The 56564-nt window shown below is 67.7% G+C and carries 53 protein-coding genes (2 of these 53 only partly in view); 29 read left to right on the top strand and 24 right to left on the bottom strand.

Going from position 1 to position 56564, the window contains the following annotated elements:
- Positions 1 to 1298: the 5' portion of a PhoX family phosphatase gene (locus T8K17_RS24475; protein WP_322332337.1), read on the bottom strand. It extends 613 nt beyond the left edge of the window; 1298 of the gene's 1911 nt are visible here — the first part of the coding sequence; the start codon lies at positions 1296 to 1298; its stop codon lies beyond the left edge, outside the window.
- 199 nt (positions 1299 to 1497) lie between these two features.
- Between T8K17_RS24475 and T8K17_RS24470 the strand changes: the two genes are divergently transcribed.
- The 4 genes from T8K17_RS24470 (at position 1498) to T8K17_RS24455 (ending at position 4740) form a co-directional block, all read left to right on the top strand.
- Positions 1498 to 2565, top strand: coding sequence for an isocitrate/isopropylmalate dehydrogenase family protein (locus T8K17_RS24470; RefSeq protein ID WP_322332336.1), 1068 nt, complete (start codon positions 1498 to 1500; stop codon positions 2563 to 2565).
- Positions 2562 to 3311: an enoyl-CoA hydratase/isomerase family protein gene (locus T8K17_RS24465; RefSeq protein ID WP_322332335.1), complete on the top strand. Its 750-nt coding sequence runs from the start codon at positions 2562 to 2564 to the stop codon at positions 3309 to 3311. Before T8K17_RS24470 ends, T8K17_RS24465 begins: the two co-directional genes overlap by 4 nt.
- Before the next feature lie 2 nt (positions 3312 to 3313).
- Positions 3314 to 4144 carry an aldo/keto reductase gene (locus T8K17_RS24460; RefSeq protein WP_322332334.1) on the top strand — a complete coding sequence of 277 codons (831 nt, stop codon included), beginning with the start codon at positions 3314 to 3316 and terminating at the stop codon, positions 4142 to 4144.
- A gap of 107 nt (positions 4145 to 4251) precedes the next feature.
- Positions 4252 to 4740 carry a thermonuclease family protein gene (locus T8K17_RS24455; protein WP_322332333.1) on the top strand — a complete coding sequence of 163 codons (489 nt, stop codon included), beginning with the start codon at positions 4252 to 4254 and terminating at the stop codon, positions 4738 to 4740.
- Between the two features lie 81 nt (positions 4741 to 4821).
- On the opposite strand, the gene T8K17_RS24450 is transcribed toward T8K17_RS24455, so the two are convergent.
- Positions 4822 to 5247, bottom strand: coding sequence for a hypothetical protein (locus T8K17_RS24450; RefSeq protein WP_322332332.1), 426 nt, complete (start codon positions 5245 to 5247; stop codon positions 4822 to 4824).
- Positions 5248 to 5540: 293 nt separating this feature from the next.
- Here T8K17_RS24450 and T8K17_RS24445 point away from each other — a divergent pair, with 293 nt between their 5' ends.
- Both T8K17_RS24445 and T8K17_RS24440 read left to right on the top strand, forming a co-directional pair.
- Positions 5541 to 5816: a hypothetical protein gene (locus tag T8K17_RS24445; RefSeq protein WP_322332331.1), complete on the top strand. Its 276-nt coding sequence runs from the start codon at positions 5541 to 5543 to the stop codon at positions 5814 to 5816.
- An 81-nt stretch (positions 5817 to 5897) separates the two neighbouring features.
- Positions 5898 to 6860: a DUF3179 domain-containing protein gene (locus T8K17_RS24440; RefSeq protein WP_322332330.1), complete on the top strand. Its 963-nt coding sequence runs from the start codon at positions 5898 to 5900 to the stop codon at positions 6858 to 6860.
- Here T8K17_RS24440 and T8K17_RS24435 read toward each other — a convergent pair.
- Entirely contained in the window at positions 6854 to 8092 is a 1239-nt protein-coding gene (locus T8K17_RS24435; RefSeq protein ID WP_322332329.1) for an MFS transporter, read from the bottom strand. The two genes, T8K17_RS24440 and T8K17_RS24435, sit on opposite strands and share 7 nt — an antisense overlap.
- A gap of 150 nt (positions 8093 to 8242) precedes the next feature.
- Between T8K17_RS24435 and T8K17_RS24430 the strand changes: the two genes are divergently transcribed.
- Positions 8243 to 9619 carry an FAD-binding oxidoreductase gene (locus tag T8K17_RS24430; RefSeq protein WP_322332328.1) on the top strand — a complete coding sequence of 459 codons (1377 nt, stop codon included), beginning with the start codon at positions 8243 to 8245 and terminating at the stop codon, positions 9617 to 9619.
- 17 nt (positions 9620 to 9636) lie between these two features.
- Here T8K17_RS24430 and T8K17_RS24425 read toward each other — a convergent pair whose 3' ends face one another.
- Both T8K17_RS24425 and T8K17_RS24420 read right to left on the bottom strand, forming a co-directional pair.
- On the bottom strand, positions 9637 to 10848 hold the full coding sequence (locus T8K17_RS24425) for an MFS transporter (protein ID WP_322332327.1): 1212 nt from the start codon (positions 10846 to 10848) through the stop codon (positions 9637 to 9639).
- A gap of 153 nt (positions 10849 to 11001) precedes the next feature.
- Positions 11002 to 11151, bottom strand: a complete 150-nt coding sequence (locus tag T8K17_RS24420) for a hypothetical protein (RefSeq protein ID WP_322332326.1) — start codon at positions 11149 to 11151, stop codon at positions 11002 to 11004.
- A gap of 117 nt (positions 11152 to 11268) precedes the next feature.
- Here T8K17_RS24420 and T8K17_RS24415 point away from each other — a divergent pair, with 117 nt between their 5' ends.
- Entirely contained in the window at positions 11269 to 12207 is a 939-nt protein-coding gene (locus T8K17_RS24415) for a VOC family protein (RefSeq protein WP_322332325.1), read from the top strand.
- A 178-nt stretch (positions 12208 to 12385) separates the two neighbouring features.
- On the opposite strand, the gene T8K17_RS24410 is transcribed toward T8K17_RS24415, so the two are convergent.
- From T8K17_RS24410 to T8K17_RS24395, 4 genes are all read right to left on the bottom strand, one after another.
- Positions 12386 to 12847 (bottom strand): YybH family protein, encoded by a 462-nt coding sequence (locus T8K17_RS24410; protein ID WP_322332324.1) that lies wholly within the window; start codon positions 12845 to 12847, stop codon positions 12386 to 12388.
- A gap of 79 nt (positions 12848 to 12926) precedes the next feature.
- Complete coding sequence (locus T8K17_RS24405) at positions 12927 to 13523, bottom strand: protoglobin domain-containing protein (protein ID WP_322332323.1); 597 nt, start codon at positions 13521 to 13523, stop codon at positions 12927 to 12929.
- 400 nt (positions 13524 to 13923) lie between these two features.
- Complete coding sequence (locus T8K17_RS24400; protein ID WP_322332322.1) at positions 13924 to 14520, bottom strand: thiamine pyrophosphate-dependent enzyme; 597 nt, start codon at positions 14518 to 14520, stop codon at positions 13924 to 13926.
- Entirely contained in the window at positions 14517 to 15053 is a 537-nt protein-coding gene (locus tag T8K17_RS24395; protein WP_322332321.1) for a thiamine pyrophosphate-binding protein, read from the bottom strand. Before T8K17_RS24395 ends, T8K17_RS24400 begins: the two co-directional genes overlap by 4 nt.
- 126 nt (positions 15054 to 15179) lie before the next feature.
- On the opposite strand from T8K17_RS24395, the gene T8K17_RS24390 reads away from it, so the two are divergent.
- The 6 genes from T8K17_RS24390 (at position 15180) to T8K17_RS24365 (ending at position 23764) form a co-directional block, all read left to right on the top strand.
- Positions 15180 to 17888 carry a 2-oxoglutarate dehydrogenase E1 component gene (locus T8K17_RS24390; RefSeq protein WP_322332320.1) on the top strand — a complete coding sequence of 903 codons (2709 nt, stop codon included), beginning with the start codon at positions 15180 to 15182 and terminating at the stop codon, positions 17886 to 17888.
- Positions 17889 to 17913: 25 nt separating this feature from the next.
- Complete coding sequence (locus T8K17_RS24385; RefSeq protein ID WP_322332319.1) at positions 17914 to 20226, top strand: molybdopterin guanine dinucleotide-containing S/N-oxide reductase; 2313 nt, start codon at positions 17914 to 17916, stop codon at positions 20224 to 20226.
- Between the two features lie 222 nt (positions 20227 to 20448).
- On the top strand, positions 20449 to 20760 hold the full coding sequence (locus T8K17_RS24380; protein WP_322332318.1) for a GIY-YIG nuclease family protein: 312 nt from the start codon (positions 20449 to 20451) through the stop codon (positions 20758 to 20760).
- A gap of 227 nt (positions 20761 to 20987) precedes the next feature.
- Positions 20988 to 21932 (top strand): IS110 family transposase, encoded by a 945-nt coding sequence (locus T8K17_RS24375; protein WP_322330493.1) that lies wholly within the window; start codon positions 20988 to 20990, stop codon positions 21930 to 21932.
- 150 nt (positions 21933 to 22082) lie between these two features.
- Positions 22083 to 22823 carry an SDR family oxidoreductase gene (locus T8K17_RS24370; protein WP_322332317.1) on the top strand — a complete coding sequence of 247 codons (741 nt, stop codon included), beginning with the start codon at positions 22083 to 22085 and terminating at the stop codon, positions 22821 to 22823.
- Positions 22823 to 23764 (top strand): threonine/serine dehydratase, encoded by a 942-nt coding sequence (locus T8K17_RS24365; RefSeq protein ID WP_322332316.1) that lies wholly within the window; start codon positions 22823 to 22825, stop codon positions 23762 to 23764. Before T8K17_RS24370 ends, T8K17_RS24365 begins: the two co-directional genes overlap by 1 nt.
- A gap of 159 nt (positions 23765 to 23923) precedes the next feature.
- Here T8K17_RS24365 and T8K17_RS24360 read toward each other — a convergent pair whose 3' ends face one another.
- The 6 genes from T8K17_RS24360 to T8K17_RS24335 all read right to left on the bottom strand — a co-directional run bounded on the left by T8K17_RS24360 (position 23924) and on the right by T8K17_RS24335 (position 29826).
- Positions 23924 to 24268: a hypothetical protein gene (locus T8K17_RS24360; protein WP_322332315.1), complete on the bottom strand. Its 345-nt coding sequence runs from the start codon at positions 24266 to 24268 to the stop codon at positions 23924 to 23926.
- A 3-nt stretch (positions 24269 to 24271) separates the two neighbouring features.
- Positions 24272 to 25288 carry an N-acetyltransferase DgcN gene (dgcN, locus tag T8K17_RS24355; RefSeq protein ID WP_322332314.1) on the bottom strand — a complete coding sequence of 339 codons (1017 nt, stop codon included), beginning with the start codon at positions 25286 to 25288 and terminating at the stop codon, positions 24272 to 24274.
- 67 nt (positions 25289 to 25355) lie between these two features.
- Positions 25356 to 27035 (bottom strand): tripartite tricarboxylate transporter permease, encoded by a 1680-nt coding sequence (locus T8K17_RS24350; protein WP_322332313.1) that lies wholly within the window; start codon positions 27033 to 27035, stop codon positions 25356 to 25358.
- Positions 27036 to 27053: 18 nt separating this feature from the next.
- Positions 27054 to 27539 carry a tripartite tricarboxylate transporter TctB family protein gene (locus tag T8K17_RS24345; RefSeq protein ID WP_322332312.1) on the bottom strand — a complete coding sequence of 162 codons (486 nt, stop codon included), beginning with the start codon at positions 27537 to 27539 and terminating at the stop codon, positions 27054 to 27056.
- A gap of 101 nt (positions 27540 to 27640) precedes the next feature.
- Positions 27641 to 28621: a tripartite tricarboxylate transporter substrate binding protein gene (locus tag T8K17_RS24340; RefSeq protein WP_322332311.1), complete on the bottom strand. Its 981-nt coding sequence runs from the start codon at positions 28619 to 28621 to the stop codon at positions 27641 to 27643.
- A gap of 194 nt (positions 28622 to 28815) precedes the next feature.
- Positions 28816 to 29826, bottom strand: coding sequence for a tripartite tricarboxylate transporter substrate-binding protein (locus T8K17_RS24335; protein WP_322332310.1), 1011 nt, complete (start codon positions 29824 to 29826; stop codon positions 28816 to 28818).
- Between the two features lie 52 nt (positions 29827 to 29878).
- Between T8K17_RS24335 and T8K17_RS24330 the strand changes: the two genes are divergently transcribed.
- Entirely contained in the window at positions 29879 to 30709 is an 831-nt protein-coding gene (locus tag T8K17_RS24330) for an aspartate dehydrogenase (RefSeq protein ID WP_322332309.1), read from the top strand.
- Positions 30710 to 30793: 84 nt separating this feature from the next.
- Here the strand turns inward: T8K17_RS24330 and T8K17_RS24325 are convergent, their stop codons facing one another.
- A complete protein-coding gene (locus T8K17_RS24325; protein WP_322332308.1) occupies positions 30794 to 34432 on the bottom strand; it encodes an AsmA family protein in 3639 nt (1212 codons plus the stop codon).
- A 116-nt stretch (positions 34433 to 34548) separates the two neighbouring features.
- Positions 34549 to 35193, bottom strand: coding sequence for a malonic semialdehyde reductase (locus T8K17_RS24320; RefSeq protein ID WP_322332307.1), 645 nt, complete (start codon positions 35191 to 35193; stop codon positions 34549 to 34551).
- 96 nt (positions 35194 to 35289) lie between these two features.
- Between T8K17_RS24320 and T8K17_RS24315 the strand changes: the two genes are divergently transcribed.
- From T8K17_RS24315 to pncA, 12 genes are all read left to right on the top strand, one after another.
- Entirely contained in the window at positions 35290 to 35724 is a 435-nt protein-coding gene (locus tag T8K17_RS24315) for a hypothetical protein (protein WP_322332306.1), read from the top strand.
- Between the two features lie 16 nt (positions 35725 to 35740).
- On the top strand, positions 35741 to 36505 hold the full coding sequence (locus T8K17_RS24310) for a sulfite exporter TauE/SafE family protein (RefSeq protein WP_322332305.1): 765 nt from the start codon (positions 35741 to 35743) through the stop codon (positions 36503 to 36505).
- A gap of 85 nt (positions 36506 to 36590) precedes the next feature.
- Positions 36591 to 37724 (top strand): isocitrate/isopropylmalate dehydrogenase family protein, encoded by a 1134-nt coding sequence (locus tag T8K17_RS24305; RefSeq protein WP_322332304.1) that lies wholly within the window; start codon positions 36591 to 36593, stop codon positions 37722 to 37724.
- A gap of 77 nt (positions 37725 to 37801) precedes the next feature.
- Positions 37802 to 38305: a PilZ domain-containing protein gene (locus T8K17_RS24300; protein ID WP_322332303.1), complete on the top strand. Its 504-nt coding sequence runs from the start codon at positions 37802 to 37804 to the stop codon at positions 38303 to 38305.
- 34 nt (positions 38306 to 38339) lie between these two features.
- Complete coding sequence (locus T8K17_RS24295; RefSeq protein ID WP_322332302.1) at positions 38340 to 38753, top strand: DUF350 domain-containing protein; 414 nt, start codon at positions 38340 to 38342, stop codon at positions 38751 to 38753.
- Between the two features lie 3 nt (positions 38754 to 38756).
- Positions 38757 to 39587 (top strand): serine protease, encoded by an 831-nt coding sequence (locus tag T8K17_RS24290; protein ID WP_322332301.1) that lies wholly within the window; start codon positions 38757 to 38759, stop codon positions 39585 to 39587.
- Positions 39588 to 39650: 63 nt separating this feature from the next.
- Positions 39651 to 42431: a hybrid sensor histidine kinase/response regulator gene (locus T8K17_RS24285; RefSeq protein WP_322332300.1), complete on the top strand. Its 2781-nt coding sequence runs from the start codon at positions 39651 to 39653 to the stop codon at positions 42429 to 42431.
- Positions 42432 to 42502: 71 nt separating this feature from the next.
- Complete coding sequence (locus tag T8K17_RS24280) at positions 42503 to 42847, top strand: hypothetical protein (RefSeq protein ID WP_322332299.1); 345 nt, start codon at positions 42503 to 42505, stop codon at positions 42845 to 42847.
- 85 nt (positions 42848 to 42932) lie between these two features.
- On the top strand, positions 42933 to 43319 hold the full coding sequence (locus tag T8K17_RS24275; protein WP_322332298.1) for a metalloregulator ArsR/SmtB family transcription factor: 387 nt from the start codon (positions 42933 to 42935) through the stop codon (positions 43317 to 43319).
- Between the two features lie 26 nt (positions 43320 to 43345).
- On the top strand, positions 43346 to 43858 hold the full coding sequence (locus T8K17_RS24270; RefSeq protein WP_322332297.1) for an arsenate reductase ArsC: 513 nt from the start codon (positions 43346 to 43348) through the stop codon (positions 43856 to 43858).
- Positions 43859 to 43880: 22 nt separating this feature from the next.
- Positions 43881 to 44945, top strand: a complete 1065-nt coding sequence (gene arsB / locus T8K17_RS24265) for an ACR3 family arsenite efflux transporter (protein WP_322332296.1) — start codon at positions 43881 to 43883, stop codon at positions 44943 to 44945.
- A gap of 69 nt (positions 44946 to 45014) precedes the next feature.
- Positions 45015 to 45653 (top strand): bifunctional nicotinamidase/pyrazinamidase, encoded by a 639-nt coding sequence (gene pncA, locus T8K17_RS24260; RefSeq protein ID WP_322332295.1) that lies wholly within the window; start codon positions 45015 to 45017, stop codon positions 45651 to 45653.
- Here pncA and T8K17_RS24255 read toward each other — a convergent pair.
- From T8K17_RS24255 to rpsD, 5 genes are all read right to left on the bottom strand, one after another.
- On the bottom strand, positions 45650 to 46897 hold the full coding sequence (locus T8K17_RS24255; RefSeq protein ID WP_322332294.1) for a sodium:proton antiporter: 1248 nt from the start codon (positions 46895 to 46897) through the stop codon (positions 45650 to 45652). The two genes, pncA and T8K17_RS24255, sit on opposite strands and share 4 nt — an antisense overlap.
- Positions 46898 to 46973: 76 nt before the next feature.
- Positions 46974 to 50144, bottom strand: a complete 3171-nt coding sequence (locus tag T8K17_RS24250; protein WP_322332293.1) for an efflux RND transporter permease subunit — start codon at positions 50142 to 50144, stop codon at positions 46974 to 46976.
- On the bottom strand, positions 50141 to 51253 hold the full coding sequence (locus tag T8K17_RS24245; RefSeq protein ID WP_322332292.1) for an efflux RND transporter periplasmic adaptor subunit: 1113 nt from the start codon (positions 51251 to 51253) through the stop codon (positions 50141 to 50143). The genes T8K17_RS24250 and T8K17_RS24245 overlap by 4 nt, the downstream gene beginning before the upstream one ends.
- Before the next feature lie 139 nt (positions 51254 to 51392).
- Complete coding sequence (locus tag T8K17_RS24240) at positions 51393 to 52706, bottom strand: tetratricopeptide repeat protein (RefSeq protein WP_322332291.1); 1314 nt, start codon at positions 52704 to 52706, stop codon at positions 51393 to 51395.
- Positions 52707 to 52881: 175 nt separating this feature from the next.
- On the bottom strand, positions 52882 to 53496 hold the full coding sequence (gene rpsD / locus T8K17_RS24235; protein ID WP_322332290.1) for a 30S ribosomal protein S4: 615 nt from the start codon (positions 53494 to 53496) through the stop codon (positions 52882 to 52884).
- Positions 53497 to 53801: 305 nt separating this feature from the next.
- On the opposite strand from rpsD, the gene T8K17_RS24230 reads away from it, so the two are divergent.
- Positions 53802 to 54767 carry a UDP-glucuronic acid decarboxylase family protein gene (locus T8K17_RS24230; protein ID WP_322332289.1) on the top strand — a complete coding sequence of 322 codons (966 nt, stop codon included), beginning with the start codon at positions 53802 to 53804 and terminating at the stop codon, positions 54765 to 54767.
- A gap of 71 nt (positions 54768 to 54838) precedes the next feature.
- A complete protein-coding gene (locus tag T8K17_RS24225) occupies positions 54839 to 55717 on the top strand; it encodes a hypothetical protein (RefSeq protein WP_322332288.1) in 879 nt (292 codons plus the stop codon).
- Positions 55718 to 55748: 31 nt separating this feature from the next.
- Here T8K17_RS24225 and T8K17_RS24220 read toward each other — a convergent pair whose 3' ends face one another.
- Together T8K17_RS24220 and cimA are read right to left on the bottom strand one after the other, a co-directional pair.
- Positions 55749 to 56513, bottom strand: a complete 765-nt coding sequence (locus tag T8K17_RS24220; protein WP_322332287.1) for an RNA methyltransferase — start codon at positions 56511 to 56513, stop codon at positions 55749 to 55751.
- A 4-nt stretch (positions 56514 to 56517) separates the two neighbouring features.
- A protein-coding gene (gene cimA / locus T8K17_RS24215) for a citramalate synthase (protein ID WP_322332286.1) crosses the window boundary here: on the bottom strand, positions 56518 to 56564 show its final stretch. 1597 nt of this gene lie beyond the right edge of the window; the window shows 47 of its 1644 coding nt (coding positions 1598–1644); its start codon lies off the right edge, out of view — the gene reads right to left on this strand; the stop codon is at positions 56518 to 56520.

The raw sequence follows: 56564 nt of genomic DNA, 5'->3' as shown, positions 1-56564 counted from the left end.
GGCCGGTCCATCGTGGTCGCACCCACCGCCGAGGCGGCCTGGCGGGTGTGGATGGAGATCTCCGCCTGCGACGCCATGCCGGTGGTCTGCGGCGTCAGGGCCAGCCACTCGCCGGTGCCGTCGTCGTTGAATTTCGCGACGAACAGGGAGCCGGACTCCAGCAGACCGGAATTGTCGCCGCCCAGCGTGTAGGTGCCGTCGGAGACGAACTTGTAAAGGAACTCGCCGCGCTCATCGTCGCCCATATAGACGACCGCGTGGCCGGAACGGTCGATCACCAGCTCGGCGTTCTCATGCTTGAAGCGGCCGAGGGCGGTGCGCTTCTTCGGAGTGGCGGTCGGGTCGAACGGGTCGATCTCGACGATGTAGCCGTTGCGGTTCGGCTCGTTCGGGTTCTTGGAGATGTCGAACCGCGCGTCGGCCATGGCCCAGGCATAGCCCCAGTCCTCGGTCTTCACGCCGTAGCGGGCGAGCTCCTTGCTCGGCTTGTACTCGGGATCGGAGGAGGAGAAGTAGCCGTTGAAGTTCTCCTCGCAGGTCAGATAGGTGCCCCAGGGCGTGCGGCCGTTGCCGCAGTTGTTCCAGGTGCCGAGCGCGGTGGTGCCTTCGGGATCGGCGGCGGTCTTCAGCAGGTCGTGACCGCGGGCCGGGCCGGTGATCTCCATCGGCGTGTCGGCGGTGATGCGGCGGTTGAACGGGCTGTCCTTGACGACGCTCCATCCACCATCGGCCTCTTTCACCTCGAAGATCGAGACGCCATGGGCCGCCTTGCCCTTGCGCACGTCGTCGGCATCGACCGGCTTGCCGTCGGGACGGTTGCCGTAGGTGTGCTCCAGGTTGGTGTATTCGTTGTTCACCGCGAGGATGCTGCGTGCGCCGTCGGTGAACAGCGCCATGCCGTCATTGTTGTCGCCGAAGGCCCGCTCCTGGCTGGCGCCGGTGCCGCGGGTCTGCGGATCGAAGGCGGCGGCGTCGGACCACAGCGGATCGCCCCAGGCGGTCAGGACCTGCCAGCGGTAGCCCTTCGGCACGGTGACGGTGTCGAGGGTATTCGCGGCCACCGGCTCGAAGCCGAGACGCGAGGCGGCGCGGGCCGGGGTGAGGGCCGACGTGCCCATCAGGAAGGCCGCACCGCCCATCAGGGCGAGGCCGCCCAGGAAGCCGCGGCGCGACATGGCGCGCTCGACCACGGCGTCGAAATCGGTGGTGGCCGGCGGCGGCGACTGCAGCTCGTCCCAGTCGTCGAAGCTGAGGCGATCGGCGGCGGCGGAGCGATCGGTATCTTGCGTGTGATCCATGGGTATGTCTCCCTAAGGCCGGTAACGGCGGCCTGCCTGCAGGACCGGGATGGTCCGGGCCGGTGTCGAAGCGAGACGCGTCTGGTCGCGCGTCTTTGTCGCCGCACTGGATACCGGCGGTCCGTGACGGTTTCGTTGCGCCGGCCTTACAGGATTACGAATTCGGCCGCCGCGCGCCGCGGCGCCTTGGGGAGACACGATGAAGCTGCTGATGTTGCCCGGCGACGGGATCGGTCCCGAGATCTCGGACGTTGTCGCGAGCGTGCTGGACCGGCTGGAAACGGTCTTCCGTCTGGGGCTCGAGATCGAGATGGGCCGGGTCGGGCAGGAAGGCCTCAAGCAGGACGGCATTACCGTCAGCGACGAGACCTTCGCCCGGTCCACCGCGGTGGACGGCGTGATCCTCGGGCCAGTGGACACGGCCGCCTATCCGCCGCCGGCCGAAGGCGGGCTGAACCCTTCGGCCGAGTTCCGCAAGCGGCTCGACCTCTACGCCAATATCCGTCCCTCGCGCACCCGCGCCGGCGTGCCGTCCCTGGCGAAGTCCATGGATCTGGTGATCACGCGGGAGAACACGGAAGGCTTCTATGCCGACCGCACCATGCATATCGGCTCCGGCGAGTTCATGCCGACCCCAGATCTGGCGCTGGCCGTGCGCAAGATCACCCGCCAGGGCTCCGAGCGGATCGGCCGGACCGCGGCGGCGCTGGCGGCGGGGCGACGCAAGAAGCTGACCATCGTCACCAAGTCCAACGTGCTGAAGCTGTCCGACGGCCTGTTCCGAAACGCGGTGAAGGCGGCGGCCCTGGATGAGGGCGGGCTGGAGGTGGAAGAGGTGCTGGTCGACGCCATGGCCTCGCTGCTGGTGCGCGAGCCGGAGCGGTTCGACGTGATCTGCACCACCAACATGTTCGGCGACATCCTGTCGAACCAGGCGTCGGAACTGGCGGGCGGGCTCGGCGTCGCCGGCTCGCTGAACGCCGGCGACAAATACGCCATCGCCCAGGCGGCCCACGGCACCGCGCCCGACATCGCCGGCAAAGGCATTGCCAACCCGACCTCCCTGGTGCTGTCGACCGCCATGCTGATCGGCTGGATCGCCCGCAACACCGGCGACGACACGGCCCTGCGCGCGGCCATGGCGCTGGAAGAGGCGGTGGATACCGCGGTCGCCAAGCCGGCCGGCCGGACCGTCGATCTCGGCGGTACCGCCTCGACCAAGGAGGCCGGCAAGGCGATCGCCGACGCGCTCGGAGCAGTAGGGTGAGCGATCCGGTTCTGTCGACCAGGGACGGCGCCGTCCTGCGGCTGTCCCTGAACCGGGCGGAGCGCAGCAACGCGCTGGGCCCGGATATCGTCGAGGCGCTGCTGACGGCGGTAGAGGCCGCACCCGCTGACGGCGTGCGCCTGATCGTCCTGGCGGGCGAGGGCAAGCATTTCTGCGCCGGTTTCGATCTCAGCGACCTGGACGCGCTGAGCGACGGCGACCTGCTGCTGCGGCTGGTGCGGATCGAGACGCTGCTGCAGGCGGTGTATCACGCGCCGGTGCCGACCCTGGCGGTGGTGCGCGGGGCGGCGATGGGTGCCGGCGCCGATCTGGTCGCCGCCTGCCGGCGCCGGATCGTCGTGGGCAGCGGACGCTTCGCCTTTCCGGGCGCCGGCTTCGGCATCGCGCTCGGCACCCGGCGGCTGGCCGGACGGGTCGGCTCGGACAAGGCGCTGGAGATCGTCGCCGGCGGCCGCCGTCTCGATCAGGACGAGGCGCTGGCGCTCGGCCTGATCGATGCGGTGATCGACGAGGATGCGGTTGCCGGCGAGATCGAGGCCTATGGAGCCATGGCGACGCGCCTGGAAAGCGGCATCCTGGCACGGGTGGCGGACCTCACCCTGGAAGACGGACGGGCGCGGGACATGGCGGCGCTCGTCGCCTCCGCCGCGCGGCCGGGCCTCAAGGATCGGGTCCGGCAGTACCAGGAGGAGGTCAAGCGCGCCCGCGACGCACGAGGGAGGTAATGATGAAGATGGTGACATTGCCGGGCGGCGAGAGCGTCCCGGCCCTGGGGCTCGGCACCTGGCATATGGGCGAGCGCGGCTCCGACAGGAAAGCGGAGGCCGATGCGCTCCGCCTCGGCATCGATCTCGGCATGACCCTGATCGACACCGCCGAGATGTATGCCTCGGGCGGCTCGGAGGAGGTGGTGGGCGACGCCATCGCCGGCCGGCGCGACGGGCTGTTCATCGTCTCCAAGGTCCTGCCCTACAACGCCGACCATACCGGGACGGTCGAGGCCTGCGAGACCAGCCTGCGGCGCATGGGGATCGAGACCATCGACCTCTACCTGCTGCACTGGCCCGGCTCCTCGCCGCTGGAGGAGACGTTCGGCGCCTTCGAACAGCTCCAGCGCGAGGGCAAGATCCGCCATTGGGGCGTCAGCAATTTCGACACCGGCGAGATGGAGGACGTGCATGACGCCGGGAACGGGGCCTGTGCCACCAACCAGATCCTCTACAACCTCACCCGCCGCGGCCCGGAATTCGACCTGCTGCCCTGGTGCGACCGCAAGGGCATGCCGGTCATGGCCTACTCGCCGCTGGAGCAGGGTCGGCTCGGCGGTCACAAGGCGCTGCAGCCGGTCGCCCAGAAGCACGGCGTGTCCGACCTGACCATTGCTCTTGCCTGGGTGCTGCGGCGCGACGGCGTGATCGCCATTCCCAAGGCGGCGCGGCCGGAGCATGTGCGCGCCAACGCGGCCGCGTTGGATGTCGCGCTCGACGCGGACGACCTGGCGGCCCTCGATGCGGCTTTTCCGCCGCCGAAGGCGAAGAAGCACCTGGAGATCCTCTGACCCTGCCCGGTTAACCGGACGATCAATCCGGGTATCGGACAGACGCCGGATCTCATGTAGACTGCGCGCAGTTTTACGACCCTTCGAAGAAATCGAGAGTTGGACATATGCGCAGACGCCTGATGACGACCGCCGCCGTACTGGCCATCGGACTGGTTGCAACGCCCTTCGCCGTTCAGGCGCAGCAGATCAAGGGGCGGCCAAGCGTGACGTCGGGCGATACCCTGTCGATCGGGCGCGACACCGTCCGCCTGTCGGGGATCGATGCGCCGGAAGTGGATCAATACTGCGAGAACGAGTTCGGCCGGCCCTATCAGTGCGGCATTCAGGCGATGGACGCGCTGCGCGAGTTGGTCGGCCGCAACGACGTGGTCTGCGTCAAGGAAGGTGCTGACGAGGACGGCCGGATGGTCGGCACCTGCTATTCCGGCGATATGAACCTGAACACCCGCATGGTGCGCACCGGGTGGGCGGTCGCTCTTCCGGAGGAGCGCCCGGACTACGCTCCGCTCGAGAAGATGGCGAAGAGCGAGAAGGTCGGGATCTGGGGTCTCAAATTCGAGCACCCGGCCGAGTGGCGCAAGCAGAACCAATAGCCGTCGGGCGCCGCCGCTCCAACCTATTCAAGAGAGAGCATATTCACGCGATCAGATGTGTCCATCTGATCGTGATGTGCTCTAGGAGCATTTGAACGGGAACCAGGCATAGGTGAAAGCGCTGGCGTCGCGCGGCGACTGGAACCAGAAGATCGGCGCCGACCCGCGCACCACCTCGACCCGCCACGGCTCCTCGCAATGGTCGGCACACCAGTCGCGGCGCAGGATCATGTTCTGGTCCGCGTAGGCCTTCTCTTCGGGAAAGCCGCCGGACCGGGAATCCCGCCCGGAGGGAAAGCGCACCGGATGCCAGGTCCGGCGCATTTCCTCCAACCCGTCGGTGATCTGGTGGAATTTGCCGTTCTGGTCGGCTGCGGCGACGATCCCCGTCGCTGCCGGCGAGCCGTCCGCCGCGGCAAACGGGTCGAGGCGGACCTGCCGCAGCGTCATGCGGACGGCAAGCGCGATCAGCCCGGCGAAGACAACGAGCGGGATCAGGAATTTCATCGCCGCACTCCCTGGCTGGGCCGCCCCTCGACCGGGACCGCGCATCACGCTAGCGGAGCCCGCGCGCCCCGGCAATCGCGGCGACCCTGGGCGCCCGATCGATGGGCGCTTTCGGTTCACAAATAGACGCGGCCGGTTAACGATAAATAGGGAATCATTAAAATCAAATTCACTTGCGCGACTCGGTCGAATCATTAACTCTGATTTACGGTTGGTGATGATGAGCGTCTTTAATGGACGCCTCTGGGTGGCGCATGGCGAAGCCAGATTCGGATCGCAAAGCTTTGGAGATATTGGCCGACGCAGTCGATCGCACCGTCGGTACCGGGTTCGTGCATGCAGCGGTCGTCAAAGCCGCCAACACGCTGGCCGACATCGACCGCCGGCATGCGGGCAAGGCGTTCGGTATGCTGAACCCGCGCGAGACCCGCAAGGTGCACTCCACCGCCATCGAATCGGCCGAACTCTTCCGCCAGTTCGGGGATATTGACGATCCGGTCACCGACCTGCCGCCCGATCCCCGCCTGTCCAACATCCGCTCCCGGTCGTCCAAGCTCGGCACCGGCTGATCCGGGGCCACCATGGCCGCACACGCGATTTCCCCGGTTCGTGATTTCCGTTGAAGGCATCGGGTGACGCATTGTTCGGCCATGTCTGACCCGCGCATCTTACTGTCGCTGCTTGCCGCCCTGTTGATGTTCTCGACAGCCGCCCTGGCCGGAAACGCCTGGGAGAAGGCGTGGCCGAGGACCGACTTCTCACAGCATTCGGTGCCGCTGAACGAGATCGCGTCCGGTGGACCGGGCCGGGACGACATCCCCCCGATCGACCGGCCGGTCTTCGCCGACGTCACCACCGGGTTCGCCGGGGTGGCGCCGACCGAGCCCGTCGTCTCCGTCGCCATCGCCGGCGACGCCCGCGCGTATCCGCTGCGCATCCTGATCTGGCACGAGATCGTCAACGACACGGTCGGCGGCGTTCCGGTGGCGGTCACCTACTGCCCGCTGTGCAATACCGCCATCGTGTTCGACCGGCGGGTGGAGGGGCGACCGCTCGATTTCGGCACCACCGGCAACATCCGCAATTCCGGGCTGATCATGTACGACCGGCAGACCGAAAGCTGGTGGCAGCAGTATACCGGCGAGGGGATCGTCGGCGCGATGACCGGTGAACAGCTCCGCTCGGTCCCGGCGCGCCTGGAGAGTGCGGAGCGCTTCGCCGAACGCCATGCCGGCGGCAAGGTGCTGATCCCCAACGACCCCGAGGCCCGGCCCTACGGCATCAACCCCTACAAGGGCTACGACACCATGCCGGTGCCGTTCCTCTATGACGGCGACATGCCGAAGGGGCTGGACCCGATGGCGCGGGTCGTAGTGATCGGCGACATGGCCTGGAGCCTCGCCATGCTACGCGAGAAGGGCTGGTGGAGCGACGGCGATCTGATGATCACGTGGGAGCCCGGTCAGAACTCGGCACTGGACACCCGAAAGATCGCCGAGGGACGCGATATCGGCAATGTGGTCGTCACCCGCGACGGCACCGACGTGACCCACGAGATCACCTTCGCCTTCGTGTTCCACGCCTTCCGGCCGGACGGCAAGATCGTCTACTGAGCGGCGTCGCTGCGCGCGGCCCGGCGGGAGACGCCGAGGAACGCCACGCCGAGGGCGGCCAACGCCGCCGAGGCGAGGAAGGTCGCCGAATAGCTGCCGGTGACCTGGAACAGCATCGAGAACACCACCGGCCCGAACAGGACGCCGGAGAAGGTGATGAACAGCACTCCGCCGGTCGCGTGGCCGATGGATCCCGGCGGGCTCAGCCGGGCGGCCTCGCTGGCGAAGACGCCGTTCCAGCCGACGGCGACCAGACCGAAGACGAAGAAGAACGCGAAGACGGCGATCTGCGGCCAGGCGGCCTCGATCTGCGAGGCGGTGAGGCTGGCCACGGCCATGGCGCTGCCGATGATGATCAGGACCGCGGTGCTGGAACGCAGCCGGTCGGCGATCACGCCCCAACTCACGCGGCCGATCACGCCGGCGACCTGGACGCAGGACAGGGCCACGCCGGCACTCACCAGGGTCCACCCCACCTCGTCCACCAGCAACGTGACGGCGAAGGACATGAGCGAGAGCTGGACGGCGGCGAAGCACAGGCCGGTGAAGGCGAAGAACCGCAGCGCGCGGGACCGCAGGATGAGCTTCAGCCCGGAGAACGGATCGCGGATCACCGAGGCTTCGCGCTGCCGGTTGGCGTCGAACCGGGCGCGCAGCGGCTGCATGGCGGCGAACAGCACCAGACCCAAGGCGCCCACGACCATCATGGTCGGCTGCCAGCCGACCGCCAGGGTGAGGGACGGCGCCACCAGGCTGGCCAGGACCCCGCCCAGGGGCACGCCGGTGAAGCGGACAGAGAAGACCAGGTTGCGGTTGGACGGCGTGACCACCCGGTTCAGCAGGTCCATGGCCGGCGGGTTCATCATGCCGTAGCCGAAACCGGTGGCGATCGAGCCGACCACCATCAGCTCCAGATGCCCGCTCATCAGGATAAGGTGTCCGATCGCCAGCATGCCGAGGCTGCATTGACTGGTCCGCCAGGCGCCGAAGCGCTGGACGAAGCCGCCGACCAGCAGGCTCGATGTCATCGCGCCGATATAAGCCAGGGTGAACTGGTAGCCGACCAGGGAGGGGGAGATGCCGAGATCGGCGGCCACCGCCGGGGCGATCGCGGGGATCCAGAGCACCGACATGCTGGCGAGGGTCATCACCATCGTGGTGAAGAACACCACGACCAGAAGATCGCGCAGTTTCGGCTTGTTCTCGGATGGGGTCGCGGTGGTCTGGGCCATGAAGGGCACTAAACAGCGGCAATCACCGCTCGGGTAGTGCAATTCACGCAAAAGCGAAAATGCCGAATGCTTCGGTCGTCTCACGCAGGAGGGCCAGATCGCGCCGATAGGCCATTCCGCGCCGGCCCGTCCCGATCTAGCATCGAGGCCATGACGAAGATCGCGCATGAGGGCTATCGCCCCACCCTGTTCGAGCGGCTTGCCGCGGCCCCGCATCCGTCGGTGTCGTTCCAGTCGTCGTTCTGGCACGCCACCGCACCCGCCGCTCCGCAAAGTGGTCCGCTGGACGGGGAGGTGGAGACCGATGTCGCGGTCGTCGGCGGCGGCTATCTGGGCTTCTCCACGGCGCTGCATCTGGCGGAGGCCGGGGTCGAGGTGGCCGTGCTGGAAGCGGACGAACCCGGCTTTGGGGCGTCGGGGCGCAACACCGGCTTCGTGGTGCCGAACCTGCTCACCGGGCTCGACCCGACGGTGATGGCGAACGCGCTCGGCCCGGAATACGGCCGCCAAGTCTGCGACATGATCGGTCAGGGCGGCGAGCTGGTGTTCGAGCTGATCCGGCGCCACGGCATCGACTGCGAAGCGCGGCAGAGCGGTTGGATCCAGCCGATCCATACCCCGGAGAAGCGGGCCTGGCTGGAGGACCGGGTGGTCCAATGGCAGAAGCTCGGCCGGCCGGTGCGGGCCCTGTCCCGCGACGAGGCGGTCTACGAGACCGGCAGCGACGTTTATCACGGCGCCTTCCTCGACCCGACCGGCGGGCATCTGAACCCGCTGGCCTATTGCCGCGGTCTGGCCGCCGCGGCGGTGACGGCCGGCGCGACCCTGTTTACCGGCTCCCGCGCTCGCAAGATCGAGCGTCAGGGCGACCGCTGGCGGGTGTCGACCGATGGCGGCACGGTGATCGCCAAGCGGCTGCTGCTGACCACGAACTCCACCGGCGGCGGCCTGGCCCCCCAGGCCGAGGCCACCCAGTTCCCGATCACCCTGTTCCAGATGGCGACCCAGCCGCTGGATCCCGCTCTGCGCGAGGCCGTGCTGCCGAACGACCGGGCATCCGCCGATACCCGCAAGGAGCTGATCGCCTATCGCTGGACCTGGGACAACCGGATCGTCACCGGCGGCCTGCTGGCCTCGCCCTTCGGGTCGGCCGAGCGGGCGCAGGTCTATCATCTGGCCCGGTTGAGCGAGATGCTGCCGCAACTGCCGCCGATGCAATCCGCCTATGCCTGGCAGGGGCGGCTGGCGGCGGCGCGGGACTTCATGCCGCGGCTGATGACGCTGGGCTCCGGCGAGGGCGACCAGGGCTGGTCGGCCATCGCCTGCAACGGCCGGGGCATGGCGATGACGACGGCGCTCGGCCGCCGGATCGCCCTGTGGCTCGCCGGCGGCTCGAACGAGGGACTGCCGATTCCCATCACCAAGGCCGATCCCGTGGCCTTCCCGGCACTGGCCTCCATGGCGTTTTCCGTCTGGCTACCGTGGAACCGCCGCACCGACCGCCTGGAACTCAAGCGCGCGAAGTAGCCAGGTGCGACAAGCGGTCAGGCAACCGTAAGCGCGCCCAGCTCCCCGTAGCTCCGGATCGACCGCAGCCGGCTGAAGGCGGCCGCGGCGAAGGACAGGCCGTAGATCGCGGCGATGAAGACCAGGGCGGTGCGCGGCGAGCTGTGGGCGATCAGGAAGCCCGCGCAGAGGGCGCCGAGCGGGCGCACGCCGTAGATCGACGTCTGGATCACCGCATTGACCCGTCCCAGCATGTCGCGCGGGCTCACGAGCTGGCGCACGGAGTTCTGGGCGATCATCCACATGGACGGCCCGAACCCCAGCAGGAAGAACCCCGCATAGATCGGCAGCGGCGAGCTGCCCGGCGACACCGTCAGCAGCAGCAGGACGGCCGGCACCGAACTGCCCGGCCCGAACAGCAGGACGAGGCTCGGCCGCACGCGCCCGGCATAGCGGGCGGCGAGGCTGGACCCGGCGAAGGCGGCGAGCCCGAAGGCCGCCATGGCGATGCCGAAGACCCCGGCCTCCATGGCGAAGACGTCGGTGATCAGCGGCACCATGGTCACCAGAAGGGCGGAGAAGGCGAAGTTCCAGAACAGCGCGCAGCCGGAGATCGCCAGCAGCAGATCGTTCGACAGGACGAAAGCGCCGCCCTCGACGATCCGGCGCAGGGGGCTCTGCCCGTGCGGCCGTCCGGGCTCGTAATCCGGCAGGCCGCTGACCGCCGCCAGGGCGACCGCGCCGCCGGCGACGGCGGCGGCGAAGATCCAGTCGACGGTGCCCACCGTCACCACCGCACCCAGGGCCAGCGGGACCGCGAAGGAAGCGGCCGCCCGCGGCATCTCGATCCGCGCGTTCGCCTGGGCGAGGGCTCCGGCCGGGACGCTGCGCGGCACGATGGACAGGATCGTCAGGACGAAGAGCACGATGCCGAAGCCGGCGACGGTCACGCAGGCGCCGAAGCCGATCAGGTTGCCGGCGGCGACGCTGACGGCGGTTCCTGCGAAGCCGAGCAGGGAGATCAGCACGGCGGCCAGGGCGACCCGCCGAGGCGCGCCGCGGTCGACAATGAGGCCGGCCGGGATCGAGCCGAGCAGGTGGGCGAGAGACTGGCAGGCGACGAGAACGCCGATCACCTCGGCGGATGCGCCGAACGCGAGGGCGGCGGCGAGCGGGACGCCGACGAGGGCGATCTGGTCGGCCAGATGCATACCGCATCCGGCGATCTGAAGACGGGTTACGACGGACACGTACTGATCTCCGAGGTTGTTTCGGCGATCAGTAATCGGCGGGCGGGAACCCGGCTATCCGAGGCTTGCGGTGCTATCCCCGCATGCCGGTGCGGCAAACGCCTGCGCTGCGGCCCGCCCGAGACGCGGAAGGCTGGGGCGGACCGTTTCGGCTCAGATCGCGAGCTGGATCATGAGCCAGGCGGTGGCGGCGATGGCGGCTGCCATCATCGTTCCGACCACCAGGGTATCGGTGAATTGAGCGTGGGCGGCTCTGGCCGTCAGGGCAGCCCGGCAGTGGCAGCGGCGGATACGGTCGTTCATGGCATCCTCCCTTTGGGCGGGGTCACGGCGTCAACACCGTCTGGTCACCCAGCTCATCTTCTCTATCATGGTCCACTCTACTGATTAGTAAAGCTCACTCCCGAAAAGGGCAGAAACATGGCGGCATGGCGACAGCTTCCGACGACGGGCGAGACGTTTCTCGACCACCTTGGCCACTTCGTTCCGGACATGGAGGCGGCCCACGAGGAGCTGACCCGGCTCGGATTCAAGCAGACCCCCTACGTCCTGCATGCCTTCACCGACGCGGCCGGGCAGCGCCAGCCGATGGGAACGGCCAACCGGTGCGTCATGCTGCGGGAAGGCTATCTGGAAGTGCTCACGGTCACCGACGGCTCGACGCCGACCGGCTCCCGCACCCAGCGTCAGCTCGACCGCTATACCGGCGTTCACATCGTCGCGATGACCGACCCGGACGCCATGGCCCGGCGCGCGCGGCAGGCGGCGGCCGGCTTTCATCCGCAGGAGCCGACCCCGCTCAAGCGTCCGGTGCCCATCCTGGCCGAGGACGGCACGGAGACCGGGGCAGGCGATGCGGCCTTCACCGTCATCAAGAACCCCGAGGAGGACATGCCCGAGGGCCGGGTCCAGGTGTTGAGCCACCACACCGAGGATCTGGTGTGGCAGGAGTTCTGGATGCGTCACGACAACGGGATCGTCGCCCTGCGCGACGTCATCATCGTGCCGAAGGATCTCGGCGAGGCGGAGGAGCGCTACGCCCGCTTCACCGAGGTTTCGCCGCAGCGGCTCGGCGACGGTCTGATCCGCTATCCGCTGGCGCGCGGCGGCATCCTGCTGGCCACGCCTGACCGGGCGGCGGCGCTCCTGCCGGGGGCGACGGTGCCGCCGGCACCGGGCGTGGCCGGCTACGCGCTGCTGTCCGACGATCTGGCAGCAACGCGGAGCTTCCTCGAAGGGCGTGGGTTCACCCCGAAGGACACCGAGTGGCCGGGCGTGCTGTCCCTGGTGCTTCCAGGCTCGCTTGGCGGGTGCTGGCTGGTGGCGGAGAACGAGTCGGCGCTGCCCTGGAACGGCTGAGGGCAGCTCGCCGACCCTTCGACACGCCCCCCCCGGACCGGGCTGAACAACCGGGTCCGCGGGGCTGCTCTGGGCGGGGGCATTGCAGTCTCAAAGAGGTCGTTGGACTTCCAGCATTGCCCTCGCCCTAGCAGGAGCGCAGCAACGTGTCGAAGGGCGGCCGCGTGCTTCCCGACGCTCAGCTTTTCGCCGGTCGGGCCCCGTGGCTCTTCTGCGGCGTGCCGGGGTTCAGGGAGACGTGCGTGTGCACGCCCTTCCAAGGCGCGTCGATGGCGGAGCGGGCGAAGGCGACGGTGCCGCGGCCCGGCCGGTCGAACCGCGATCCGTCGGCCGCGATGCCGGTGGAGGAGAAGGCGATGATCCCGATGGCGAACCGCCGGTCGGGCGAAACCCCGACCTTCAACGTCTCCAGCCGCCAACGGAAATCCTCGATGGTCGGCCAGACGTTGCGCCACTGGTTCGTGGCCAGCGCCTCCAGGCCCTCGACCACGTCCATATGCGTCCCGAAGCTCGCGATGTTGTCGGCGAACAGGTCCATCGCCGGAGCGAAATCCACGGCGGCGACCTGATCGCTCCAGGTCGCGAACCAGTGCGCGATCGCCGCCCGATCCTCTTCGGGTACGTCCCAGGTGAAGGTCATCCGCCCATGCCTCATCGCTGTGAAACAGGCACAAAGAGTGACCCGGCCCGGCTTGCGGCGGAACCCGTCTCGTGATTCGTCAGACCAGTCCGACCGTCGGATCGTCCGACTTCAGGCGCAGGTTCTCCGCCAGGAAATAGCAGGAGATCGCGATATCCATGTCGAGGGAGACAACCTTGATGATGGCGTTCACCGTATCGGAGGAGGCCAGCGACCCGGCGTAATGGTGGATCGCCAGGGTCGTCAGATCGCACAGCACCCGGTTGTAGCCCGACAGATACAGGTGGAGCGGCAGGCCGATGGCATGGTGGACCAGGCCGATGCGGACCGCCGACGAGATATACTCGCGATCGAATTCGGCGGAAAACAGGCGCTGCCAATGCTGGGACTGCCGCGTCTTCAGGACGTTGATATCGCTGTTCACGAAGAATTTCCGGGTCTGCGGAAACTGCGTCATGTGGCGATAGAAGTCCGAGAGGATCGCGTACATTTCCTCCGCGATGGTCGGCTGAAACGCCTGGAGCCGCTCGCGGGTGTAGTCGTCGATCGAGTCCAGCCGCAGCCGGGACTGGACGTTCTGGAAGATCCGGTTCGTGACCATCTGATGGAGTTCCGGGTCGAACCGTCGCCGGCGCGACGAGCCACCGTTCAGGTCGCTGTCGGAAATGGGAGACATGACGGGCGCGGGTCTTTCGTGGTGTCGGGAAAACGAAGGGCGGAAAATGTCGCGCGTCCCCCGCACCCTATGAGGTGGGTCGCTGGGGTATTGCGCTACGGGCACAGACAGGGTCCGGCGGTCGAAAGCGGCCACTTTGAGGTGGGCCTATGGATCGAGTGTCATGAACTCTAACATCGATGGGTAAAGAGCGGGTAAATCCGCGGAGGGATTATGCCGTGGCGGCAGAACTGACTGCGCCAATGGCTTCAGAAAGCGCAGTTTTAGGGCAAACGGCTGCGCTGTCAAAGCAACAAATAAATCTACAAAATTACATAAAATCGTTCTATTGGCGCCTGTAAGTCGTCGCCTGGCGAACCCGGCGGGCTTGGCCTGCTGGCCTGTGCCCGCCGGGTCGCGGTCACGGTTGGATCGCCTTCTCCTCGCCGAGTAACCCGATGCGGAAGCGGGTCTTCAGGTATCCGCCGTCGCGCGGCGGAACCGACATCGGCAGGTCCTCGTCCACCACCTTCACAACGGCGCAGACCGGTCCCGGCTCACGGAACAGGAGCTGGGCCAGACCCTTGGCCTCGGCCTCGGTGCGGATCATCGCCGTCTTGGCGAAACCGCAGGCCGCGGCCACCGCCGACAGGTCGGTGCCGCGGCCGGTCGCGGTCGGTTGACGGCCGGTCTCGGTATAGGTCTCGTTGTCGATCACGCAGACCGCCAGGTTGGACGGCCGCTTGGCGCCGATGGTGGAGAAGCTGGTCATGCCCATCAGCATCTCGCCGTCGCCGGTGATGACCACGACCCGGCGCTCCGGTTGGGCCAGCGCGATGCCGAGCCCGATCATCGAGGCGTTGCCCATCGCCCCCCAGAGATAGAAGTTCTCTGGACGGTCGCCGAAGGAGGCCAGATCCCAGGTGGTGGAGCCGAGGCCGGACACGAACAGGGTGTCGCCGCGCTCGGCCATGGCGGCGCCGAGCACATCGCGCCGATGGAGAGTGATCGCGCTCATTGGTTCACCGCCTTTCCGGCCGTCCAGATCTTCGAGCCGATCACCTTCTGACCCACCAGGACGGCGACCGGGGTGTCGGTCGAATAGGCCATGCGCAGGCCGGACTCGATCATCATGTCCACGGCTTCCGGGCTTTCGGCCAGGAAGGTCTTCACGCCGACCGCCTCCAGCGTCGGGACCACGGCCTGGCCCATGGGAACCTGCCACGGATTCCCCTCACCCCACTGCCCGCGCATCGTCACGATGGCGAAGAACGGGAAGTTGGCCGAGGAGATCAGCGACGCGATCGCGTTGATCGTGTTGCCGACGCCGCTGGACTGCATGAACACCGCCGATTTCTGCCCGCCGAGCCAGGCGCCGGCCGACAGGCCGACCGCTTCCTCTTCGGTGGCGCACATCACCGTCTCGATCTCGTTGTCGGCCAGACAGCGCTCGATCAGGAGGCGGAGACCGCCGTCTGGGACGTAGCCGATCTGGCGAACGCCGGCCGCTTTCAAGTGACGGTGGGCCGCCACGCTCCAATGTTCATCCATGGGCTGTCGGATCCGTTTTGTTAAGGGAATCCGAAGGCTAGGCGGCCTGATGGAGGTCTGTAAAGATAGCGGCATGCACTTGCATACAATCTAAAAGCCCCCCGCGAGCGAGCCATTCGGATTCCCATGAATACGCTTCCCACAGCCGGCGCCGGCTATCTCGACGACCTCTACGCCCGTTTCCTCAAGGACCCGCTGTCGATCGATCCCTCCCTCTGGGCGATGTTCGCGCCCTATGCCGACCGGTCGGACGGACCGCGCCCGGCGGCGGCCGGGGACGGGCGCATTGCGGTGGCCTGCGAGCGGCTGAAGACGGCATGGCGGCTGTACGGCCACCTGGCGGCGTCTCTCGATCCGTTGGACCTGAACCAGGCGCCCGGCCATCCGGACCTGTCGCCGGACGCCCACGGCCTGGACGAGAGCGATCTCGACGTCGATGTCGGCGGCACCACGCCGCGGGAACTGACGGCGCGGCTGCAGGCCGCCTGGGGCGGGCGGTTCACCGCCGAGGTGATGCATGTGGAGGACCGCGCGGCCCGGGACTGGCTGGTCGAGGCGGTGGAAGGCGGCCTCTACGGCGAGCCGGCGGCGGACGAGCGGCGCGACCGTCTCGACGCCCTGCTGGCGGCGGACGCCATGGAAACCTTCATGAACAAGCGCCTGCCGACCAACAAGCGGTTTGGCCTGGAAGGACTGGAATCGCTGATCGTTCTGCTCGAGGCAATCGTCGGCGATGCCGCCCGCGCGGGCATGGACAAGGCGGTCATCGCGCCGATGCACCGGGGCCGGCTGACCCTGATCACCCGGCTGGTGGGCAAGCCGCTGACCGCCGCCTTCTCCGAACTGCTGGGCACGCCCCAGGTGCCCGACGGCACCCAGGCGTCGTCCGACGTGCCCTATCACCTGGGGTTCACCGGCGAGCGCAGCTTCACCGACGCGGACGGGATCGAGCGGCGCATCCGCCTGACCATGCCGTCCAACCCGAGCCATGTGGAGATCGTCTCCGCGGTCACCCTGGGCAAGACGCGGGCGACCCTCGACCTGCGGCGCCGGTCCGGGGAGGCGGATCCGACTAGCGCCGTGCTGCCGCTGCTGATCCACACCGACGGCGCCTTCTCCGGCCAGGGCGTGATCGCCGAGATGCTGCAGCTCGCCGGGCTGCCGGCCTATGGCGTCGGCGGGTCGGTGCATGTGCTGGTGAACAACCAGCTCGCCTTCACGGTGAAGCCGGAACACGGCCGCTCGTCCCGTCATCCCAGCGACGTGGCCAAGGCGATCGGCGCGCCGGTCATCCATGTCTCCTCCGAAGACGTGGACGCCTGTGCCCGGGCCGGCCGGATCGCGCTCGAATACCGCCGCAAGTTCGGCAAGGATATCCTGGTCGACATCGTCGGGTTCCGCCGCCGGGGGCATAACGAGCTCGAGGAGCCGATGTTCACCGAGCCGGTGCGCTACACCCGCATCGCCGAGACGCCCGGCATCCCCCAGCGCTACGCCGAGGCCTGCGCCGCCGCCGGGGTGGTGCCGGAGGCCGAGGCGACAGCCATGGCCGAGGCCCACTGGTCGACCCTGGACGACGCCTTCGACCGGGCCAAGAGCTACAAGCCGAACGCGGCCGACCGGCTGCAGGGCCGCTGGTCGTCCCTGTCGACGGTGGGCGCGGGCGAGGTGCCGGTCACCGGTGTCGGGGCCGCCCGTCTGCGCCGATTGGCGGAGGCCAGTGTCGCCGTGCCGGAAGGTTTCGCGCTGAACGCCAAGATCGCCCGGCAATGGGGCGAGCGGCTCGACACCCTCGAAGACGGGATCAATTTCGGCACAGCGGAGGCGCTGGCCTTCGCCTCGCTGCTGGAGGATGGCAAGGCGGTGCGCCTGACCGGCCAGGACAGCCGGCGCGGCACCTTCTCCCAGCGCCATGCGGTGGTGTTCGACCAGAAGACCGGTGCCGAGCACACCCCGCTCGCCGCGCTTGCGGCAACGCCGCACCACCTGACCTTCGCCGACAGCCCACTGACCGAGGAGGCCTGCATGGCCTTCGAATACGGCATGTCCATCACCGACCCGGACATGCTGGTCTGCTGGGAGGCGCAGTTCGGCGACTTCGCCAACGGCGCCCAGGCGGTGATCGATCAGTTCCTGGTCGCGGGGGACGACAAATGGCTGCGCCAGTCGGGCCTCGTCCTGATGCTGCCGCATGGGCTTGAGGGCGGCGGGCCGGAGCATTCCTCCGCCCGGCCGGAGCGCTTTCTGCAGATGGCGGCACGCAACAACATCTCGGTCGTGGCCTGCGGCTCGCCGGCCAACCTGTTCCACGCCCTGCGCCGCCAGCTCCTGGCTCCGTGGCGCCGGCCGCTGGTGCTGCTGACCTCCAAGTCCGGTCTGCGCCACGCCGAGGCCCAGTCCAGGCTCAGCGAGATGGGGGCCGGCACGTCGTTCCGGGCGGTGATCGACGACGCCCAGGTCGACGCCGATGCCCGCAAGGTCGTGCTGACCTCCGGCAAGACCTATTTCGACCTCGCCGCCGCCCGGCGGGAGCGGCGGATCGAGGACGTGGCCCTGGTCCGGATCGAGGAGCTGTATCCGGTGCCGGAGACGGCGATCGCCGCGATCCTGAAGAAGCATCCCAAGGCCGAGGTGGTCTGGGCCCAGGAAGAGCCGGAGAATATGGGGGCCTGGCGCCATCTGGATCCGCATCTCGCCCGCATTCTCGGTGGCTTGCGCGAGTCCGGGGCTCGTGCCACCTATGTTGGACGCGATGCCGCACCGTCCCCGGCCGTGGGCTGGGGCGTGTGGCACAAGGCGGAGCAGGCGGCGGTCATCGAGGCCGCGCTGGCCTGATCGGCCGACGGAGAGGACGAAAGACATGAGCACCGCGATCAAGCGCACCCTGGTTCCGACCGCCACCCATTGGGGCACCTACTACGCCGAGGTCGAGGGCGACAGGCTGCTCGCGGTGCATGACTACGAGAAGGACCCGGCCCCGGCGATCATCGGTCCGGGCATCGTGGACGCGGTCACCCACGAGACCCGCGTCGCCCGTCCGCATGTCCGCAAGGGCTGGCTGGAGAAGCGCCACAACAGCGACCGCACCGGCCGCGGCAACGAGCCGTTCGTCGCCGTGCCCTGGGACGAGGCGCTGGACATGGCCGCCCAGGAACTGAAGCGGGTGAAGGACGAGCACGGCAACGGGTCGATGTATGCCGGCTCCTACGGCTGGGCGAGCGCCGGGCGGTTCCACCACGCCAACTCGCATATCCACCGGTTCTTCAATCAGCTCGGCGGCTATGTCTCGCACCGGGGCACCTATTCCTACGCCGCGGCCGAGGCGATCGTTCCCTATGTGGTCGGCCCGTTCCGCGACGTGCTGAACACCCACACCACCTGGCCGGTGCTCGCCGAGCATTGCGAGCTGCTGGTGATGTTCGGCGGCATGCCGGTGAAGAACGCCCAGGTCACCTCCGGCGGGGTCGGCCGTCACACCTGCTACCACGGCCTGCGCGACTGCGCCGATGCCGGCTGCGAGCTGGTCTATCTGAGCCCGATCCGCTCCGACCTGCCGCCGGATCTGGGCGGCGAGTGGATCGCCCCGCGCCCCGGCTCGGACATGTCGATCATGCTGGCGCTGGCCCACACGCTGCTCAGCGAAGGGCTGCACGACAAGGCGTTCCTGGAGCGCTACACCACCGGCTTCGCGCCGTTCGAGGCCTATCTACGCGGCGAGACCGACGGCCAGCCGAAGACCGCCGACTGGGCCGCCAAGATCAGCGGCGTCGACGCGGAGACCATCCGCGGCCTCGCCCGGCGCATGGCGTCGAAGCGGACCATGATCAATTCGACCTGGTCGATGCAGCGCGCCGAGTACGGCGAGCAGCCGATCTGGATGACCGTCGTGCTGGCCGCCATGCTCGGCCAGATCGGCCTGCCGGGCGGCGGGTTCGGCCTCGGCTACAGCTCGGAGAACGGCATCGGCAACCCGGTGAAGCAGTTCACGTGGCCGTCGGTGCCCCAGGGTATCAACACGGTCAGCGACTTCATTCCGGTCGCCCGCATCTCCGACATGCTGCTGAACCCCGGTGCCGAGTACGATTTCAACGGCGAGCGGCGGACCTATGCGGACATCAAGCTGGTCTACTGGGCCGGCGGCAACCCGTTCCACCACCATCAGGACATCAACCAGCTCGTCCGCGCCTTCCAGAAGCCGGACACGATCATCGTCAACGAGATCTTCTGGACCTCGATGGCGCGGCACGCCGACATCGTCTTCCCGTCGACCACGGCGCTGGAGCGCAACGACCTCTCCATCACCCATTGGGAGCCGCTCTCCTCGGCGATGAAGCAGGCGATCCCGCGGGTGGGCGAGAGCCGGCCGGATTACGAGATCTTCACCGGTCTCGCCGACCGTCTGGGCTTTTCCGAGCGCTACACCGAGGGCCGCGACGAGATGGACTGGATCCGCCATCTCTGGGACCAGTCCCGCCAGCGCGCCGCCGAGGCCGGGTTCGAACTGCCGGACTTCGAGACCTTCTGGGAGCAGGAGCATGTGGAGCTCCCCGATCCCGAGAAGCCGATGGTGATGCTGGAGGACTTCCGCGCCGATCCGGACACCCACCGGCTGCAGACCCCGTCGGGCAAGATCGAGATCTTCTCGTCGACCGTCGACGGCTTCGGCTACGACGACTGCCCGGGCCATCCGGTCTGGCGCGAGCCGGACGAGTGGCTGGGGGCGGAGAGGGCGAAGGATTTCCCGCTGCACCTGATGTCGAACCAGCCGCGAACCCGTCTGCACAGCCAGCTCGATTGCGGCCAGGTCAGCCAGGGCTCCAAGGTGGCCGGGCGCGAGCCGATGACCCTGCATCCGGACGATGCGGCGGCCCGGGGGATTTCCTCCGGCGACGTCGTGCGGGTCTGGAACGACCGGGGCGCGTGTCTCGCCGGCGCGATCGTCAGCGATCAGGTGATGCCGGGCGTGATCCAGCTCTCCACCGGCGCCTGGTACGACCCGGAGACCCCGGGCGGGCTGGAAGTCCACGGCAACCCGAACGTGCTCACTCGAGACCGGGGCACCTCGCGGCTGGGCCAGGGCCCGACCGCGCACTCGACGCTGGTGCAGGTCGCCAAGGTCGATGGCGTGGTCCCGGACGTGACGGTGATGCGAAAGCCGAAGGTGGAGGGGTAGGGGCCGTCATCCTGACGAAAGTCAGGACCGTGATACGAACCGCCGGTTCGCTCCAACCTTCTGCGGGGCTTGATACCAGTTTCTCTCGGTGGTGAGGCCAGGGGCTTGGTCCCGACTTTCGTCAGGACGACGGGCTTATTTTTTTACGTCATCCTGATGCAAATCAGGATCCGGGCACCGGACCACCCAGCAAACTGGGTCTAGACATCCCATACCGTCGGCATGCAGCCGACGGTCTACATTCTCACGAACCACAGGCGCGGCACGCTCTACATCGGCGTGACGGCGAATCCGGTCTCGCGCATCCTCCAGCACAGACGCGGCGAGGGCTCGGAGTTCGTGCGCCGCTACCGGCTGCATCGGCTGGTGTATGTCGAGCAGTTCGCTCGCATCACCGAAGCTATCGCGCGGGAGAAGCAGCTGAAAGCCTGGCGCCGCGCATGGAAGATCGAGCTGATCGAGGGAGCCAATCCTGAGTGGTCCGAGTTGTGGCCGATGCCGGGCGTCGAAACGGTTGATCGTGGAGGGCCTTGATCCTGATTTGCATCAGGATGACGAAAGAACTGAGCCGTCGTCCTTGTAACTTATCGTCTTCCGCTTCTGGTAGAGTTTCGGAAGCGGTGGTGGATGGGACGCCGAGTCGTCCTGGAGCGTGCGAGCCCGAACGTCAGCAAGGTTGCCCATCCACCGTTCATCCCTCGAACCCGAACAGTCGCCGGGGCCGCCATATGGCGAGCCCGTTTAGGCAAGGCAGGGTAGCGATGGACCAGGTGATCGTGGGTATCGACGTCTCCAAGAGCCGTCTGGATGTTCATATCCTGCTCGGCGCGCAAGGGCCGGGCGAATGTGAGGCGGTGCCGCGTGACGGCGCTGGGATTGCAGCGTTGGCCGAGCGTCTTGGAGCGCTGGGAGCAACGCTGGTGGGGGTCGAGGCGACGGGCGGCTTCGAGACGGTGGTGGCGGCGGGTCTGGCCGGGGCGGGCTTGCCGGTCGTCGTGGTCAATCCGCGCCAGATCCGGGCCTTCGCCCAGGCGCTGGGACGTCGGGCGAAGACCGATCCGATCGATGCGGAGATGATCGCCCGGTTCCTGGCGGCGACCCGGCCTGAGCCGCGCGCATTGCCCGATGCGTCCGGCCGCCTGCTGGCCGATCTGGTGGCCCGGCGACGGCAGATCGTGTCGATGATCGCCGCCGAGCGCCAGCGTCAGAGCCGCCTCACGGAACCGCGGGTGCGGCGCTCGATCCTGCGTCTGATCACGGCCCTGGAGAAGGAACTGAACGAGGTCGACCGCGAGATCGACGACCAGGTCCGCGGCTCGCCGGTCTGGCAGGCACAGGAGGATCTGCTGCGCAGCGTGCCCGGCATCGGTCCGGCCACCGCCCGCACCCTGCTCGCCGATCTGCCCGAACTCGGCCGACTGGACCGGCGCCAGATCGCCTCCCTGGCGGGGCTGGCACCGTGGACGCGCCAATCGGGAACTTGGCGCGGCAAAGCCTTCATCGGCGGCGGACGCGCGAGCGTACGCACCGCCCTGTTCGTCGCAGCCATGGTCGGCGCGCGCTACAACCCTACCCTCAAGGCCTTCCACGCCAGACTGATCGCTGCAGGAAAGCCCAAGATGGTCGCCCTCATCGCCGTCGCCAGAAAGCTGCTTACCATCCTCAACGCCATCGTCAGAGATCAAAAGCCATGGCAAGTCGCTTGACCAAGATCACAGTCGCTGACGAAAGTCAGGACCAAGTCGCCGGCGGGTCCATCGCCACCCGGTGTCGCCTGTCCGACTGACCCCCTTGCCCTCTCCGTGCGCGCCGGGCTAACTGCCGGCAGCAACAAGAACACCACCCGGGAGGACACCATGGCAGGCCGGCTCAGCGGCAAGACCGCGCTCATCACCGCGGCGGGACAGGGGATCGGGCGCGCCTGCGCGGAGGCCTTCGCGCGCGAAGGGGCCTCGGTCGTCGCCACCGACATCAACGACAAGACCCTGGCCGAACTCGGCGCCATCGCAGGCATCACGCCGCGCAAGCTGGACGTGCTGAACCCCGATGCGGTCAAGGCCGCGGCCCAGGAGGTCGGCGCCGTCGACGTGCTGTTCAACTGCGCCGGCTTCGTCCATCACGGCACGATCCTGGACTGCGACGAGGACGCGTTCGACTTCTCGGTGAACCTGAACGTGCGGGCCATGTACCGCATGATCCGCGCCTTCCTGCCGGCGATGCTGGAGAACGGCGGCGGCTCGGTGATCAACATGGCCTCGGTCTCTGGCAACCTGAAGGGCATCCCGAACCGCTTCATCTACGGCACGACCAAGGCCGCCGTGATCGGCCTCACCAAGTCTATCGCCGCCGATTTCATCCGCCAGGGGATCCGCTGCAACGCGATCTGCCCCGGCACGGTCCAGTCGCCCTCCCTGGACGACCGGATCAACGCCTTCGACGACCCGGTCCAGGCGCGCAAGGACTTCATCGCCCGCCAGCCGCTCGGCCGGCTGGGCACGGCCGAGGAGATCGCCGCCATGGCGGTGTATCTCGCCGCCGACGAAAGCGCCTACACCACGGGTCAGGCCATGATCGTAGACGGAGGGATCACGATCTGATGACGGTGACACTCGACACCATCCGCGCCGCCCAGGCCCGGATCGCCGGCCATGTGCGCGCCACCCCGGTCCTGGAGCCGGTGGGGCTGCTCAATCCGGTGACCGAGGGACGGCTCGTCCTCAAGCTCGATTTCCTGCAGCCGACCGGCTCCTTCAAGGTCCGCGGGGCGGTGAATACGCTGAAGTCGCTGAGTGCGGAGGACGTGTCGCGCGGGCTGATCACCGCGTCGGGCGGCAACCACGGTCTCGCCGTGGCCTATGCCGCCTGGATGGGCGGGGTGAAGGCGGTGGTCTATCTGCCCAGCTCCGCGCCGTCCTCCAAGGCAGACGCCCTGCGCCGCTGGGGCGCGGAGGTGGTGATCGAGGGGACCGTCTTCGACGAGGCCGCGGTCGCCGCCATGGCGCGGGCCGAGGCCGATGGCATGACCTGGGTCCATCCCTTCGCGCCGGAGAGCGTGATCAACGGCCAGGGCACCCTGGGGCTGGAGATCCTCGACCAGGTACCGGATCTGGACACACTGGTGGTCGCCATCGGCGGCGGCGGGCTGATTTCCGGCGTGGCGACCGCGGTCAAGGCGGCCCGGCCGCAGGTGAAGGTGATCGGGGTCGAGCCGGTGGGGGCGCCGACCCACTACGAGAGCCGCAAGGCGGGCGGGCTGGTCACCCTGGACGCGATTTCGACGGCGGCGGGCACCCTGGCGCCGCGCCGCAGCGAGCAGGTGAACTACGACCTGATCTCGGCAAACGTAGACGACATCGTCCTGGTGGACGACGCGGCGATGGTCGCGGCCGCCCGGTGGCTCTGGGCCGAATGCGCCATCGGGGCGGAGCTCGCGGGCGCGGCGGGCCTGGCGGCACTGCAGTCCGGCGCGGTCACGGCGGCGAAGGGCGAGACGGTCTGCACCATCGTCTGCGGCGCCGGCACCGACGGGATGGGGTGAGGGGCAAGCGCCTCTCCACTTCTCCGTCTTCCCGGACTTGATCCGGGACCTAGGAAAAGGGCGTGCTGGAGCACCAGACACTACTCTCACACCGCTCCAGCGACGGCTGTTCTGGATCCCGGGGCAAGCCCGGGAAGACGTTTAGAGGCGAGGGGGAGGTTAATCCCTGAACGCCGCCCAGACCTTCTCCAGCTCCAGGGCGTGGTAGGTCGCCGCCTGCGCGCCCCGGTCCGGGCCGAAATACAGGCCGAGCTCGACCGCTTTCTGAAAGAACCCCGGCGCCGGCAGCCCGTCGCGGGCCTTGGAAATGGCGACGGCCGCCAGCAGAGGGCGGCCGTGCGCGGCATCCTGCTCCATCAGCACCTCCAGCGCCTCTCCGGTCTTGTGGACCGAGTGCGGGGAGGGGACCCCGGCGGCATGGGCGAGATGGGCGTAGATGATCGTCGCCCCCGCCCGCGCCCGATCCTCAAGGACCGGGCGCAGCAGGTCGGCGATCTCTGTCACCGCTCAGTAGCTGGCGACGATGTTGTCGACGATCGGCGCCACGCCGTCCTTGATCGGATCGACGACGGGCAGGCCGGTCTCCTCGGCGGTCTTCTTCTTGAAGGCCTCGGCCTCGGCGGCCGACACGTTGGAGGTGTTCAGGGACACGCCGACGAACTTGACGTCCGAGTTCACCATCTTGGCCATGTGCAGGATGGTGTCCATCGCCGTCGGGATGGCCGGGACCTCGTAGTCCGGCAGGCCGCGCATGTGCGGGCGGCCGATCTCGTGGCACATCACAAGGGCGTCGGACTGGGCGCCGTGGATCAGGCCCAGGGTCACGCCGGAATAGGACACGTTGTACAGCGAGCCCTGACCCTCGATCAGGTCCCAGTGGTCCTCGCTGTTCTCAGGCGCCAGCCACTCGATGGAGCCGGAGATGAAGTCGGCAATCACCGCGTCGACAGACAGGCCCGAGCCGGCGATGAAGATGCCGGTCTGGCCGGTGGCGCGGAAGTCGGCGTTCATGCCGCGGGCGCGCATTTCCTTCTCGATGGCGAGCGTGGTGAACATCTTGCCGACGGAGACGTCGGTGCCGACGGTCAGCAGGCGCTTGCCCTTGCGCGGCACGCCGCTGGCGACCGGATAGTCGCGGGTCGGGTGGCGCACGTCGAACAGCTTGCGGCCGTTCTTCTCGGCGGCTTCCTTCAGGGCCGGGATCGTGGTGATCCGGGTGTGCAGGCCCGAGGCGATGTCCATGCCCAGGTTCAGCGCCTTGACGAGCTCGATGATCCAGCTCTCCGGGATGAAGCCGCCGCGGTTGGCGACGCCCAGGATCACGGTCTTCACGCCGGCGGCGGCCGCTTCCTCGATGGTCATGTCGGGCAGGCCGAGATCGGCCTTGCAGGCGGGGAAGCGGAACTGGCCGACGCACCAGTCCGGACGCCACACCTTCACGCCGTTCGCGGTCTTGGCGGCGAGCTGGTCGGGGGCGTCGCCCAGGAACAGCAGATACGGGTTCTGAATCTCGAAACGCGACATGACGCTCCCCAGGGGATTGCAGGTGGTGGCAGGGGCCGGGATCAATACCGGCCGACCGTGCCGAGGATCAGGCGGCGCCGTCGGGGTTAACGCTCCACCCACGACGCGCGCTTTGGACCAGAAGATAAACCGCGCCCAGCACCAACGCCACAGCGATAAGTGTGCGCGGCCAGCCTTCCATCATGAACATCGGCACCGCCAGACAGACCATCAGCCCGGGAATGTAGCCGAGCGTCCAGACGGCCGTCTCCCGCGCCTTCTGGTACCACGGGAACAGGATCGAGAACGCCGCCACGACCAGGAAGAACAGCGCCCAGGGCCGCATCACCATGTCCAGCAGGAACTGCTCGGTGGTGCCCGACAGGGAGATCGCCCGGCTGAGGTTGAGCTCGGCAACGCTGCCGAGAACCACGCCCAGGATCATCGGCGCCAGCGGGAACCCGAGCAGCTTCATCCCGTACCCGATCAGGCCGAAGACGAAGAGCGCCCAGATGTCCTCCATGACGTTGTTCAGGGCGAACACGCCGATGGCACAGTAGGCCAGGATCACCGCCGCCAGCATGTACATCGGGATCCGGACCACCAGCAGAAAGGCGCGCAGACAGAAGGTCTGCATGATGATCATGATGAAATGCGCCAGGAAGAACGCGATGAAGATCGCGTAGGCGAGGTCGGGGTTCTGGCTGATGAAGGTCGGGCTCGGCTGCACGTTGTGGATCAGCAGCGCGCCCAGCATGACGGCGGTGATGACGTCGCCCGGAATGCCGAGCGCCATCATCGTGATCAGCGCGCCGCCGGCCGTCGCGTTGTTGGCGGATTCCGGCGCGATGATGCCGTCCGGGATTCCGGTGCCGTACTCCTCGGGCTTCTTCGACGCCTTCTTCGCCTGATCGTAGGCCAGGATGTTCGAGATTGAGCCGCCGGCCGCCGGCAGAACGCCGGTGAACACGCCGATCGCCGAGGACCGCACGACATTGACCCACCGGACCGCGATCATCTTGATCGCGGCCAGATGCTCGACCCGGATCCCCTTGGCCTCGACGCCGGTCATCAGCGGCTCGCGCGCCTTGTCCCGGTCCTGGACGTCGGAGAGGAGCTGGCTGAAGGCGAACAGGCCGATCAGGACCGGCAGGAAGTCGAACCCGCTCTCCAGGGTCTCGATGTCGAAGGTGAAGCGGGCCACGCCGTTGACGTCGTCCTCGCCGATGGAGGCGACGAACAGGCCGAGCAGGCCGGCGATGATCCCCTTGATCAGGGTCTCGCCCGACAGGCTGGCGGTGATGGTCAGGGCGAACAGAACCAGGGCGAAATAGTCCCAGGGTCCGAATTCCAGTCCGATCTTGGCCAGGCTCGGGGCCAGGGTCACCAGCAGGACGGCGCTGAAGATGCCGCCGAAGAAGCTCGACCACACGCCCAGGCCCAGCGCCAGCCCGGGGCGGCCGTTGCGGGCCATCGGGAAGCCGTCGAAGGTCGTGGCGATCGAGGAGGGGGTGCCGGGGATGCCGGTCAGCATGCCCGACATCAGGCCGCCGGACAGCCCGCCCACGAACACGCCGATCATGGTGGACAGCCCTTCCACCGACGTCATGCCGAAGGTGAAGGGCAGCGTCAGGACGACGGCCATGGCGATGGTGAAGCCCGGGATCGAGCCGGCGATCAGCCCGGCCGTCGTGCCGAGGAACATCAGGCCCAGGTTCTTCCAGTGGAAGACCTCGCCGAAGGCGAAGACAACGTGCTCGAAGATCATGGTCTCTGTTCTCCCCGCTCAGATCGGCAGGATGTCGCCCTGGGGCAGGATCACCCGCAGGCCGAAAGTGAAAATTGCCCACATGGAGCCGACCGACACGATCGCGACTGTGGCATGGATCGCGACCAGCTTGGCTGACGGGCGCCCCAGCGCGGTGAGCGACAGGAAGACGAAGAGGGCGCCGCCCAGCAGCATGCCCAGGGTCGGCAGCGTCAGCAGGAACAGCAGAAACAGCACGTAGATGATGCCCGCGTTGCGGTAGCGCACATGCGCCGGCGCGCTCGGGGCTTCCGTTTCGGCGGCAACGCTGGGGTCCGGGCGGAAGATAGACTGGAGGAGCAGCAGGGCCGAGAACAGGCCGAGCGCAACGATGATGATCCGTGGCCAGACGCTGCTCTGCATCGTGCCGTACGTGGTGACCTCAATGTCGTAGGACGCCTGCCAGAGCAGGCCGCAAAACGCCAGAAGCAGAATGGCGACGATCGTGTCGCGGCTCACCGACATTGTCGGATCTCCCCGTCTTCAAATCTCGTTCGGAGTTCGACTGTATCAAACGAAACGGGCGCCGGCATGTCTGCCGACGCCCGTCCCAAGCGGCTCTAAGGTCAGTCCTTGGCCTTGTAGATGCCGACGTCCTTGGCGATCTTGCCCCACTTGGCCTGGGTGTCGCTCCAGTACTTGGCGGATTCCGTCGGGTTCAGGAAGAACACGTCGGTGCCCATGTCGGTCATCGCCTTGGTGATGGCCGGGTCCTTCGAGGCGGCCTCGAACAGACCGGCATAGTGGTCGATCACCTCCTGGGAGGCGCCCTTCGGCAGCATGATGCCCCGGTCGACGCCGTAGATCAGGTCGTAGCCCTGCTCCTTGACGGTCTTGACGTCGGGGATCTCCGGGTTGCGCTTCTCGGTGGTGATGCCGAGCGCCTTGAGTTCGCCGGAGGTGATGTACTGCTTGGCCGCCGCCAGGTTGATCTCGCCGGTGTCGATGTTGTTGGCGAGCAGGGCGGTCATCCGCTGACGGGTACCGTCATAAGAGATGTGGTTGAACTTGATGCCGGCCGCGTCTTCCAGCAGCAGGTAGACGAACTGGCTGGTCGAGCCGAGGGTGCCGCCGGCGTTGATCTTGCCCGGGTTCTCCTTGGCGTAGGCCACCATCTCTTCGATGTCGTTGTACGGCACCTTCGCGTTGGCACCGAAGATCGACGGCGTGCGGGTCAGCATGGCGACCGGCTGGAACGCGTCCCAGGTGAAGTCGATGCGGCCCGTGAAGTAGCTGGTCAGCGCGCTCTGGTGGATGGCGAACAGCGTGCAGCCGTCCGGCTTCGCCTCTTCCGCTTCCTTGGCACCCTTGTTGCCGCCCTGGCCGCCGATGTTGACGACCTGGATCTCCGGCTCGGCGCCGTTCTTGTTCACCGTCTCGGCGAACTGACGGAAGATGATGTCGGTCTCGCCGCCCGCGCCCCACGGAACGATCAGTTTTGCGGTGCGGCAGCCGAAATCGGCGGCCGAGGCCGGGCTGGTGCCGAACGCCGTACCGGCGACGACGACGGCGGCCGCAGCCGCGAGAAGGGTCGATTTAATCTTCATCGGTCGATTCCCCTGTTCGTCCTGTTGATTGATCGGGTTTGAATCCGGACATGAATGCCGTGCTTTTGGTCTCCGCTCTTGAATCCTGATCGTCGGCTTTAACCAACAGCACGACCATCCCACCTTCTTAACGTCATGCTGCAGTGTGTCAATCAACCGTCCATATTCCGGGACGGGGCGATGCTCCCGATTTCCTAGCGGGTGGAGCGTTCGTAGCCGGCCTCTTCGGCGATCTCGCGCCAGGAGGCCATGAGGTTCTCCCAATAGATCGAGTATTGCGTGAGCGGTCGAAAATCGATCCGGACGTCAAAGTCGGACAGCGTGCGCTGGAACTGCTGGTCCTCCAGCGCCTTCTCCAGATCGCCCGCCAGCCGCTCGGCCAGCGCCGCGGGAGCGGAGGCCGGCAGCAGAATGCCGAGATCCACGGCATAGTCGAAAGCGACACCCTGGCTGCGCAGGGTCGCAACCTCCGGCAGAAGCGCGCTCGGTTCCCGGTCGGTGATGGCGATGGGGCGGACCGTCTGCGTCGCATCCAGGCGTTTGGCCAGGGCGGTGGGCACCGCCGCGAGGTCGATATCGGCCGCCAGCAGCGCGGCCACCCGGTCCCGTCCGCCCTCGATCGTGTCGTATTGAAGGTCGATCTTCGCCGCCTTGGCCATGGCCCGCAGGGAGAATTCCGAGATCGTGCCGGGTCCCACGCCTGTCCGCACCGCGCCGCCGCGGGCCGCCGACAGCAGGCCTTCGGCATCGGCGAACGGGGCGGAGACCGGGGCGACCAGAGCCAGCGGCGTTCGCGTCAGCAGGGCGACATGCCGGAAGTCGTGCCAGGCGAAGGGCGCCCGCCAGGTCAGGAAATTGGCCAGCAGCCCCTGGTGGGCGGCCAGCATCGTGCAGCCGTCGCCGGAAGCCTCCAGAACCGCCCGGGCGCCGTCGACGCCGTCGCCCCCGTCGATATTGCGCACCTTCAGCGGCGGCTCCATGCCGGTCCGGGCCGTGGCGTCGGCCAAGGCACGGGCGACGAGATCGGTGCCGCTGCCGGCTCCGCCCGATACGACGAGGGTCGCCATCCGACAGGGCGGTGCCGGCATCGCCGCGCCGGTCTGCTGCGCCGCCGCCGGACTTGCCGCGCCAATGGCGGCGGTCAGTCCCAGAAGGACGGTGGCCGAGCGAATGCGGTGGGCGAGCGTGGATGGACGGCTGGACATGGACGACACACCGGGGCTACGACAGCGACCAACCTTGGACGAGGAGGACGGCGTGTCAACATCGCCCGCGACGGGACCGCTTACGGTCGGCATCGGAGGATTTGGAGCGATCGGTCAGAAAGTGGCCGCGGCGCTCGACAACGGCAGCATCGAAGGGCTGAAGCTCGTGGCGGTCTCCGCCCGTGACGTCGACAAGGCGAAGGCCAATATGGCCGGCTTCAAGACGGCGGTGCCGGTGGTGCCACTGGCCGAACTGGCCAAGCTCGCCGACATCGTCATCGAATGCGCGCCGGCGGCGGTGTTTGCCGAGGTCGGCCGCGCGGCGGTCGAGCGCGGCCGGATCTTCGTGCCGATCAGCGTCGGCGCCCTGCTGCGGCACGAGGATCTGGTCGAGCGCGCCCGCAGCACGGGCGCCCGCATCGTGGTGCCGACCGGTGCCCTGATCGGGTTGGACGCGGTCCGCGCGGCGGCCGAGGGGGAGATCTCCGAGGTCCGTCTCGTCACCCGCAAGCCGCCGGGCGGTCTCGCCGGCGCGCCTTATCTGATCGAGAACGACATCTCGGTGGAGGGGCTGACCGAGGCGAAGAAGGTGTTCGACGGTTCCGCCCGCGATGGTGCTGCCGGCTTCCCGGCCAACGTCAACGTGGCGGCGGCCCTGTCCCTGGCCGGCATCGGCCCGGACGCCACCAAGCTGGAGATCTGGGCCGATCCCTCGGTCACCCGCAACACCCATACCATCACGGTGGAGGCGGACAGCGCGCGGTTCACGATGACCATCGAGAACGTGCCGACCCAGGAGAACCCAAAGACCGGCAAGATCACTGCCCTCAGCGTGATCGCCACCCTGCGCCGCCTGGGCGCGCCGATGACCGCGGGCACCTGAGCCCGATACCGGCTTTTCGAGCTACAAACGCAGACGCGGGCCGCTGTAACGGCCCGCGTCTTTTTTTGTCCGGCAGGGTGCCGGCTATTTCTTCAGCAGGTTCTGCAGCAGCCCCTTGGCCGCGTCCTCGAGCTGCTTCTTGGGATCCTGCGGCGCCGGCGCGGCAGAGCCGCTGTCTGGCGTGCCGCTGTCGGTCCCTCCGGTCGTACCGCCCGCAGCACCGCCGTTCAGCAGGTTGTCCAGCTTCTCCACCGTGCCGCTCTTGTCGAGCTGCTTGAGCGTCCGCGTGCCGAGGGTCTGCACCACGTAGCGCTGCATCTCGTCGATATCGAGGATCTGGCGCGGATTGTCGAACGACCCGACCAGCCGCATGCCGACCGGCGGGGCGTTCGGGTGGTCGGTCAGGCGCGCCTTGGCGTTGACGTCCATCTGGCGCGGCGGCAGGTCCAGCACCGCCGTGGCCGAGCCCTTGGCGGCGTCGGCATTCAGGGCGATGTCGTTGGAGCGCAGGACGCCCTGTTGCACCGTGTAGCTGCCGGTCAGCGCGGAGAAGGCGGTCTGGCCGCCGGACAGGGCGCGCTGGGTGAGGTCCAGGAAGTCCGTGGCCCCATTCAGCTCCTTCAGACGGTCGGAGAACGCCCGCAGGTCGAAGCCCTTCACCGTGCCGTCGCGGACCTCGAACGACCCGGTCCCGTTCAGGTTGGAGACCAGTTCGTATTCCGATCCGCCGGTCGCCTTCAGGTCGGTGTCGTAGGTGAGGATGCCGCTGACCACGTCGGTCTCGGCCGCGGTCTTCGCCGCCTGACGGACGTCGGCGTTGCGCACCTTCACGGTCACGGCGGCTTCCGGCGTCGGGCGGTCGGCCAGCATGGCGGTCAGGTCGAAGGTGCCGCCGAACATGCCGCCGGTGAGCTTCGAGACCCGCAGCACGCCGTCCTTGACGGCGGCGGCGAGCTGGGCGTTGTCGACCACGTAGCTGCCGTATTCGATCGCCTCGATGTCCATGGTCACGTCGGCATCGACCGCGGAGAGGCCCGAAGTGTCGATCTTCTCCCGCGACCAGCCGCCGCCGGCCCCGGATCCGCCGGTCGGAGCCGCGGCCGGTGCCGCGCCCTGGGGCGACGACGAGCCGGGCGGCAGCCACGGATCGACCGCGATCCGGTTGGAGGTCAGGGCCAGGGAGATATGCGGCCGGGCACCGGTATTGGCGATCGAGCCGCTGCCGCTGATCCGGATCGGCCCGGCGACGATGGATGTCTCGCTGAGGGTCAGCCCGTCGACCGGCCCGTTCAACAAGGTGGAGGCCTCGAATGCGCCGGGATTGCCTCCCTGGGCCCGGTAGCCGGGCGAGGCCAGACGGATGGCGTCGGCCGCGTTGGGGTGGCTGACGACGATCTTCATGTTCACGTCGGGCGTGGCCGCGAACAGATCCATGTTGCCGACCAAGTCTAGCCGTCCGCCGCCGGTATAGGCGGCGAGCTTGTTGGCGTAGCGGCCGTCGTCCCGGGTGGTGAGTTCGCCGTCCACCTGCAGAGTGCCCAGCGAGCCGAAGCCGGCCAGCGCCCCCGGCGAGAGGGTGGAGACCAGCCGATTGGCGTCCGGGTGCTGCAGCTTGTAGGTGACGTTCACCGTCGGCGGCGAGGTCAGCGGCTGGGCGGTGCCCGCCACGTCGAGGGTACCGCCGGCGACGGTGAGCTGGGCATCCAGCTTCACGTCGCTCATGTCGCCGGAGGCCGTGCCCTTCAGCGCCACGGTGCCGAGCTGCTTGGCCGGAACCGGGCTGTCGGTCGACAGCAGGCGGGCGAACCGGTCGGCGTCCTTCACCGACACGTCGAAGCTCATATCGACCGAGGGCTGGCGCGCGGCATCCTTGAGCACGCCGGAGATCGTGCCGGCGGCGCCGGCCATGTCGCCGACCGACGCCTTGCGCAGGGTGAGGGTGCCGTTCTGCAGCAGGGCGTCGATCCGGGCATCCGCCAGGGTGATGCCGCCGACCGTCGCCTCGCCGACCCGCAGGTCGATATTGGCGTCGAAACTGTCCAGAACCGCCAGCGCCTCGGCGTTGTCGGACCCGCCGCCGGCGGCAGGCTGGGCGCCGCCGGAGGTTCCGCCGGACGCCGCCGCCGGGCTGTCGCCCTGGGGCAGGTAGGCATCGACGTTGATCCGGTCCACGGCCAGGCTCAGGCCGAAGGCGGGCCGGTCGCGCAGGGCCAGGGTCAGGCCGCCCTGGGCCTTGGTGGCGTCCAGCTCCATGGTCCAGTCGGAGACCTGGATCTCCTCGCCCGACGCGCGGATCGCGGCGCTCACCACCGCCTTGCGCAGGCGGTCGGCCGGCACGGAGGTTAGGTCGACCTGCAGCCAGTCCAGGGTGGCCCGCAGGTTGTCGGACGCGGCTTCCAGGCGGCCGACGAAGCTCGGCCCGCTCTCCAGTCCGCCGATCAGGGTGACGTCTGTGCCGCCGGGAAGCTGGGCGGTCGCCAGACGCAGATCGCCGACCCCGTCGCGCAGGGAGGCGTCGACCTGCACGTTGCGGATCGCGGCCCCATTGTACTGGACCGCATCGATCTTCAGGTCGATCCGGGCGTCGATATCGGTTGGCAGTGCTGCGGCACCGGACGCCGTCTTGGTGCCCGAGGGGGCGGTCGGCGGCTGGGCCGAGGCGCTATCTGCCGCCGCCGGCTTGGCGTCGTCGGAGGCGCCGTCCTGCGGCAGCAGGGCGTCCAGGTCGAGCCGGTTTCCGGACAGGGTGGCGTCGATGGAGAGTTTCGGGTCGAGCGCGGCGGTCACTTCGCCCTGGAAGCGGGAGTCGCCCAGGGTGACGACCAGGTTGCTGGCCTTCACGCTCTGCGGCGAGCCGTCCACGTCGGCGCTGACGGAGGCGGCATTGGCCGGCATGCCCGAGGGCGCGTCGGCGCCGAAGGTCGAGGCGATCTCGGCGGCCTTGGCGAGGTCGGGCGCCTTCGCCTCCAGGCGGCCCTTGAAGGCCGGCCCCGCATCCATGTCGACGGTGCCGTTGAGGGCGACCTCGATCGCGCCTTCCTGGCCGGTAGCGGTGAGCTTCACGGGCGCGGCGCGGCCGGCATCCAGCGCGCCGACCGAGGCGGCGAGGGTCAAGGGCACGCCCTGGTAGCCGACGCTCCCGTCGATCTCGAACGGGCCCTTCAGCCCGCCGGCGGAGATTTCCAGATTGACGTCCGACAGGGTGTGCTCGGCGCCGGTCGAGGCGTCACGGTAGACCAGTCGGCCGTCCTCGATCACCGCCTCGTCGATCGCCAGGGCAGGCGCGTCGCCGCCTTCCGACGGGGCGTCGCCGGCCCCGCCCTCGGCCGACGGGCCGCTGTCGAAGGCCCAGTTGACCCGGCCGTCGGGAAGCGTCTCCAGGGTGATGACCGGCTTGACCAGGGTGACCGAGGTGACCCGGATATCGCCGGACAGCAGCGGGATCAGGGCGACCGAGACGTCGAGGGACTCAAGGCTCGCCATGTTCGGGGTCGAGCCGCCCTCGACATTGGCGAGGCTGACATCGGCGACGGAGAGGGTGGGCGAGGGCAGGATCGACAGCGACAGGTCGCCGTCGATCTTCAATTCCCGCCCGGTGGCATCGCGCGCGGCGGCCTGGATCTCCGGCTTGTATCCGTTCCAGTCGATCAGGCTCGGCACCACCAGAACGGCGGCGACGAGAACGATGACCAGACCTACGATCGCAATCAGGACCTTACGCACAACTACTCCCCAATTCGTTCATCCGCCGGGTCGGCGGTCTTTTCAGGCTGAACTGGGCCAACGCGTGTCGGAGGCGTCGGCTCCCGGCCCGGATGTGTCCGCGACGCGGCGCAGGATCATACGATGCTGCAAACATCCTCGAAGTCAAAGCGCGGCAGGCGCTGGAACACGGTTTCCGGGTTTCCGTAACCCAGGTTGCACAGGAAATTGGACTTGATTGTGGTGCCGGCGAAGAACTCGGCATCCACCTTGGCCTGATCGAAGCCCGACATCGGCCCGCAATCGAGCCCCAGGGCCCGCGCGGCGATCATCAGATAGGCGCCCTGGAGCGAGCCGTTGCGGAAGCCGCCGGTCTCGGCCGCTTCCGGCTTGTCCTTGAAGGCGCCGGACATGTCGCGGTGCGGGAACAGGAACGGGAACTTCTCCCAGAAGTTCGGATCGTAGCCGACGATGGCGCAGACCGGAGCGGCCATCGTCTTGTCCAGGTTGCCGGCGGAAAGGGCCGGCTTCAGCCGCTCCTTGCCCTCGGCCGTCTTGACGAAGACCAGCCGCATGGGGGAGCCGTTGGCGGCGGTCGGGCCCATCTTCGCGAGGTCGAAGAGCTGGTGCAGGAGATCGTCGGAGATCGCGCGATCCTGCCAGCCGTTGAACGTCCGCGCCTCGCGGAAGATCAGGTCCAGCCCGTTTTCGTCGAGGGCCTGGATGCGCTGCTTGAGCGACCGGACGGCCTCCTGAGCGGCGGCGACTGCGGCGTCGGTCATGAATTCTCCTCTTGTGAACCGCTTTATGCCGGCGGTTGTTACGGCTTCGATATGCGTGTTTATTGCTCGGCGTAAAGGTCGCGGGAAAGAACTCAAATGGGCAAGACCATGGTGCGGTTGTTCGGGTGTGTGGCGTTTTCCATGATGGTATTGTGGTCGTCGGTCCTTTGGACTGGCGCGGCGCAGGCGCAAACCGCCGGGTCGTTGTCCGACCGCGAACGCCAACTCATGGGCATCGCCGCATCCTGCGTGGCTTTCTATCAGGCCGCCATGGCCGAGCTGGAACTGCCGATCGAGGGCAACGAGGCGAAGCGGCAGACTTTTCTTTCCGTGTTCGACACCCTCGCCAAGCGCGGCCATTCCCAGAAGGAATACGAAGCCGCCTTTCAACGCGACGTGGTCATGCGCACCATCGAGGTGACCACCATCCTCGAGAACGATCCGCAGACCGCCCGGCCGCAGGTGCTCGGCAACCTGCCGAAATGCGACGGCTTTCTGGAGGAAATGAAGACCGTGGCCGGCCTGACCTGACGGCCCGGCTTTCTCTATGGACGCGCTTCTCGCTCTGATCATCCCGGAGCCGCTCGGCGAGCTGGCGGCGATCTCCCTGATCGCTCTGAGCTTCGTCACCTCGCTGATGACCGCCGCCCTGGGGCTCGGCGGCGGGATCCTCATGGTCGCCGCGATGGCGAGCGTGGTGCCGCCGGCGGCGTTGATTCCGGTGCACGGGCTTGTCCAGCTCGGCTCCAACAGCGGCCGGGCGCTGCTGTTTCACCGGTTCATCCGCCGCCCCATCGTTCTCTGGTTCCTGCTCGGCGCGATCGTCGGTGTTACCATCGGCGCCCAGGTCGCGGTGCGGCTGCCGCGGGAGGTATTGCTGGTCGTGGTCGGCGGCTTCGTCTTGGTGACCACCTGGATGCCCTCCCTGGGCCGCTACAAGATTCCGGACCGGGGCTTCACGATCATCGGGGCGGTCACCGCCTTCATCACCATGTTCGCCGGCGCGACCGGCCCGTTCCTGGCGCCGTTTCTGTCGCCGGAGCGGCTCGGCGACCGGCACGCGACCATCGGCACCTTCGCCGCCTGCATGACCCTGAAGCACGGGCTGAAGGTGACGGCCTTCGCGGCGCTCGGCTTCGCCTATGTGCCCTGGCTGCCGCTGATCGGGCTGATGATCGTCAGCGGCTTTCTGGGCACGATGGCCGGCCGCCAGATCGTCAACCGGATGCCCGAGGCCCGGTTCCGCACCGCCTTCCGCATTCTGCTGACCGCACTCGCCCTGCGCCTGCTCTATCAGGGCCTCGCGGGTTAAAGGCGCTTGTCGGCGCCACCCGCCGCGCGCCACCATGCGCCGCAAGCCGCAAAGGTCGAATGATGCATTTGGGAGGACGATCCACATGAGTGCCAACACCGCCTTCGAGATTTCGGTCTTTCCCGGCGACGGGATCGGGCCGGAGGTGATCGACCCGACCGTGGCGATCCTCCAGACCCTGCGTGACCGCGTCGGCGGTTTCGATCTCCGCTTCCACTCGGAGGCGGCGGGTGCCGCCCACTACAAGGAAACCGGCACCGCCCTGCCGGAAGAGACGATGGCCCGCGCCTCCAAGGCCGATGCGATTCTGCTCGGCGCCATGGGCATGCCGGACATCCGCTATCCCGACGGCCGCGAGATCGCCCCGCAGCTCGACATGCGGGAAACCTTCGAGCTGTTCGCCGGCGTGCGGCCGGTGCGGACCCTGCCGGGCGCGCCGGTGCCGCTCGGCGACCCGCGGGCGCAGAACCTGGATTTCGTGCTGATCCGCGAGAGCACCGAGGGCCTGTTCGCCGGGCGCGGCAAGACCGTGTTCGACGGCCCCGCAGACCGGCCGACCGCCGCCCACGATACCCAGACCATCACCCGGGCCGGGTCCGAGCGGCTGTTCGAGTTCGCCTTCAACCTCGGGGCGAAGCGCAAGGAGCGCGGCCATTCCGGCAAGGTGACCTGCATCGACAAGGCCAACGTCATCGGTGGCTTCTACTTCTTCCGCCAGATCTTCGACGAGGTGGCCGCCCGCCACGGGGTGAGCGAGCCCGACCACATGTATGTCGACGCCTGCGCCCTCAACATGGTCCGCCGGCCCTGGCAGTTCGACGTGCTGGTCACCGAGAACATGTTCGGCGACATCCTGTCCGACCTGGGCGCCGGGTTGATGGGCGGCATGGGTATGGCGCCGTCGGCCGATATCGGCCCGCGCCACGCCGTCTTCCAGCCTTGCCACGGCAGCGCCCCGGACATCGTCGGCCAGGGGCTGGCGAACCCGACGGCGACCTTCCTGTCGGCTGTCATGATGCTGGAATGGCTGGCCGACACCCATGGCGTGGCCGACTGCGCGCGGGCCGGCCGGATCCTCGACAAGGCGGTCGAGGTCGCGTTCCAGGATAACGGGCTGGTGCCGACCGAGTATGGCGGGCCGTCCGGCACCCGGGCGATCACCGACGCGGTGATGGCGGCCATCGCCGACGGCCGGGCCGAGTCCCGCCTGGATGCGTGAAAGACCATCCGGACCGCATGGCGATAGGGGGGTGTCGGTGATAGTCTCTCCCATCGTCAACCGTTCGGCAGCATCCGATGTCCCTGGGCGACCGTGACGCCATTCCCGGCGGGAATCCCTTGGAGGGCTTCGCGGCCGCCGAGGACCAGCGGATGCAGGACAGATACGCCGCCCATCGCACGGCAATCAGCGTGGGCGGCGAGCTCCGGGCGGTTCTCGATATTTCCTCCAGCGGACTGCGGATGCAGGCGCCGCCGGGCAGCCGGCTGCTGGGGGACGAGATCACCGGCCTGCTCGTCTGCAAGGCGGGCGGCGCCGATATCCGGGTCACCGTGACCGGGACCATCGTCAGGATCGACCCCGGCGGCGAGACGGTCGGCCTCCAGTTCTCCACCCTGCCGCCGACGCATCGCGATGCGGTGGACGCCATCATCCACATGCTGGAGCGTCTGGAGATCGAGGCGTCTTTCGAACAGGCGCGCCGCCCGAAATCGAGTCCGCCGATGCTGCGGGCGGCCGTCGCCATCGCCGTCTTCGGCGTGACGCTCGGCATCGGCGCGCTCTATCTCACGATCCGCTAACCGTTCTCCGTTCCGCGTTCCACCCGAGGCCCGCATGCAAGCCGTCATCGACTCCCTGCTCTCCGGACTGCCCTACCTGATCCTGCATCTGGTCGTGACCCTGGCCATGCTCGCGGTCGGTGCCTGGCTCTATGAGAAGATCACGCCGATCCGCGAGCTCGACCTGATCAAATCGGGCAACGTGGCGGCGGCGGTGTCCTATTCCGGTGCGTTGCTCGGCATGGCGATCCCTCTGGCCGTCTGCATGGCGGCGAGCGTCAGCGTGCTCGACATCGTGGTCTGGGGCGTGGTGGCGTTGGCCCTGCAGCTTGCCGTGGTGCGGCTGGTGGAGGCGGTGCTCGGCGGGCTCTGGCACCGGATCGAGGCCAATCAGATCGGTGCCGCCATTCTGGTGGCCGCCGTGAAGCTGTCGGTCGCGGTCATTAATGCAGCCGCCGTCTCGGGCTGAGCCGTGCGTCTCGGCAACAACCGGATCGGCCTGCTCGGCTTTCTGCTGGTGATGATCATCTCCGCGATCTCCTCCTTTCTGGAGGAACCGCAGGAGCCGCCGCGGGCAGGAGGCGACAGCTCCGTGCGCCGGCCGGTGCCCGCGCCGCCGCGTTCCGATCTCGCCGGCCTTCCCGAATTCACCGTGGAGGTCGGGGAGACGGCCGACAGCAGCGGCACCGCCTTCGCCATCGCGCCGGGCGTGTGGATGACCGCCCGTCATGTGATCGACGGCTGCGACGTGGTCGGCATTCTGGAGCGGCCGCGCCGCGGCGTGAGGGCACGCGCCTTTGCCGTGCATAGCGGCGCGGATGTGGCGGTCATGCAGGTCGACCGCTCCGGTCCGGCGGTCCAGTTCGCCGATGCGCTGCCGCAGCCCGGGGACATCGCCTATCACGTCGGCTTTCCCCACGGCCAGCCGGGCGAATTGCGGTCGCGGATGCTGGGGATGAGCGTGATGAACGCCCGTGGTCGATACAGCACCAGGGAGCCGGTGATCGCCTGGGCCGAGCTCGAACGCCATCCGGAGGACTCCCGCCCGCTCTCCGGCCTGAGCGGCGGCCCGGTCTTCGACGGCCAGGGACGGCTGATCGGCGTCCATGTGGCCGGGTCGGTCCGCCGGGGCAGATCCTTTACCGCCCATCCCGACTCGATCATGGAGATGGCGGCGCGGGCCGGCGTGGCGCCGACCTCGTCCGGTTCCCGTCCGACATTCACCCCGGATACGCTACCCGAGATCGCCGACACGCTGCGCGCACGGGAAACGGTCGTGATGGCCCTGTGCGACGTCCGCTAGTCCGCCGGCTTTCGTTCACACCGATGTGCGACTACTGTGGACGCGTGGGGCTAGGAGAACGCGTTGGTCTTTCATACCGAGATCCGGGACGCGATCGACCGTTTGGTCGATAACCGGACGATCCGCAGCCTCTATCACGAATGGATGGAGTTGGCGGGACCCGACCGACTCCCGCTTTTTGCGTCCTTCGATCCGCAGAACCGGCCGCTCCTGAGCGCCAACCTGATGGTTCTCGTGCCGGAGGCGGCGGGGTACCGGTACAGGCACTACGGCGTCAGCATCGCGCGTGCCGCGGGTTTCGACATGACGGGGCGCTCCACAATCGATTTCGACAGTGAGGTCGGCCGGTTCTTCGAGGAGAAATACGGCCAGACGCTGGCCGACCGCCGGCCGCTCTACACGCTGCACCGGGCAAGTCACGCTCGGGGCGTGCTGCTGTGGGAGAGGCTGATCCTTCCGGTCGATCTGGACGGGAAGCCCGCCCTGGTCTGCTACAACACGCCGGCGGACAATAAGACCGACGCCTTCGACGCTCTCATGGAGACCAGCACCGAAGGCCTGCTGCTCCTGCGGCCGGCGCCCGACGAGACCGGGAGCGTCACCGATTTCGTCATCGCCATGGCCAACCGCCGGGCGCAGGAGATCTTCGGCGCGTCCGAGTCCTTGGACGGCCGGCGCTTGAGCGAGACCTCGCCCGCCATCAACGCCCAGATCTTCACCGCCTGCCTGCGGGTGCTCACCGACGGCGGCATGGATCGGCTGCAGGTAACGGTCGGATCCGATCCCGACGCGGGATCGGACGGCGATGAGCGGATCTACCAGGTGGGCCTGTCCAGCGCGTCGGAACGGCTGATCGTCTCGCTCAGCGACGTCACCGACGTCACCCATGCCCTGCAGGTCGCGGAACGCGCCAACGAGGGAAAATCGCGGTTTCTGGCGATGATGAGCCACGAGATCCGGACGCCGATGAACGGCCTTATCGGCATGCTCGGCCTGGTTCTGCGCTCCGAGCTCGACGAGGAACAGCGCTCGATGATCTCGCTGGCCAAACAGTCGGCGGACAACCTGCTGGTCATCCTCAACGACATTCTGGATTTCTCGAAGACGGAGTTCGACAAGCTGGAACTGGAACAGACCCCGTTCGAGCTGAACGAGGTCGTCGCCAGCGTGACCGATCTCTTCTATCCGCAGGCCGCCGCCAAGGGGGTGGAGGTGGTGTCGTATATCGACACGTCGCTGCCGATGCGGCGGATCGGCGATCCGAGCCGGTTGCGGCAGATCCTGCTCAACCTCGTCGGCAATGCGGTGAAGTTCACCGAGAGGGGCGGCGTCACGGTCACGGTGACGGCCGGCGAGGATCATAGGGTCCGGGTCGAGGTGTGCGATACCGGCGTGGGCATTCCCGTCGACCGGCTGCATGTCCTGTTCCGGGAGTTCTCCCAGGTGGATCAGAGCATTTCCCGCCGCTACGGCGGCACCGGTCTGGGGCTGGCGATCAGCCAGCGGCTGGCCAAGCTGATGGGCGGCGCCATCACCCCCTATTCCGAAACCGGGTCCGGCAGCCGGTTCGTTCTGGATCTGCCGCTGCCCGCCACGGCGGATCAGACGCCGCGCGGCGATGCGACGGCGCGGCTGCGCGGCAAGCGGTGCCTGATCGTCGACGACACGGCGGTGAACGTCGACATCTTCCGGCGGCAGGTGGCTCTGTGGTCGATGGAGGGCGTCGGGGTGGAGGATCCCAGGCGGGCCATCACCCTGCTGCGCGAGGCCGCAGAGTCCGGCCGGCCGTACGATGTCGTCATCCTGGATCACAAGATGCCCGGTCTGAGCGGCCTGGACGTGGCGGAGATCGTCCGGGGCGAGCCGGCGCTGACGGACACCCGGCTGATCCTGGCCTCCTCGTCGGATATCGGCCTGAGCGAAGGGCGCGATCGCTTCGATCTGTTCGACCGCGTCCTGCGTAAACCTATCCGGCCGCTCGACCTCATGGCCGCCCTGGCCGGAGAGTCCGGCAGTCCGGCCGCAACCGACCCCAGCCGGGGGACGACAGTGACAGATCAACCGCAGACGGCGCGTCCGCTCCGCCTGCTTGTCGCCGAAGACAACAATATCAACCAGATCCTGATGCAGACCGCGCTGACCCGCCTCGGTCATACCGTGTCGCTTGCGGAGAACGGGATCGAGGCCGTGGAGGCGGTCGGGCGCGAGACCTTCGACGTGGTCCTGATGGATATCGAGATGCCGGAGATGGACGGCGAGGAGGCGGCGCGGCGGATCCGCGCCCGTCACGGCGCCAAACCCGCCATGGTCGCCCTCACGGCCCATGCGGGCGACACCCACCGCGACCGCTTCCTGACCATCGGCTTCGATGGCTATCTCGCCAAACCGGTGGATTTCGACGCGCTGGAGGTCCTGCTCGGCGAACTGATGGATGCAGGCGACGATGCCGATGCAGGGCGAAACGCCGGTGAGGCGTCCGGCTCCCTGATCGATATGGCCCGAATCGAGGCGCTGACGCAGGCGCTGGACCCGATCATGGTCGCCACCATGCTGGTGAAATTCGCCGACGGGCTGGACGGGGTGGGGGTGAAGCTTCAGGAGATGCAGGAGAGTGGCGATCTGCCCGGAATGGGGAAGCAGGTCCACGCGCTGAAGGGAATGAGCCTGAATTTCGGCGCGCGTTTCCTGGGGGATGCGGCTCAATCTGCGGAGCGGAAACTCAAGGATGGTGCAGCCCTGGACGAGGACGAGTTGAACGATCTCCTCGACCATATTGTCCACACTCATCATGAGGTCTTGAATTTATCGGCACAACTTCGCGAGAATAGCCTCAACGTCTGCTAGACTTAGTGGTTCGGCGGCAATAGGGGCAGGGTCAACGCTTTTTCCGATGACCATGAAACGATGGATCCGTCATGAGCAAGGACCGCCGAATCTTCGAACGCCGAAAAACCGAAACCCTCGCGACCGTCGGGACGGTCGAGGGCCAGGACCTCGATCCCGCCGCCCGCGTCGTGGATCTTTCGGTGAACGGTACCCGTATCGCCTCCACCGCCGAGCTTCAGGTCCATAACCGGTATCGGGTGAAACTCGCCAAGACCGAGGCCTGGTTCGACATCGTCGTCTGCGAACGTATGGGGGGCGAATACCGCTGCCGGATCGAGACGTCCTGGGACGACCTGCAGGACGTCATCCGCCAAAGCGACGATCTTACCCTCCTGGTCCTGCGCTCGTCCGAGATCGAGGAGGACAATCAATGAGCTGTGGTCGGCGCCGGGCACGTCGAAACCGATCTTCGTTGACGTCATCCAATTGTAACGATTCAATGATACTTGAAATATGAGTATGGTCGAGGAACAGGCAATCGGTGCCTTCGCTGCGTTGGCGCATGAGAACAGGCTGACGATCTTCCGGGCGCTCATGCGCTCCGGCGAGGCGGGCATGGCTGCAGGCGATATTGCGCTGGCGGCCGGCCTCGCCCCGTCCAACGTCTCCTTCCATGTGGCGCAGATGGAGCGTGCCGGGCTGCTGCGGTCCTGGCGGGTTCGGCGGAACATCTTCTACGCCGTCGAGACCGAGGGCGTGCAACGGCTGCTGCGTTTCCTGACCGAGGATTGTTGCGCCGGTCACCCGGAGCTTTGTGGGCTGCAATTGGTTGCGTCGGCCGGTCGGGATCTCGGCAAGCCGGCATCGAGCGATGAGAAACTGACCGGGGGCACCGCTGCCGAGTGACCCCGGCCCGATAGAAGGCGTGGGGTATGGCGGACGAGAAGATCTACAACGTGCTGTTCCTGTGCACGGGAAATTCCGCGCGCAGCATCCTGGCGGAGGCCATTCTGCAACGCGAGGGCCTCGGCCGTTTCCGGGCGTTCAGCGCCGGGAGCGAACCCAAGGGCGCGGTGCATCCCTTCGCCCTGGATCTGCTGAAACGCCAGAACCATCCGGTCGACGGCCTGCGCAGCAAGAGCTGGGACGAATTCGCCGCTCCCGGCGCGCCGGAAATGAACTTCGTCTTCACCGTATGCGACGATGCCGCGGCCGAGACCTGCCCGGTCTGGCCGGGCCAGCCGATGACCGCCCATTGGGGCATGCCGGATCCGGCGGCAGCCACGGGGACGGAGGCGGAGCGACGTCTGGCCTTCTCCGAAACGTATCGTATGCTCAGCAACCGAATCTCGATCTTCGTCAACCTGCCCCTGCAGTCGATCGACAATCTTGCCCTCAAACAGCGTCTCACCGAGCTGGGCCGAAAGCCGTCCGGTTCCGCGTGACGCGGCTCACCATGGAACGCACATGACCTCTGACAGCACACACCTGGCGGCACCGGGCGGGATCGGCTTTTTCGAGAAGTGGCTCTCCGTCTGGGTCGCCCTGTGCATCGCCGGGGGCGTTGCCCTGGGCTCCGCTCTTCCGGGCGTCTTCGAGGCGTTGGCGGCGGTCGAGGTCGCCCGCGTCAACCTCATCGTCGCGGTGCTGATCTGGGCCATGGTCTATCCGATGATGGTGAACATCGATTTCGGCAGCCTCGGCCACGTCGCCGACAAGCCCAAGGGGCTGGCGATCACCATCGTCGTCAACTGGCTGGTGAAGCCGTTCACCATGGCCGGGCTCGGCGTTCTGTTCTTCGAGGTGGTGTTCGCCGACGCCATCGATCCGGCCGACGCGCAGCAGTACATCGCCGGCCTGATCCTGCTGGGGGCGGCCCCCTGCACGGCGATGGTATTCGTGTGGTCGCAGCTCACCAAGGGCGACCCGAACTACACCCTGGTGCAGGTGTCGGTGAACGACGTGATCATGGTTTTTGCCTTCGCGCCGATCGTCGCCCTGCTGCTGGGAGTCACCGACATCGCCGTGCCGTGGGAAACCCTGCTGCTCTCGGTCGGCCTCTATGTCGTCATCCCGCTGGTCGCCGGGGCGCTGACCCGCTGGCGCCTGACCTCCCGGGGCGAGGGGCAGGCGGCGGTGGCCCGTTTCACCGGGGCGATCAAGCCGGTCTCCATTCTCGGCCTGCTGGCGACGGTGGTCCTGCTTTTCGGCTTCCAGGGGCAGGTGATCCTCGAGCGGCCGATGGTGATCGCCATGATCGCCGTTCCGCTGCTGCTGCAGTCCTATGGTATCTTCGCCATCGCCTATGCCGCTGCCTGGGTCTGGCGGGTGCCGTTCTCCATCGCCGCACCCTGCGCGCTCATCGGTACCTCCAACTTCTTCGAGCTGGCGGTGGCGGTGGCGATCAGCCTGTTCGGGTTGGAGTCGGGGGCGGCCCTGGCCACGGTGGTCGGCGTGCTGGTGGAAGTGCCGGTGATGCTGTCGCTGGTGGCCTTCGCCAACCGCACGCGGGGAGCCTTCCGCGCCGAATGACCGCCGGTTGACGGATCGACGGGGCGCCGGCACCCGCGCTACCCTCCAGCGCCTTCAGCGGAGTGACCCATGACGTCCATGTCCCCGACCGAAACCGACTGTCTCGTCCTCGTCGATCTGCAATACGATTTCATGCCCGGCGGCGCCCTGGCGGTGTCGGAGGGGGATCTGCTGGTCCCGCTGGCGAACCGGCTGGCCGAGCGCTTCGCCCATGTGGTCGCGACCCAGGACTGGCACCCGGCGGATCACACTTCCTTCGTCTCGCAACATCCCGGTCGGGAGCCGTTCACGACGGTCGCCATGCCCTATGGCACCCAGACGCTGTGGCCGGACCATTGTGTTCAGGGCACCCCCGGTGCGGAACTGCACAAGGATCTGGCGCTCGACCGCGCCGAGCTGATCATCCGCAAGGGGTACCGGCGCGCGATCGACAGCTATTCGGCCTTCCTGGAGAACGATCAGACCACGCCGACCGGCCTGGGCGGCTATCTGCGGGAGCGGGGCATCCAGCGGCTGTTCTTCGCCGGCCTGGCGACCGATTTCTGCGTCGCCTGGTCGGTGCTGGACGCCCGCATGGCGGGGTTCGAGGCGGTGATCCTGACCGATGCCTGCCGGGCGATCGATCTTGCCGGTTCCCTCGACGCGGCCATGGCTGGGATGGTCGAGGTCGGAGCGGTGATCGGCGAGAGTTCGGCGGTCCTGGGTTAGGCGGCGTCGGTCTTGCGCAGGTAGTAGCGGACCACGCTGCCAGTGGTCAGGCCCTGCACGACGATGGAGAAGATCACCACCACATAGGTCGCCGTCAGCAGCAGGGGCTTCTCCGGGTGATCCGGCAGGGATAGGACCAGCGCGACCGAGATGGCGCCCCGCAATCCGCCCCAGGTCATGATCGGAACCACGCCCGGCGTGAAGGCCCGGCGCAGCCTGAGCGCGGCGATCGGCACGCCCACCGCCACCGCGCGCGAGACAAGAACCAGCGGGATCGCCGCCAGCCCGTACAGCAGATAGGTCCGGTCGAAGGCGACCGTCAGGACTTCCAGCCCGATCAGCAGGAACAGCACCGCGTTCAGGATCTCGTCGATCAGCCGCCAGAACGCATCGACGTGCTCGCGGGTAATGGCGCTCATGCCGTATTTCACGCCCTTGTGGCCGATCAGCAGGCCGGCGACGACGACGGCGATGGGGCCGCTCATGTGCAGCGCGTGGGCCAGCGAGTAGGTGCCCATCACCAGCGCCAGGGTTAGCAGGACCTCGATGGCGTAGTCGTCCATCTTCAGCATGATCCGGTAGACGATCCAGCCGGTCACACCGCCCAGGACCGCGCCGCCGACCGCCTCCACCAGGAACAGCTCGGCCATTTCGACGGCGGTGATCGGCGCGTCGGATGCCTGACGGAACGCGGCGGCGGTGGCGATCAGGAAGACGACATAGGCCACCCCGTCGTTGAACAGGCTTTCGCCGGCAATCTTGGTCTCCAGCGCCTTGGGCACCTTGATCGATTTCAGCAGGCTCAGCACCGCCACCGGATCGGTCGGAGAGATCAGGGCGCCGAAGACGAAGGCGATCAGGATCGGAACGCCGGTCAGGACCTGGAAGCCGAGAGCGACCAGGGCGGTCGAGATCAGCACGCCGAGGGTCGCCATCAGGGCGACGGCCCATTTCTGCTCGTGCAGGGATTCGAAATCCACGTGCAGCGCGCCCGCGAACAGCAGGAAGCCGAGCATGCCCTTGAGCAGCGCGTCGGCGAAGTCGATCTCCAGGATCTGCTGGCGGACGACCTCGTCGACCCTGAAGCCGGGGATCAGCGCGCTGAGGGCCACCAGGATCATCGAGGCCGCCAGCCCGATGACCACCAGGCCGACGGTCGACGGCAGGCGGATCACGAAATGGTTCAGGACCCCGCAGGCCGCCGCGAGGCTGACCAGGATCGCGGCGATGTCGAATGACGTCATGGGTTCCTCAGGGATCGGCGCCGGCGACCGACGGATGCCCCGTATCTATCACCCTCGACGCCGACGGGGCAAAGCGTCAGTCGCCGCCCGCCGGCTGGGGCTTCGCGCCTGGTTCGTCTCCCTCCGCCACATCCGCCACCCCCTCGGCCTGGGCCAGTTCCCGCTTGAGCCGGTCGGCACCACTCGCACGGGCCGGGGACAGACGGGCCAGGCCGAGATAGACGACCGGGGTCAGATAGAGGGTGAATACCGCCGCCAGGCCCAGTCCGCCGAACACCACCCAGCCGATGGCCATGCGGGCCTCCGCCCCCGGCCCGCTGCTGAGGATCAGCGGCAGACCGCCCAGCACGGTGGACACCATGGTCATGACGATGGGACGCAGGCGGACCACCGCCGCCCGCTCCGCGGCCTCGCGGACGGAGAAGCCGCGGTCGCGGAGCTGGTCGGCGAATTCGACCACCAGGATGCCGTTCTTGGCCATCAGTCCGATCATCATCACCAGCCCGATCTGGCTGTACACGTTGATGGACGTCCCGGTGAGCAGCAGGGCATAGAGCGCCGCCGAGACGCCGAAGGGAACCGTCAGCATGACGATGGCCGCGCTGGTCACGCTCTCGAACTGGGCGACGAGCACGAGGAAGACGACAACGACGGCGATGGCGTAGGTGATCATCACCTCGCGTTCCGACTCGTCCAGTGCCTCCGCTTCGCCCAGCAGGATCAGGTCGATGTCCTCCGGCAGGATTTCCTCGGCGATCTCCTGAAGAGCGACGCTCGCTTCCTTCAGGGTGACGCCAGACTGCACGTCGGCGTCGATCTCCACCGCCCGGCGCTGGGCGTGCCGGTCCAGCTCGTTGGCCACCCCCTCCTCGGTGAGGGTGACGAGGCTGGACAGCGGGACCAGGGTGCCGCGGCTGGTGCGCACATGCAGGTTCACCAGATCGCTGGGATCGTCGATGGCGCCGCCGCGCGCCTCCAGGATGATCGGGATGGACTCGTCGCGCACGTTGAGATCGGCGACGTCCAGGCCGTCGATCATCACCCGCAACGTGTCCGCTAGGTCGTCCAGCGGAATGCCGAGATCCGATGCTCGGCGGCGGTCGATCCGGACCGAAAGCTGCGGCTGGGTCGGCTGATAGGAGATCCGGATATCGGAGAGATAGGGTAGCCGCTCCTCGATCTCGACCGACATCCGCTTGGCGACCTCGTACAGGTCCAGATAGTCGTTGCCGATCAGCGCGACCTCGAGCCCGCCGGCATTCGTGTTCAGGTTCAGGCTGTTGGAGCTGTAGACCCGGATCCGCATGCCGGGGATCGCGTTCATCTTCGGACGGATCTCGTCCATGATCTCCTGCTGCGACCGGCTGCGTTGGTCCCAGGGCGCCAGCGGGGCGGAAATGAAGACGCGGTTCAGGTCGTAGCGCCCGACGATGGTGAACAGGGACTCGATCTCGCCGCTGTCCAGATAGGGCTGCAGCACCGCTTCCATGTGGTCGGACTGGCGGTCGCTGTAGGACAGGCCGACGCCGTCCGGCCCGCTCCCGAAGATGAAGATGAACCCGCGATCCTCCGTCGGCAGCAGCTCCCGGTCGAGCCGCTCGAAGGCGAGCCAGGAGCCGCCGGCGATGGTCAGGGCGATCGCGACGACCACCAGCGGCACCGCCAGCACGGCGCGCAGGGAGCGGGCATAGAGGTCGGCGAGGCGGGTGCCGAGGCGGCCCAGCGCCTTGCGTACGCCGAACCGGCCGGGCCGCTCCGGGCCGAGGCGGGCTGCCAGGGCCGGCACCAGGGTCAGGGCGACGAAGGAGGAGATCACCACGGCGATCGCCAGCACGAAGCCGAACTCGCGGAACAGCCGGCCGGAGGTGCTCGGCAGGAAGGAGATCGGCACGAAGACCGAGACCAGTGTGGCGGTGGTGGCGATGACGGCGAAGAACACCTGGCGCGAGCCGAGCACCGCCGCCGCGCGGGCGCCGAGCGACTGGGCGCGGCGGCGCTGGATGTTCTCCAGCACCACGATGCTGTCGTCGACGATCATGCCGGTGGCCAGCACCAGGGCGAGCAGGGTGAGGATGTTGATCGAGAAGCCGAGCAGCCAGATCGCCGCCACCGAGCCGATCAGCGCGATCGGAATTGACACGCAGGGGATCAGCGTGGCGGCGGGCGAGCCGAGGAAGATCCACAGGGTCGCGATGACGATCAGCACCGCCAGGAACAGGGTGTAGAGAACCTCCTCGACCGAGCCCTCGATGAACTGGGCGTCGTCGGAGGTCACGCTGACGGTGACCCGCTCGAAGCGGGCGTTGAGGCCGTCGACCGTGCTGTGGACCCGCTTGGAGATGTCGATCGTGTTGGACTGCGCCTGCCGGATGATGCCGAGGCCGATGACGTGCGCACCGTTGACCCGCACATAGCTCTCGGGGTCTTCCGGGCCGAAGAAAACCTGGGCGATGTCGCCGATGCGGACGTTGTCGCGGATGACGATCGCCTCGATCTCGCTCGCCGTCTCCACGGTGGCGTCGGCGCGTACGATCAGTTCCTGATCCTCCGAGCCGAAGCTGCCGGCCGGAATGTCGAACGGCGCGTTCTCCAGGACGTCGATCACGTCGCTGGCCGAGAGCTGGTAGGAGCTCAGCCGCAGCGGGTCGAGCACGACGCGGAGCTGGCGCTCCCGATCGCCGAAGATGGTGACGTCCGCCACGCCGTCGACCGAGATCAGCTCGGGAATGATGTCGTTCTCGACGATCCTGGACAGGTCCTCGTCGCTGACCGTCTCGCCCTGGACCGCCAGGCGCAGGATCGGCGAGGCGTCGGCATCGGCCTTCACGACGGCGAGCTGCTCCACGTCGTCCGGCAGGTCGCGCTGGACCCGGCTGACCGCCTCGCGCACATCCGCCGCGGCGAGGTCCAGATCCGCGCTGGGGTCGAACTCCACGCGCATGCGGAAGTTGTTCTCCTCGCTGGAGGAGCGGATCTGGCGGACGCCGTTGACTCGGGCAACGGCCCCTTCGACGACGCTGGTCACCTCGCGGTCCATGGTCTCCGGCGACGCGCCCTGCAGGACACCGCGCACGCTGACGATCGGGCGGTCGACATTGGGCAGTTCGCGGACCTCGACCGCCAGGATGGCGGCGACACCGGCAAGCGCGATCAGCAGGTTCAGGACCAGGGCGAGCAGCGGGCGCCGCACGCTGAGGGCGGGAAGATCGCTGACGCCCGCCGCCGGTGCCGGCGTCGGGTCGCTCACGATCCTGCCCCCTGGAGGCGGGCGGGAATGGGTGCCGGCGTGCGCGCGCCCTCAGGCAGGATCTCCACCGGCGCGCCGGGCCGCATCCGGTGCAGGCCTTCGACCACGACGAGATCGCCCCGGTCGATGTCGGCATCGACCAGAACCAGCGCTTCCTGGCGCTGGAGAATGGTGACCGGCACGCGCCGGGCCTCGGCATTGCGGACGACCCAGACGAAGGAACCGTCGCCGCCCCACTGGATGGCGATTTCCGGGACCCGAGGCCGCTCCGGACCCTCGATATCGAGGTTGACCCGGAAACTCATGCCGGGGCGCAGGCGGTCGTCCTGGTTCGGGATCCGGGCGCGTACGGTGAAGGAGCGGTTGGCCTCGTCCACTCGGCTGTCGACGTCGTAGACGGTACCTTCTGCCGTGATGTCGGCGCTGGTCCAGGGGACCACCGAGGCGGTTTCGCCGACGGCGATCCGGCCGAGCAGCGCTTCGGGGACTTCGAAGCGCACAAGCAGCGAGGACCGGTCGTCCAGGGTGGCGATGCGGGTATCGGAGGAGATCCGGTCGCCGACGTCGATGTCGCTCAGACCGATGCGGCCGGAGAAGGGGGCGATGACGAAGCGGTCGGCCAAGTCGACCTCGGCCTGGCGCAGCGCGATGCGGGCGGCCTCCAGGGTGGTCAGGGCGTCGTCCAGCGTCGCCTGGGCGACGGCACCGGACCTGCTGAGGCTGCGCAGCCGCCGCACGATGCGGTCGGCATCGGTCCGCCGGACCCGGGCAAGCTCGACCGCAAGCTCCTCGCCCTCGCGGTCGAGTTCGAGCAGCACGTCCCCCGCGGCGACCGTCTCGTCGGCACTGAAATTCACGGCCTTCACTTCGCCGGCGGCCGGGGCGTAGAGGATGGCGGATTGCGCCGCACGGGCGGTGCCGACGGCTTCCAGGCTGATCCGCTCCGCGGCGAAGGTGACTTCGGCCACGACCGCGGCGGCCGGCTTGGGCTTCGAGGCTCCGGACGCGCCGGTCTCGTCGTCGGACAGGAGCGGGCGGGCAAAGGTCCAGCCTGCCACGGCCAGGGCCGCAAGCACTCCGACAACGACGATCTGGCGCAGAATACTCATGCGGCCCCTCCGGTGGCGGACCCGCGCTGAGCTCCGGCGGGCGAAACGGTATACAATGCCACCGACAACGTTGACCCTTCCGGCGCATAATCAAGGGGCGGCGGCGGGCAAGGGTGCGGGAAAAGGGCCGTCTGGCCGGTCAGGCCGGAATCTTTTCGGCCAAGTAGATGATGCCGTCGATGGGACGGCCCCGTTCGTTGCGCAAGGTGGTCCGGAGTTTGTCCACCACCAGAAGCCCGTTCTCCGCCATCAGGGCGGAAATATAGGCGTCTCCGTGCCCGTAGCGCCCCGACGGCCGCAGAATCCACGAGGCGGCGGGGACTTCGGCTTCGACCGAGAAGACCAGATATCCGCGTTCGTTCAGCCTGTCGGCAATCAGGCCGATGGTCCTGTCCAGGGATCCGACATAGATGAACAGGTCCCCTGCCAGGACCAGATCCACCTTCTGGTCGCACTCTTCCAGGAACTGATCGATATCGATGGCGCGCAGGACGTCGTACACGCCCTTGACCTCGGCCTGACGCAGCATGTTCTCCGACAGGTCGACCCCGGTCAGACGGTCGACGATGCCGCGGACTTCCGCCCCGCACAGGCCGGTGCCGCAGCCCAGGTCGAGCGCATGGCCGAACCGCCGGCCGCGTCGGTGCTGGTTGATGAGGCGGGCCATGTCGACATGGATGCGGTAGTGCAGGTCGCCGACCAGATCGGCTTCGAACCGCGCCGCATAGGAGTCGAACAGGTTCCGGACGTAGTCGGTGGGCGCCCGGCGCGTGGTGCGGCCTTCCAGGGCGGCGACGAGATGCTCTGCGTCGGTGCGGGCGGGGTTGAGTTCCAGCGCCCGCCGCAGATGGGTCAGCGCGTCGTCCGTCAGGCCCTGTTGGTTCAGCAGGAGGGCGACATTGTAATGCACGGTGTCGCTCTCCGGCATCCGGTCCGCCGCCTGGAGATAGGCGTCGACCGCTTCGGAGAGTTCGCCGATCTCCTGATAGGCATTGGCCAGGTTGTTGTAGGTCTCGCCCAGGGTCGGGTTGAGGTCGAGGGCGCGGCGGTAATACTCGATCGCCCGCAGCAGATGGCCTTCCGCGCGCAGAATGACGCCGAGATTGCTGTAGGCGTCGGCGAAACCGTCATCGATCAGCAGCGCTTTCTGATAGCAGCTCGCCGCGGCGGCGAGCTGGCCGGCCTGTTTCAGGACGAGGCCCAGGGTATTCAGCGCGTAGGGGGATCGGGGATCGACGAGGACTGCCTTGGCGGCATACGGCACGGCACTGGCGAGGTCGCCGCGCTGGAGCATCAGCGTGCCCATCAGATTGAGGGCGTCCACCTCGCACGGATCGGCCGCGAGGGCGCGATCGTACAGATCCTGTGCCGCATCCAGGTGCCCGAGCTGGTGAGCGCGGATCGCCTGAACGACCAGGATTGGAGCCGGCGTCTGAACATTCGCCGTCGCCATGCTCGTTTTCTCCCCCACAAACTAGATCGTATAACGCCTAAATACGCTGAACAATTGGTTAAGGCGTCCGGTCCGGCCGGGCTCGAAAGCCGGGATTCCGCGACAGTATGGGCCGGAAATGCAAAAGGCCGGCCACAAAGGCCGGCCGATCGCCGATTTGTCGGTTCGCCGTAGTTTAGCGGGAGTAGAACTCGACCACGAGGCTGGGTTCCATCTGAACCGGGTACGGCACGTCTTCCAGCTTCGGGATCCGGGTGAAGGTACCGGTCATCTTGCTGTGATCGACTTCCAGGTAGTCCGGCACGTCGCGCTCGTTCGACTGCGCGCCTTCCAGGACCACCGGCAGCTCGCGGGACTTTTCCTTCACCTCGACCACGTCGCCTTCCCGCACCAGGAAGGAGGGGATGTTCACGCGCTTGCCGTTGACCTTGACGTGGCCGTGGTTGACCAGCTGGCGGGCGGCGAAGACGGTCGGCACGAACTTCATGCGGTAGACGACCGCGTCGAGGCGCGTCTCCAGAATGCCGATCAGGTTCTCGCCGGTGTCGCCCTTACGACGGACGGCCTCGGCGTAGTACTTGCGGAACTGCTTCTCGCCGATGTTGCCGTAGTAGCCCTTCAGCTTCTGCTTCGCCATGAGCTGCACGCCGTAGTCGGTCGGCTTGCGGCGGCGCTGCCCGTGCTGACCCGGGCCGTATTCGCGATTGTTGAGCGGGGATTTCGGGCGGCCCCAGAGGTTGACGCCGAGGCGGCGGTCAATCTTATGCTTCGCGGCGATGCGCTTGGCCATCGCTTCACTCCTTCTTGTGCCCGGTACTGGCCGTTTTCGGCCGCTGGGCGGGTTGTCCCGATAGGGTGATCCGGCACGCAGCAACCGCTTTGGCCGGGCCGGGAACATGCGCGTAGGCGTGCTCCACGTTCTCAGGAATGGGCGCGTTATACGGATCGTCCCGGAAATGTCAAACCCACCGTGGGGTTGGCGGGGACAATCGGCGCTGCGACCTCGCCTCACGGACGCAGAGCGGATATTGTCGCCGGCGACCGGGATACGTCCCGTGTAGCCTGCGTCGACGCCAGTTTGGAGCCCAGCACCCCATGCGCCAGGACTATTTCGGACGAAAGCGCGTCCTCGTGACCGGAGGGGCCGGGTTCATCGGCTCCCACCTCTGCGAGCGCCTGCTGCGCGACGGGTGCGAGGTGGTCTGCGTCGACAACTTCTTCTCCGGCACCCGGGCCAACGTGACCCATCTGCTGGACAACCGGGACTTCGAACTGATCCGCCACGACGTGACCTTTCCGCTCTATGTCGAGGTGGACGAGATCTACAATCTCGCCTGCCCGGCCTCGCCGGTTCACTACCAGCACGATCCGGTTCAGACCACCAAGACCTCGGTACACGGGGCCATCAACCTGCTCGGCCTCGCCAAGCGGCTGAACGCCCGGATCTTTCAGGCGTCGACATCCGAGGTCTACGGCGACCCGACCGTGCATCCGCAGACCGAGGATTACTGGGGCAACGTTAACCCGATCGGGCCGAGGGCCTGCTACGACGAGGCCAAACGGTGCGCGGAGACCCTGTTCTTCGACTACCGGCGACAGCACGGTCTCGGCATCAAGGTGGCGCGGATCTTCAACACCTACGGCCCGCGGATGCATCCGCGGGACGGCCGGGTGGTCTCCAACTTCATCATGCAGGCCCTGAAGGGGGACCCGATCACGCTCTATGGCGACGGCAGCCAGACGCGCTCGTTCTGCTATGTCGACGACCTGATCGAGGGGACGCTGCGGCTGATGTCCAGCCCGGGCGACGTCACCGGCCCGGTGAATCTGGGCAATCCGACCGAATGCACGGTGCTGGAGCTCGCCGAGACCGTGATCCGGCTGACCGGATCGGCGTCCCGGATCGAGCACCGGCCGCTTCCGCAGGACGACCCGCAGCAGCGCCGCCCCGATATCGGCCGAGCCCGCGCCCTGCTCGGCTGGCAGCCGACGATGGCGCTGGAGGACGGGCTGGCGCGCACAATCGACTACTTCCGGGGCGTCATCGCCGCCGGAGGTTGAAGCCGGCGCGCTTTACTTCCGCCTTAGCGGCTGCCTAGGGTGCCTTTCGGGCAGGCGAGGGGAGGGACGAGATGGCGGGGCGCAAGGCGCTGACCACCATGGTGATCGGCCGCGACTACCAGTCGATGTGGAACACTCTGTATCGCAAGAGCGTCGTGGCCTATGCCGACAAGCACGGCTACGATCTGGTGCTGATCGACAGTCCCATCGACCCGACGCCGCGTGCTGCCGAGCGCACCCCGCACTGGCAGAAATGCCTGATCCTGGAACATCCAGGCCTGCAGGGATACGACCATGTGGTCTGGATCGACGCCGACATCTTCGTGAATTTCCATTCCGCCCCCTGCATCGTCGCGCGCTATGGCGATGCCGAGGGGATCGGCGCGGTCCCGTTCGCCAGCACCCAGCCGACAGCGGAGATCCTGGAGAACCGCTGGGACCGGGCGTTCCGGTACGGCAGCGGCATCTTCAAGCGCGACCGCGGCCCCACCGCGCGGGAGCGCTATGCCGAGGCCGGTCTGCCGGAAGACCAGCCCGACATGGTCAACACCGGTGTGATGGTCCTGCGCCCGGACCGGCAACGGGCCTTCCTGCGCGATGTCTACGAGACCGGCACGGAGAACGAATTCTCGGCGATGGAGCAGATGTGGCTGTCCTACCGGATCTTCCAGGAAGGCCTGCTCAGCCCGCTGGACCCGCGCTTCAACAAGATCTGGAGCGAGGAGCTGGTGCAGAATTATCCGTTCCTGATGAACAGCTCGACCCGCCAGCACGTGCCGATCATCGCCCTCTGCGTCACCGCAGCCTGGCTCAACGGCTATTTCCTGCACTTCCTGGCCGACGGCTACTCGCGCGGGGACGTGCGCTACATCATGACCATGTTCGACAGCCCCGAGCAGATCAGCCTGGAAGCGATGCAGAATAGGTTGGCGAAAGGGACCCCGCAGTAGCCGGGTCGGGCTTTAAGCTCTTGAACGGACTCTAGGGTCCGCGCCGCCGCTTGCCGGTGAGAGACTTCACCACGCCGTGGAGGCTCTGCACCTCCTGGTCGGTCAGGCCGGCCCGGCCGAACATGGTGCGCAGGTTGCGCTTCATCGTCGGGCCCAGATGCTCGGGATAGAAGAACCCGGCCTCCTCCAGTTCCTCCTCCAGCCGGCTGTAGAAGAACTCCCGCGTCTCCACCGGCGCCGGCGGGCTGTCGGACATGAGCTGGACGTCCGGCGTGGCATCGCCGCTCTGGAACCACTCGTACCCGACTAGCAGCACGGCCTGCGCCAAGTTAAGGGACGAGAAGCCGGGGTTCAGCGGCACGGTGATCACCGCGTCCGCCAGGGTGATGTCCTCGTTCACCAGCCCGGCGCGCTCCGGGCCGAACAGCACGCCCACCGGCTGATCCGCGTCGAGCCGGGCGCGCAGCTGGGCGGCGGCGGCGCGCGGCACCAGCGCTTCCTTGGTCACGCCGCGCGGCCGGGCGGTCGTCGCCAGGACGTAGGTCAGATCGGCGCAGGCCTCTGCTGTGGTGGGATAGACCCGCGCTTTCTCCAGCACCTCGATGGCGCCGACCGCCATGGCCTCGGCAGCGGGGTTCGGCCAGCCGTCGCGCGGGTTGACCAGCCGCATGTCGGTCAGGCCGCAGTTCAGCATCGCCCGGGCGCAGGCGCCGATATTCTCGCCGAGTTGCGGCTCCACCAGAACGATGGCGGGGCCGGCCCCGGCGACGGAGCGGGCGTGGTCTGTCCCCGCCATGCGCTCAGGCGTCCGCTTTCGGCGCTGCCGCACCGGCGCGCAACAGCTTCC

This window comes from Thalassobaculum sp. OXR-137, from assembly GCF_034377285.1.
GTDB lineage: Bacteria > Pseudomonadota > Alphaproteobacteria > Thalassobaculales > Thalassobaculaceae > Thalassobaculum.
The sequence above is the reverse complement of the archived record's forward strand: the minus strand, read 5'-3'. Positions and strand labels throughout refer to the sequence as shown.

Bases quoted from the DNA above. Each gene is read 5' to 3' on its own strand.
- T8K17_RS24280 (WP_322332299.1), top strand. From the start codon at position 42,503: ATGAGCAAGGACCGCCGAATCTTCGAACGCCGAAAAACCGAAACCCTC.
- T8K17_RS24450 (WP_322332332.1), bottom strand. From the start codon at position 5,247: ATGAAATTCCTGATCCCGCTCGTTGTCTTCGCCGGGCTGATCGCGCTT.
- T8K17_RS24370 (WP_322332317.1), top strand. From the start codon at position 22,083: ATGGCAGGCCGGCTCAGCGGCAAGACCGCGCTCATCACCGCGGCGGGA.
- arsB (WP_322332296.1), top strand. From the start codon at position 43,881: ATGACCTCTGACAGCACACACCTGGCGGCACCGGGCGGGATCGGCTTT.
- T8K17_RS24270 (WP_322332297.1), top strand. From the start codon at position 43,346: ATGGCGGACGAGAAGATCTACAACGTGCTGTTCCTGTGCACGGGAAAT.
- T8K17_RS24245 (WP_322332292.1), bottom strand. From the start codon at position 51,253: ATGAGTATTCTGCGCCAGATCGTCGTTGTCGGAGTGCTTGCGGCCCTG.
- T8K17_RS24375 (WP_322330493.1), top strand. From the start codon at position 20,988: ATGGACCAGGTGATCGTGGGTATCGACGTCTCCAAGAGCCGTCTGGAT.
- T8K17_RS24350 (WP_322332313.1), bottom strand. From the start codon at position 27,035: ATGATCTTCGAGCACGTTGTCTTCGCCTTCGGCGAGGTCTTCCACTGG.
- T8K17_RS24435 (WP_322332329.1), bottom strand. From the start codon at position 8,092: ATGGCCCAGACCACCGCGACCCCATCCGAGAACAAGCCGAAACTGCGC.
- T8K17_RS24365 (WP_322332316.1), top strand. From the start codon at position 22,823: ATGACGGTGACACTCGACACCATCCGCGCCGCCCAGGCCCGGATCGCC.
- T8K17_RS24345 (WP_322332312.1), bottom strand. From the start codon at position 27,539: ATGTCGGTGAGCCGCGACACGATCGTCGCCATTCTGCTTCTGGCGTTT.
- T8K17_RS24380 (WP_322332318.1), top strand. From the start codon at position 20,449: ATGCAGCCGACGGTCTACATTCTCACGAACCACAGGCGCGGCACGCTC.
- T8K17_RS24240 (WP_322332291.1), bottom strand. From the start codon at position 52,706: ATGGCGACGGCGAATGTTCAGACGCCGGCTCCAATCCTGGTCGTTCAG.
- T8K17_RS24455 (WP_322332333.1), top strand. From the start codon at position 4,252: ATGCGCAGACGCCTGATGACGACCGCCGCCGTACTGGCCATCGGACTG.
- T8K17_RS24255 (WP_322332294.1), bottom strand. From the start codon at position 46,897: ATGACGTCATTCGACATCGCCGCGATCCTGGTCAGCCTCGCGGCGGCC.
- T8K17_RS24470 (WP_322332336.1), top strand. From the start codon at position 1,498: ATGAAGCTGCTGATGTTGCCCGGCGACGGGATCGGTCCCGAGATCTCG.
- T8K17_RS24275 (WP_322332298.1), top strand. From the start codon at position 42,933: ATGGTCGAGGAACAGGCAATCGGTGCCTTCGCTGCGTTGGCGCATGAG.
- dgcN (WP_322332314.1), bottom strand. From the start codon at position 25,288: ATGTCGCGTTTCGAGATTCAGAACCCGTATCTGCTGTTCCTGGGCGAC.
- T8K17_RS24295 (WP_322332302.1), top strand. From the start codon at position 38,340: ATGCAAGCCGTCATCGACTCCCTGCTCTCCGGACTGCCCTACCTGATC.
- T8K17_RS24335 (WP_322332310.1), bottom strand. From the start codon at position 29,826: ATGTCCAGCCGTCCATCCACGCTCGCCCACCGCATTCGCTCGGCCACC.
- T8K17_RS24385 (WP_322332319.1), top strand. From the start codon at position 17,914: ATGAGCACCGCGATCAAGCGCACCCTGGTTCCGACCGCCACCCATTGG.
- T8K17_RS24230 (WP_322332289.1), top strand. From the start codon at position 53,802: ATGCGCCAGGACTATTTCGGACGAAAGCGCGTCCTCGTGACCGGAGGG.
- T8K17_RS24310 (WP_322332305.1), top strand. From the start codon at position 35,741: ATGGACGCGCTTCTCGCTCTGATCATCCCGGAGCCGCTCGGCGAGCTG.
- T8K17_RS24430 (WP_322332328.1), top strand. From the start codon at position 8,243: ATGACGAAGATCGCGCATGAGGGCTATCGCCCCACCCTGTTCGAGCGG.
- T8K17_RS24220 (WP_322332287.1), bottom strand. From the start codon at position 56,513: ATGGCGGGGACAGACCACGCCCGCTCCGTCGCCGGGGCCGGCCCCGCC.
- T8K17_RS24405 (WP_322332323.1), bottom strand. From the start codon at position 13,523: ATGTCTCCCATTTCCGACAGCGACCTGAACGGTGGCTCGTCGCGCCGG.
- T8K17_RS24340 (WP_322332311.1), bottom strand. From the start codon at position 28,621: ATGAAGATTAAATCGACCCTTCTCGCGGCTGCGGCCGCCGTCGTCGTC.
- T8K17_RS24415 (WP_322332325.1), top strand. From the start codon at position 11,269: ATGGCGGCATGGCGACAGCTTCCGACGACGGGCGAGACGTTTCTCGAC.
- T8K17_RS24320 (WP_322332307.1), bottom strand. From the start codon at position 35,193: ATGACCGACGCCGCAGTCGCCGCCGCTCAGGAGGCCGTCCGGTCGCTC.
- T8K17_RS24395 (WP_322332321.1), bottom strand. From the start codon at position 15,053: ATGGATGAACATTGGAGCGTGGCGGCCCACCGTCACTTGAAAGCGGCC.
- rpsD (WP_322332290.1), bottom strand. From the start codon at position 53,496: ATGGCCAAGCGCATCGCCGCGAAGCATAAGATTGACCGCCGCCTCGGC.
- T8K17_RS24305 (WP_322332304.1), top strand. From the start codon at position 36,591: ATGAGTGCCAACACCGCCTTCGAGATTTCGGTCTTTCCCGGCGACGGG.
- T8K17_RS24440 (WP_322332330.1), top strand. From the start codon at position 5,898: ATGTCTGACCCGCGCATCTTACTGTCGCTGCTTGCCGCCCTGTTGATG.
- T8K17_RS24225 (WP_322332288.1), top strand. From the start codon at position 54,839: ATGGCGGGGCGCAAGGCGCTGACCACCATGGTGATCGGCCGCGACTAC.
- T8K17_RS24390 (WP_322332320.1), top strand. From the start codon at position 15,180: ATGAATACGCTTCCCACAGCCGGCGCCGGCTATCTCGACGACCTCTAC.
- T8K17_RS24420 (WP_322332326.1), bottom strand. From the start codon at position 11,151: ATGAACGACCGTATCCGCCGCTGCCACTGCCGGGCTGCCCTGACGGCC.
- pncA (WP_322332295.1), top strand. From the start codon at position 45,015: ATGACGTCCATGTCCCCGACCGAAACCGACTGTCTCGTCCTCGTCGAT.
- T8K17_RS24410 (WP_322332324.1), bottom strand. From the start codon at position 12,847: ATGACCTTCACCTGGGACGTACCCGAAGAGGATCGGGCGGCGATCGCG.
- T8K17_RS24400 (WP_322332322.1), bottom strand. From the start codon at position 14,520: ATGAGCGCGATCACTCTCCATCGGCGCGATGTGCTCGGCGCCGCCATG.
- T8K17_RS24300 (WP_322332303.1), top strand. From the start codon at position 37,802: ATGTCCCTGGGCGACCGTGACGCCATTCCCGGCGGGAATCCCTTGGAG.
- T8K17_RS24315 (WP_322332306.1), top strand. From the start codon at position 35,290: ATGGGCAAGACCATGGTGCGGTTGTTCGGGTGTGTGGCGTTTTCCATG.
- T8K17_RS24460 (WP_322332334.1), top strand. From the start codon at position 3,314: ATGAAGATGGTGACATTGCCGGGCGGCGAGAGCGTCCCGGCCCTGGGG.